44 protein-coding genes and 3 tRNA genes (2 of these 47 running past the window's edge) are annotated in these 57,671 nt (G+C 51.6%); 31 read left to right on the top strand and 16 right to left on the bottom strand.

What is annotated here, in order from left to right:
* Positions 1-112, bottom strand: the start of a protein-coding gene (locus OH144_RS07760; protein ID WP_266205730.1) for a DUF2911 domain-containing protein. It extends 761 nt beyond the left edge of the window; the window shows 112 of its 873 coding nt (coding positions 1-112); its start codon is at positions 110-112; its stop codon lies beyond the left edge, outside the window.
* Between the two features lie 1,824 nt (positions 113-1,936).
* Between OH144_RS07760 and OH144_RS07755 the strand changes: the two genes are divergently transcribed.
* The 5 genes from OH144_RS07755 (at position 1,937) to hisB (ending at position 10,282) form a co-directional block, all read left to right on the top strand.
* Positions 1,937-5,143 (top strand): HYR domain-containing protein, encoded by a 3,207-nt coding sequence (locus OH144_RS07755; protein ID WP_266205729.1) that lies wholly within the window; start codon positions 1,937-1,939, stop codon positions 5,141-5,143.
* Positions 5,144-5,905: 762 nt separating this feature from the next.
* Positions 5,906-6,757, top strand: a complete 852-nt coding sequence (gene hisG, locus OH144_RS07750; protein WP_266205728.1) for an ATP phosphoribosyltransferase — start codon at positions 5,906-5,908, stop codon at positions 6,755-6,757.
* A 4-nt stretch (positions 6,758-6,761) separates the two neighbouring features.
* A complete protein-coding gene (gene hisD, locus OH144_RS07745) occupies positions 6,762-8,051 on the top strand; it encodes a histidinol dehydrogenase (protein WP_266205727.1) in 1,290 nt (429 codons plus the stop codon).
* Positions 8,044-9,090 (top strand): histidinol-phosphate transaminase, encoded by a 1,047-nt coding sequence (hisC, locus tag OH144_RS07740; RefSeq protein ID WP_266205726.1) that lies wholly within the window; start codon positions 8,044-8,046, stop codon positions 9,088-9,090. Before hisD ends, hisC begins: the two co-directional genes overlap by 8 nt.
* Positions 9,091-9,178: 88 nt before the next feature.
* Complete coding sequence (gene hisB, locus OH144_RS07735) at positions 9,179-10,282, top strand: bifunctional histidinol-phosphatase/imidazoleglycerol-phosphate dehydratase HisB (RefSeq protein ID WP_266205725.1); 1,104 nt, start codon at positions 9,179-9,181, stop codon at positions 10,280-10,282.
* Between the two features lie 71 nt (positions 10,283-10,353).
* Here the strand turns inward: hisB and OH144_RS07730 are convergent, their stop codons facing one another.
* Positions 10,354-10,764: a hypothetical protein gene (locus OH144_RS07730; RefSeq protein ID WP_266205724.1), complete on the bottom strand. Its 411-nt coding sequence runs from the start codon at positions 10,762-10,764 to the stop codon at positions 10,354-10,356.
* Between the two features lie 369 nt (positions 10,765-11,133).
* Here OH144_RS07730 and OH144_RS07725 point away from each other — a divergent pair, with 369 nt between their 5' ends.
* The 9 genes from OH144_RS07725 (at position 11,134) to aroF (ending at position 20,444) form a co-directional block, all read left to right on the top strand.
* The gene (locus OH144_RS07725) at positions 11,134-12,537 is read left to right on the top strand and encodes a M20/M25/M40 family metallo-hydrolase (RefSeq protein WP_266205723.1); all 1,404 of its coding nucleotides are present in this window, start codon (positions 11,134-11,136) and stop codon (positions 12,535-12,537) included.
* 283 nt (positions 12,538-12,820) lie between these two features.
* Complete coding sequence (locus tag OH144_RS07720; protein WP_266205722.1) at positions 12,821-14,233, top strand: anthranilate synthase component I family protein; 1,413 nt, start codon at positions 12,821-12,823, stop codon at positions 14,231-14,233.
* Between the two features lies 1 nt (position 14,234).
* Positions 14,235-14,798: an anthranilate synthase component II gene (locus tag OH144_RS07715; RefSeq protein WP_266205721.1), complete on the top strand. Its 564-nt coding sequence runs from the start codon at positions 14,235-14,237 to the stop codon at positions 14,796-14,798.
* A gap of 81 nt (positions 14,799-14,879) precedes the next feature.
* Entirely contained in the window at positions 14,880-15,887 is a 1,008-nt protein-coding gene (trpD, locus tag OH144_RS07710) for an anthranilate phosphoribosyltransferase (protein WP_266205720.1), read from the top strand.
* A 45-nt stretch (positions 15,888-15,932) separates the two neighbouring features.
* The gene (gene trpC / locus OH144_RS07705) at positions 15,933-16,748 is read left to right on the top strand and encodes an indole-3-glycerol phosphate synthase TrpC (RefSeq protein ID WP_266205719.1); all 816 of its coding nucleotides are present in this window, start codon (positions 15,933-15,935) and stop codon (positions 16,746-16,748) included.
* Positions 16,745-17,368, top strand: coding sequence for a phosphoribosylanthranilate isomerase (locus OH144_RS07700; RefSeq protein WP_266205718.1), 624 nt, complete (start codon positions 16,745-16,747; stop codon positions 17,366-17,368). Before trpC ends, OH144_RS07700 begins: the two co-directional genes overlap by 4 nt.
* Positions 17,369-17,475: 107 nt before the next feature.
* Entirely contained in the window at positions 17,476-18,666 is a 1,191-nt protein-coding gene (trpB, locus tag OH144_RS07695) for a tryptophan synthase subunit beta (RefSeq protein WP_266205717.1), read from the top strand.
* The gene (gene trpA, locus OH144_RS07690; protein WP_266205716.1) at positions 18,656-19,432 is read left to right on the top strand and encodes a tryptophan synthase subunit alpha; all 777 of its coding nucleotides are present in this window, start codon (positions 18,656-18,658) and stop codon (positions 19,430-19,432) included. Before trpB ends, trpA begins: the two co-directional genes overlap by 11 nt.
* Before the next feature lies 1 nt (position 19,433).
* Positions 19,434-20,444: a 3-deoxy-7-phosphoheptulonate synthase gene (aroF, locus tag OH144_RS07685; protein ID WP_266205715.1), complete on the top strand. Its 1,011-nt coding sequence runs from the start codon at positions 19,434-19,436 to the stop codon at positions 20,442-20,444.
* 257 nt (positions 20,445-20,701) lie between these two features.
* On the opposite strand, the gene OH144_RS07680 is transcribed toward aroF, so the two are convergent.
* Entirely contained in the window at positions 20,702-22,750 is a 2,049-nt protein-coding gene (locus OH144_RS07680; RefSeq protein ID WP_266205714.1) for a S9 family peptidase, read from the bottom strand.
* A 334-nt stretch (positions 22,751-23,084) separates the two neighbouring features.
* On the opposite strand from OH144_RS07680, the gene hisH reads away from it, so the two are divergent.
* The 4 genes from hisH to hisIE all read left to right on the top strand — a co-directional run bounded on the left by hisH (position 23,085) and on the right by hisIE (position 25,838).
* On the top strand, positions 23,085-23,666 hold the full coding sequence (gene hisH, locus OH144_RS07675) for an imidazole glycerol phosphate synthase subunit HisH (protein WP_266205713.1): 582 nt from the start codon (positions 23,085-23,087) through the stop codon (positions 23,664-23,666).
* Positions 23,663-24,385 (top strand): 1-(5-phosphoribosyl)-5-[(5-phosphoribosylamino)methylideneamino]imidazole-4-carboxamide isomerase, encoded by a 723-nt coding sequence (gene hisA, locus OH144_RS07670; protein ID WP_266205712.1) that lies wholly within the window; start codon positions 23,663-23,665, stop codon positions 24,383-24,385. Before hisH ends, hisA begins: the two co-directional genes overlap by 4 nt.
* Positions 24,379-25,137: an imidazole glycerol phosphate synthase subunit HisF gene (gene hisF / locus OH144_RS07665; RefSeq protein ID WP_266205711.1), complete on the top strand. Its 759-nt coding sequence runs from the start codon at positions 24,379-24,381 to the stop codon at positions 25,135-25,137. The genes hisA and hisF overlap by 7 nt, the downstream gene beginning before the upstream one ends.
* A 92-nt stretch (positions 25,138-25,229) precedes the next feature.
* Positions 25,230-25,838 carry a bifunctional phosphoribosyl-AMP cyclohydrolase/phosphoribosyl-ATP diphosphatase HisIE gene (gene hisIE, locus OH144_RS07660; RefSeq protein WP_266205710.1) on the top strand — a complete coding sequence of 203 codons (609 nt, stop codon included), beginning with the start codon at positions 25,230-25,232 and terminating at the stop codon, positions 25,836-25,838.
* 62 nt (positions 25,839-25,900) lie between these two features.
* Here the strand turns inward: hisIE and OH144_RS07655 are convergent, their stop codons facing one another.
* Positions 25,901-26,767, bottom strand: a complete 867-nt coding sequence (locus OH144_RS07655) for an alpha/beta fold hydrolase (RefSeq protein WP_266205709.1) — start codon at positions 26,765-26,767, stop codon at positions 25,901-25,903.
* A 197-nt stretch (positions 26,768-26,964) separates the two neighbouring features.
* Here OH144_RS07655 and OH144_RS07650 point away from each other — a divergent pair, with 197 nt between their 5' ends.
* On the top strand, positions 26,965-28,638 hold the full coding sequence (locus OH144_RS07650) for a hypothetical protein (RefSeq protein WP_266205708.1): 1,674 nt from the start codon (positions 26,965-26,967) through the stop codon (positions 28,636-28,638).
* 19 nt (positions 28,639-28,657) lie between these two features.
* Here OH144_RS07650 and alr read toward each other — a convergent pair whose 3' ends face one another.
* From alr to OH144_RS07625, 5 genes are all read right to left on the bottom strand, one after another.
* Positions 28,658-29,809: an alanine racemase gene (gene alr, locus OH144_RS07645; RefSeq protein WP_266205707.1), complete on the bottom strand. Its 1,152-nt coding sequence runs from the start codon at positions 29,807-29,809 to the stop codon at positions 28,658-28,660.
* Positions 29,810-29,815: 6 nt separating this feature from the next.
* Complete coding sequence (locus OH144_RS07640) at positions 29,816-30,979, bottom strand: amidohydrolase (RefSeq protein WP_266205706.1); 1,164 nt, start codon at positions 30,977-30,979, stop codon at positions 29,816-29,818.
* Positions 30,980-31,127: 148 nt separating this feature from the next.
* The gene (locus tag OH144_RS07635; RefSeq protein ID WP_266205705.1) at positions 31,128-35,468 is read right to left on the bottom strand and encodes a PAS domain S-box protein; all 4,341 of its coding nucleotides are present in this window, start codon (positions 35,466-35,468) and stop codon (positions 31,128-31,130) included.
* Between the two features lie 182 nt (positions 35,469-35,650).
* Positions 35,651-37,009, bottom strand: coding sequence for a sigma-54-dependent transcriptional regulator (locus OH144_RS07630; protein ID WP_266205704.1), 1,359 nt, complete (start codon positions 37,007-37,009; stop codon positions 35,651-35,653).
* Between the two features lie 321 nt (positions 37,010-37,330).
* Entirely contained in the window at positions 37,331-38,158 is an 828-nt protein-coding gene (locus OH144_RS07625; RefSeq protein ID WP_266205703.1) for a DUF1206 domain-containing protein, read from the bottom strand.
* 305 nt (positions 38,159-38,463) lie between these two features.
* Here OH144_RS07625 and OH144_RS07620 point away from each other — a divergent pair, with 305 nt between their 5' ends.
* Positions 38,464-39,039 carry a DUF4136 domain-containing protein gene (locus tag OH144_RS07620; protein ID WP_266205702.1) on the top strand — a complete coding sequence of 192 codons (576 nt, stop codon included), beginning with the start codon at positions 38,464-38,466 and terminating at the stop codon, positions 39,037-39,039.
* Between the two features lie 24 nt (positions 39,040-39,063).
* Here OH144_RS07620 and OH144_RS07615 read toward each other — a convergent pair whose 3' ends face one another.
* The 3 genes from OH144_RS07615 to OH144_RS07605 all read right to left on the bottom strand — a co-directional run bounded on the left by OH144_RS07615 (position 39,064) and on the right by OH144_RS07605 (position 42,351).
* A complete protein-coding gene (locus tag OH144_RS07615) occupies positions 39,064-41,058 on the bottom strand; it encodes a cation:proton antiporter domain-containing protein (protein ID WP_266205701.1) in 1,995 nt (664 codons plus the stop codon).
* A gap of 101 nt (positions 41,059-41,159) precedes the next feature.
* Complete coding sequence (locus OH144_RS07610) at positions 41,160-41,813, bottom strand: HD domain-containing protein (protein WP_266205700.1); 654 nt, start codon at positions 41,811-41,813, stop codon at positions 41,160-41,162.
* A 76-nt stretch (positions 41,814-41,889) separates the two neighbouring features.
* Positions 41,890-42,351 (bottom strand): hypothetical protein, encoded by a 462-nt coding sequence (locus OH144_RS07605; RefSeq protein ID WP_266205699.1) that lies wholly within the window; start codon positions 42,349-42,351, stop codon positions 41,890-41,892.
* A 160-nt stretch (positions 42,352-42,511) separates the two neighbouring features.
* Here OH144_RS07605 and OH144_RS07600 point away from each other — a divergent pair, with 160 nt between their 5' ends.
* From OH144_RS07600 to gmd, 5 genes are all read left to right on the top strand, one after another.
* Positions 42,512-43,363 (top strand): DUF481 domain-containing protein, encoded by an 852-nt coding sequence (locus tag OH144_RS07600; protein ID WP_266205698.1) that lies wholly within the window; start codon positions 42,512-42,514, stop codon positions 43,361-43,363.
* A gap of 139 nt (positions 43,364-43,502) precedes the next feature.
* Entirely contained in the window at positions 43,503-44,285 is a 783-nt protein-coding gene (locus OH144_RS07595; protein ID WP_266205697.1) for a polysaccharide biosynthesis/export family protein, read from the top strand.
* A 9-nt stretch (positions 44,286-44,294) separates the two neighbouring features.
* Positions 44,295-46,667, top strand: coding sequence for a GumC family protein (locus OH144_RS07590; RefSeq protein WP_266205696.1), 2,373 nt, complete (start codon positions 44,295-44,297; stop codon positions 46,665-46,667).
* Between the two features lie 39 nt (positions 46,668-46,706).
* The gene (gene fcl, locus OH144_RS07585; protein ID WP_266205695.1) at positions 46,707-47,642 is read left to right on the top strand and encodes a GDP-L-fucose synthase; all 936 of its coding nucleotides are present in this window, start codon (positions 46,707-46,709) and stop codon (positions 47,640-47,642) included.
* A 56-nt stretch (positions 47,643-47,698) separates the two neighbouring features.
* Entirely contained in the window at positions 47,699-48,817 is a 1,119-nt protein-coding gene (gmd, locus tag OH144_RS07580; RefSeq protein ID WP_266205694.1) for a GDP-mannose 4,6-dehydratase, read from the top strand.
* A gap of 144 nt (positions 48,818-48,961) precedes the next feature.
* On the opposite strand, the gene OH144_RS07575 is transcribed toward gmd, so the two are convergent.
* From OH144_RS07575 to OH144_RS07565, 3 genes are all read right to left on the bottom strand, one after another.
* Positions 48,962-49,035: transfer RNA gene (locus OH144_RS07575), tRNA-Asp, on the bottom strand.
* Positions 49,036-49,094: 59 nt separating this feature from the next.
* Positions 49,095-49,168: transfer RNA gene (locus OH144_RS07570), tRNA-Asp, on the bottom strand.
* Positions 49,169-49,228: 60 nt separating this feature from the next.
* A tRNA-Asp gene (locus OH144_RS07565) sits at positions 49,229-49,302 on the bottom strand.
* A gap of 226 nt (positions 49,303-49,528) precedes the next feature.
* Between OH144_RS07565 and OH144_RS07560 the strand changes: the two genes are divergently transcribed.
* The 5 genes from OH144_RS07560 (at position 49,529) to OH144_RS07540 (ending at position 53,574) form a co-directional block, all read left to right on the top strand.
* Positions 49,529-50,479: an acetyl-CoA carboxylase carboxyltransferase subunit alpha gene (locus OH144_RS07560; protein WP_266205693.1), complete on the top strand. Its 951-nt coding sequence runs from the start codon at positions 49,529-49,531 to the stop codon at positions 50,477-50,479.
* Between the two features lie 121 nt (positions 50,480-50,600).
* Positions 50,601-51,443, top strand: coding sequence for an MBL fold metallo-hydrolase (locus tag OH144_RS07555; RefSeq protein WP_266205692.1), 843 nt, complete (start codon positions 50,601-50,603; stop codon positions 51,441-51,443).
* Between the two features lies 1 nt (position 51,444).
* Positions 51,445-52,209 (top strand): patatin-like phospholipase family protein, encoded by a 765-nt coding sequence (locus OH144_RS07550; RefSeq protein ID WP_266205691.1) that lies wholly within the window; start codon positions 51,445-51,447, stop codon positions 52,207-52,209.
* A gap of 87 nt (positions 52,210-52,296) precedes the next feature.
* Complete coding sequence (locus tag OH144_RS07545) at positions 52,297-52,926, top strand: hypothetical protein (RefSeq protein WP_266205690.1); 630 nt, start codon at positions 52,297-52,299, stop codon at positions 52,924-52,926.
* A 96-nt stretch (positions 52,927-53,022) separates the two neighbouring features.
* Positions 53,023-53,574 (top strand): 1-acyl-sn-glycerol-3-phosphate acyltransferase, encoded by a 552-nt coding sequence (locus OH144_RS07540; protein ID WP_266205689.1) that lies wholly within the window; start codon positions 53,023-53,025, stop codon positions 53,572-53,574.
* Between the two features lie 111 nt (positions 53,575-53,685).
* On the opposite strand, the gene smc is transcribed toward OH144_RS07540, so the two are convergent.
* Entirely contained in the window at positions 53,686-57,222 is a 3,537-nt protein-coding gene (gene smc / locus OH144_RS07535; RefSeq protein ID WP_266205688.1) for a chromosome segregation protein SMC, read from the bottom strand.
* A gap of 143 nt (positions 57,223-57,365) precedes the next feature.
* Here smc and OH144_RS07530 point away from each other — a divergent pair, with 143 nt between their 5' ends.
* Positions 57,366-57,671: the 5' portion of a hypothetical protein gene (locus OH144_RS07530; RefSeq protein ID WP_266205687.1), read on the top strand. Its footprint extends 225 nt past the window's final position; only the first 306 of its 531 coding nucleotides appear in the window; the start codon lies at positions 57,366-57,368; the stop codon falls past the right edge of the window.

Here is a 57,671-nt window from a genome sequence, read left to right as displayed (position 1 = left end):
GCAGCATGGCTGGAGGGCTGGCCTGCGGCAACCGTACCTGTGCAAAGGCACTGCTTGCCTCCAGCAGAAGTATGGCTGATAGTATAAAATAGCTAAGTAGGCATCTTCTCATGGTCGTCAGGTCGTTGTAATGAGCTTCTCGATTTTAGTTTATATACCGAAAAAACTATGCCAATGCTACAAAGGCAGCATTATAAACAGCATGCAAAGCTAATAAAATTAAGTGGAGCCCATCCTCAATTTCAAGTTGCAAAGGCTATGGTTCTGTAAATCAAAATCAGCCGAGTGAAACTTGTTGTAATAGCCTGTAGGTCAACATGTTAAATAACTTGCTTTATTTAATGTAAAATTAATATGATAATAATACAACATATGTAAGCTTTTTCTGTATATGTTTACGTCTAATTATACTTTCCGACTTAATTATTAAACTATTTTGCGCTGGTGGCAACAGGCTGCTGGTATATATAATCTGCAAGGATTTTAAGAAATCTCCTCGGCAGGTAATCTATACCCATTGGTGAAGGACATTAAAGCTAATGTTCATCCTCTCCTCAGGAATATTCATTTTTAACCCTTAACACATATGAATGTAACACTTTTACTAAAACAGACGGCTAAATGGCGTATGCTATACTTGATAGCTATTTTAGCCGCACTCTCCTTTGCAGGCGCTAAAGCCTTTGATAATTATGCACCTACGGTGATGTCTGATAAGGATGACTACGTGCCGGGGGAAGTAGCCATTATAACAGGTTATGGCTGGACGCAGGACAGCACAGTGGATGTGCACCTCGAGGAAACCCCCGCACATGACCATCATCATGGGTATCATGACACCAAAGTGAATGCGGATGGCTCCTGGACAATAGAGTACCCGATAGAGGACAGGCATTTGGGCGTTATGTTTACTGTTGTAGTAGAGGGTAAGCAAACTGGAGCTAAAGCCACTACAGTTTTCTACGACGCCAATGTTAGATTCAATGCTACAGGATTGAGTGGGACACCACAAATTGTTGCGACTTACACTGTTACAAATAACAACAATGGTAGTACTGCCAGTACAGGTACCAAAACATTTACATATCCGGGCCCCTCTGGTTCTCCTAATATATCTGTGGCTAACAATCAAACTATTACGGCTACTTTTAATAATATAATTATCAATGGAGTTACTTATTCAGCTCCAGAAATTACACTTTCTCCAACCGGTAACCCTGATAATGTATCAACCTTAACAGCAGCCTATTCCCCTATTTGTACAACACCTGCTACACCGGAAGTAACAGTTGTTAATAATTGCGATGGCACTTCTACCTTATCTACAAATGCTTCTGGCTCTCTGTTATGGAGTACAGGCGAAACTACCTCTTCTATTACAGTAACAAGCGCTGGAACTTACACCGTAACGACAACCGTAAATGGTGGCTGTAGGAGTGCGGCTGGTTCAGGCACTGCAGCACCTCGGTCTGCTCCAACTGCTCCGGTAGTTATAGTAACCGACAACTGCGACGGCACTTCGACGCTCTCTACTGATGCTGCAGGCACGCTAGCTTGGAGCACTGGCGAAAGCACGTCTTCTATCTTAGTATCCACTGCTGGCACCTACACTGTAACAACAACGGTGAACGGATGTACAAGCACTGCTGGTTCAGGTACTGCTGCTCCTAAAACTACTCCAGCCACTCCTACTATTAGTGCTGAGTCAAGCACCACAGTATGCCCGGGTAATGCTGTAATCTTAACTTCTTCTTCAGCCAGTGGTAACCAGTGGTATAAGGATGATGTAGCGATCAATGGTGCAACAAATCAATCTTTTACAGCGAGCGAGAGTGGCTCTTATACAGTTATTGAGACTTCAAATGGATGTTCTTCTGCTGCATCTGAGCCAGTTGAGGTAACGGTAGAGGATAAGACGGCTCCGGCTGTACCTACTTTGGCTGACGCAACCGGCGAGTGCTCGGTAAGCGTAGCAGCGCCAACCACAACAGACAGTTGCGCTGGCACCATTACCGGTACCACTTCTGATCCAACCACCTATACTGAACAAGGTACATATACCATTACCTGGAGCTTCAGCGATGGCAATGGCAATACGTCTACGGCCACCCAGCGCGTGATCGTAAGAGATGTTACCGCTCCGGTACTGACAGCCGCTGCAGCTCAGGAGGTTGTGCTGGCCGCCGGGTGTTCCGTAACCATACCAGATGTAACAGGCACAGCCACCGATAACTGTGGAAGCGTAACCATCACACAGAGCCCTGTGGCAGGCAGCGTTGTTACGGCTACAAATGGTCAGCAGATTCACGTCACTGTAACTGCCACAGATGCCGCCGGTAACACTGATGTGGAGGAAGTGGTGTTGACGGCACAGGACAAAACCGCACCGTTAGCACCTGCTACCATAGCTGCGGCCACTGCTGAATGTGCTGTAACTGTTACAGAAGTTCCTACCGCTGAAGATAATTGCGGCGGCACTATTACCGGTACTACGGATGATCCGCTGACTTATACGCAGCAGGGTAAGTATAAAATTACCTGGTCCTTCAACGACGGAAACGGCAACGTCTCAACTGCTGTTCAAGAGGTGATTGTAGCGGACGTAACGGCGCCAGTACAGCCAACCTTGGCAGATGCAACCGGCGAATGCTCGGTAACCGTAGCAGCGCCAACCACTACAGATAACTGTGCGGGTACCATCACCGGCACGACTGTAGACCCTACAACATACGAAGAGCAGGGTACCTTTACTATTACCTGGAGATTCGATGATGGCAATGGTAATATAACAACGGCTACGCAGCAGGTAATTGTGGATGACGTGTCTGCGCCCGTAATCGCAGCTGTTGAACCTGTAACAGCCCCGGCTGATGCCGGCCAATGCGGCGCTACGCTCTCCATTACTCCCCCGGAGGTGACAGACAATTGCGAAGCAAGACCAGCAAGAGGAACACGTCATGACGGTGCGGCTTTAGACGCTCAGTATCCGGTTGGTACAACTACTATTACCTGGAATGCTACAGATGCCAATGGCAACCAGGCCGTCGCCGTGACACAAACAGTTACTGTTACTGATACGCAGGCACCAACTATAACGGCTCCGGCTGATGTTGAAGTGGCAGCAGACGCCTCTTGTAATGCCACTAATGTAACACTTGGAACACCAACTACAGCAGACAATTGCTCTGTGGCTTCCGTGACCAATAATGCACCTGCAACTTACAGGCTGGGAGAAACAGAAGTAATATGGACGGTGACAGACGCAGCAGGCTTGACGGCTTCTGCTACGCAGCTAGTAAGAGTAGTGGACGAAACTGCTCCCATACTTACAGCAGCAGCTGATCAGAATGTGTCTTTGGGTGCAGCGTGTACTATCATCATACCTGATGTAAGAGGCACCGCCACCGATAATTGTTCTGCGGCGACTATTAGCCAGTCTCCAGCCGCAGGTACAGCCGTAGCAGCCACCGACGGCGAAACCATCACGGTTCTGGTAACGGCTACCGACGCAGCCGGCAATACAGCTACTGACGAGGTGGTGCTGACGGCTCAGGACGAGACGGCTCCGGTACTGGCGGCGGCTGCTGATCAAACAGCTGGCACAGAAAACGGAACTTGTACCGCAACAATTGCCCTACCTGATGCTGCCTTTAGCGACAACTGCGCAGGTAGCCAGGTAAACTGGGTGATGAGCGGTGCAACAACAGGCAATGGCCAGGGGCAGGTAGGAACTTATACTTTCAACAAAGGCGTGACGACCGTTTCCTATACTGCCACAGACGCAGCCGGCAACTCGGCCACTGACCAATTACTGGTAACTGTAACCGATGATGACGCGCCAGTGCTTACTGTACCTGCTAACATTGTTGTTCAGACGCAGCCCGATAAGTGTGGCGCTGCAGTGAATTACGATGTAACAGCTTCTGACAACTGCTCCGCTGTCACCCCGGTAATGACTGCCGGTCTTGCTTCAGGTGCTACCTTCCCTGTGGGAACGACGACTGTTACTTACAAAGCCACTGATGAAGCCGGAAACGCTTCTATCCAAAGCTTTACGGTAACGGTTGAGAACGAAGTGCCATCTAACTTGGTGGTAAACGGACCGGTTTCGCCAGTGCAACTTGGCACTGAGGTAACCTTAACGGCATCTTTTGACGATGCTAACATAGCAACAGCCGTTTGGAATTGGGGTAATGGAGGCACAACTACGCAAACCATTAGCGGTTCTCCGATTTCAGCTACGTACAAGTATCCACAACCTGGCGTATACTCTGTAGTGCTTACGGTTACAGATTATTGTGGTGCGAGTATTTCTGCTCCTTACAATTATGTAGTAGTCTTCGATCCAACCGGTGGCTTTGTTACCGGTGGGGGCTGGATTGAATCACCTGTAGGTGCAATGAAAGGTGAGAAATACGGTGTGACAGGTACAGCCAACTTTGGGTTTAATGCAAAGTATAAGAATGGCAAGAACAATACAACGGAGGTAGAGGGGCACACTAACTTCCAGTTTAAGGCCGGAGACCTTCACTTCTCAAGTTTTGAGCACGAAGATATGTCTTTGGTGATAGCTGGGAAGAAAGCAACCTACACCGGTTACGGAACTGTTAATGGCTCCGGAGTACACAGGTTCAGAGTCATTGCGATCGATGGCAGTGCCAATGGTGACAACGGTCCGGATGAATTTAGAATTAAGATTTGGGGTAACGGCTCTAGTAGTGAAGCGGATGTTATTTATGATAACCAACGAGGTGTTGCAGAGAGTTCGGATTTAGCTACAGTGCTAGGCGGTGGCTCTATTGTGATACACAAGGAGAAATCCACAGTAAAGGTGTCGAGCACAGCTAAACTTACAGCCAATGCAGCTGCACTGCCAGTTGAACCTAGCCGCTTCCTGAATTACCCTAACCCGTACACCGACAGAACTACCATTGCCTTCTCATTCGAGAAAGAAGAGCGTTTTGCGCTGGAAGTATACGATGTAAAAGGGGCTGTTGTGAAGCGTTACAGTGAAGGTCTGGCAGAGGCAGGGAAACGTTACGAGTTTGAGTTCTCAGCCGATAGCCTTCCGGAGGGTGTATACTTTGCTCGCCTGGTAACGTCATCCGGTGTGAAGACGATTAAGATGGTGCTGAAAAAATAAGATCCCTACACTCCAAATATAGGGCAAAAGCCGGTAGCGATTCTGTTACCGGCTTTTGTTTTTATCATGCTTCCACTTAGGAGAATGGGAGCTTCTGGTATGGCCTGTCCTGGAGGATTAGAAATCCTGAAAAAAAAATTATCGGACGCCTGAACCTGCAGTACTGCTTTAACCAGCTGCTTATGTTGCTGTATATGATACTTCTAAGCCGTATGCATGCAGCTATACATTAGCTTTACATTAGATATGCGCTATTTTCATTCACTAAAAAACGGCAACATTTTATTTTAGCGGGGGTATAGTAACCAAAATACCATGTGTTACTGTGGCTTGGTAGCATTTCTAAACCATAGTATAGCAACTTACGAATTATGATTGTTTGCAGATTTATTTTACAGAAGCTGATCAGGCTTATCGCAGAATAAGCAGGATAGCTGTTTAACAGCTACTAAGTTTTATACTTGTAGCATGCTTTTTACCCTTAATTTGCTTTTTAGCATCGCCTTTATTTTTATTTGAGCACAAAACACCTTTACTTTGTGCCAAGTACATGAGTATATACGATACATATAGCGCCCCTCTTAGTCAGACAACGCCTGTTGCCCTGGCTGCGCATGTACATTTCCACCACATCCATCATTCCTCGTAAGAGGAATCCTACTACCATATTGCCCCCGACGGGCGTTGCCCCGTATTATACTTTGCCCCAGGCAGGGTATATAATCTTGTTTTCCATATCATACTTTTACGATACCTTACAGAATGCTACGAATAGCAATTCAGAAATCGGGGAGGCTGAGCGATGAATCGCTTAACCTGATCCGCGAGTGCGGCATCTCTTTTGTCAATAGCTCCCTCAAACTCAAGACAGAGTGCACTAACTTTCCGCTGGAGATCCTCTTTCTCCGCGACGATGACATTCCTGGCTATGTGGCCGACGGTGTGGCCGACATTGGCATAGTAGGCCAGAATGTACTGGTGGAGGAGGGGAAAGAGGAGCTGACGGTGGAGAAGCTGGGCTTCTCGAAATGTCGCCTGTCGCTGGCTGTGCCCAAGAGCGACGAATATAAATCTATCCACGACCTCAACGGCAAAAACATTGCCACCTCATACCCCAACCTGTTAAAGGCCTTTCTGGATGAGCAGGGGGTGCAGGCCCAGATCCATACCATCAGCGGCTCTGTGGAGATAGCCCCAAGTATCGGTTTGGCCGAGGCCATCTGCGATATCGTTAGTTCGGGGAGCACGCTCATTAGCAACGGCCTGAAGGAAGTGGAGCGCGTGTTTAAGTCCGAGGCCGTGCTGATTGCCAGCCAACTCCTGACGCAGGAGAAGCGGCAGGTGCTGGAGAAACTACTGTTCCGCATCCATGCCGTGCAGCGTGCCCGCAAGGCCAAGTATATTCTCCTCAACTCGCCGGATGACAAGATTGAGGAGATCAGCAGACTGCTGCCAAGTATAAAGGCCCCTACGGTACTGCCCCTGGCGGAAGAAGGTTGGAGTTCACTGCACTCGGTAGTGAACGAGGATGACTTCTGGGAGATCATCGAGAAAATAAAGGCTGCCGGGGCACAGGGCATTCTGGTGGTTCCAATCGAAAAAATGATAGTATAAGGCTATGCGCAAGATCATAAACCCGGCCCCAGAAACCTGGGAAGAGCTGGTGAAGCGGCCAACCAAAAACCTGGATGAGCTGGAGCCGGGCATTTTGGAAACGTTCCGGCTGGTGCAAGAGCAGGGCGACGCTGGCTTGCTGCAACTGGCCCAAAAATTTGACGGAGTACAACTCCAGGGCCTGGTAACTACGGAGGAGGAAATCTCCGCAGCTGAGGCCAAAGTTCCGCAGGAACTCAAGGAGGCTATTTTGCAGGCATACAGTAATATACAGCTCTTCCATACACAGCAGGCAGAGCCGGTAAAGCAGGTGGAGACCATGAACGGTGTGAGCTGCTGGCGTAAAAGCGTGGCCATTGAAAGGGTAGGCTTATACATTCCGGGGGGTACTGCACCGCTGTTTTCCACGCTGCTGATGCTGGGCGTACCGGCGCGGATTGCCGGTTGCCAGGAGATTATACTTTGCACACCGCCTGCCAGGGACGGCAGCATCCATCCGGCCATACTTTACACGGCCTCCTTGTTGGGCATTACCCGAATCATCAAAGCCGGTGGCGCGCAAGCCATTGCTGCGATGGCCTTTGGCACCGAGAGTGTGCCTGCAGTGTATAAGATATTTGGCCCGGGAAATCAGTATGTTACAGTTGCCAAGCAGCTGGTAAGTAAGACTGGCGTGGCGATCGACCTGCCTGCTGGTCCGTCGGAGGTGCTGGTGATGGCTGATGATAGTGCGAATCCGGCTTTCGTGGCCGCTGACTTGCTCTCGCAGGCCGAGCATGGTGCCGACTCGCAGGTGGTACTGTTGACCACCTCACAAGAGGTGCTGCAGCAGGTGGAGCAGGAGCTGGAGGCACAGCTAAACGTGCTGCCGCGCAGGGAGTTTGCAGCCCCGGCACTGCGCAACAGCCTTGGCATTATACTTAACAGTCGCCAGGAAATGCTCCGTTTCTCCAACCTTTATGCGCCGGAGCACCTCATACTTTCTGTTTCTGATTTTGAGGAACTGCTGGATGGCATCAGTAACGCGGGCTCTGTTTTTCTGGGCCACTATAGCCCGGAGTCTGCCGGAGATTATGCCTCCGGAACCAATCATACCTTGCCCACCAACGGCTACGCCCGAGCCTACAGTGGCGTGTCACTGGATAGCTTTGTAAAGAAGATCACCTTCCAGTACATTACCCGCGAGGGGCTGCAGCACATCGGCAAAACCATCGAAACCATGGCAGAGGCCGAGGGGTTGGAGGCGCACAAGAACGCCGTAAGTATACGACTTAAAGAACTGAACCGTGTTTAACCTGAAAGATATCATTCGCCCGAACGTGCTGAAGATGAAAGCTTATTCTTCGGCCCGCGACGAATTTAAGGGCGCTGCCAGTGTGTTTCTGGACGCCAACGAAAACAGCCTCGGCAGCCTGGCTGGCGACAAATATAACCGCTACCCGGACCCGCACCAGAGGAAGCTTAAAACCAGAATTGCGGAGTTGAAGGGTGTGCAGCCGGAACAGATCTTCCTGGGCAACGGCTCCGATGAGGCTATTGATCTGCTGTTCCGGATGGTGTGCCGCCCGGGCCAGGATAGCATGCTGCACCTGCCGCCTACGTATGGCATGTATGAAGTATCGGCTAACCTAAACGATGTGGCGCTGCAGGCGGTGCAACTAACCGACGATTTCCAGTTGCCGGTGGAGGAGGTGCTGCTGAACGTAAAACCAACGACCAAAATCATCTTTATCTGCTCGCCCAACAATCCAACGGGCAATTTAATTGAGCCTGAAAGTATAAGTGAGCTGCTGCGCGCCTTTAACGGATTGGTGGTGATTGATGAGGCTTACATTGATTTCGCCGATGCTCGCAGCTGGACAAGCCGCCTGCAGGAGTTTCCGAACCTGGTGGTGCTGCAGACCTTCTCCAAGGCCTGGGGCATGGCCGGTCTGCGCCTGGGCCTGGCTTTCGCTTCTCCGGAAATTATTGCTGTTTTGGATAAAATAAAGCCCCCCTACAACATCAACGAGGCGACGCAGGAGCTGGCGCTGCAGGCGCTGGGGCGGGAGGAGGCGCTGAGAGACATGATCGAGGAGATCGTGCAGGAGCGGGAACTTCTGATGGAAGCGCTGCCCAATATGCCTTCCGTAGAAACTGTTTTCCCATCAGACGCCAACTTTATACTTGTTAAAGTAAAAGATCCAAATGGTATGTATAAATACCTGCTGGATAAAGGGATTGTTGTGCGGAATAGATCATCCTTGCCTGGCTGCGAGGGCTGCCTACGCATATCCGTAGGTACGCTGGAGGAAAACCAGCAGCTGCTGCAAGCCATTTCTCAGTTTAACTAAATCGAAGCGCGTATCACGTAGCAAGACTCATACAAAGACGATCTCCCAAAGTCGTGATACCTGATACGTGCTACATGATACGTAAAAGATGAAAAAAGCACTTTTTATAGACCGTGACGGCACCATACTGGTAGAGCCGCCAACCGATTTCCAGGTAGATTCCTTCGAGAAGTTTGCCTTTATTCCGAAGGCCATTACCAACCTGGCGCGTATTTACCGCGAGATGGATTATGAATTTGTGATGGTGACGAACCAGGATGGCCTGGGCACCGACTCATACCCGGAGCATACGTTTTGGCCCTATCAGAACAAGATGCTGGAGATCCTGGAAAGCGAGGGGATCCAATTTGATGAGATACTGATCGACCGCAGCTTTGAGCATGAGGGGCTGGAGACACGCAAGCCAGGCATCGGTATGATGAAGAACTACCTTGCCGGGGAGTATGACCTGGCCAACAGCTTCGTGATAGGCGACAGGCAGACAGACGTGAAACTGGCGCAGAACCTGGGGGCCAAAGCTATCTTTATCGGGGAAGCTGCGGCTGAGGGTGCAGCCCTCAACACCACCGACTGGGATGAGATTTATACTTTCCTGAAGCAGCGGGGCACCGGCCGCACAGCCAGCGTCCGCCGCAGCACCTCCGAGACAGATATACAGGTAGACCTGAACCTGGATGGCTCTGGCAAAATGAATATCAGCACCGGCATCGGCTTTTTCGACCACATGCTGGAGCAGGTGGCCAAACACGCAAAGATTGACCTGAACATCAACGTAAAAGGAGACCTGCACATCGACGAGCACCATACCATAGAGGATACCGGTCTGGCACTGGGCGAGGCGTTTCTAAAGGCCCTGGGAGACAAGCGGGGCATCAGCCGCTACGGCTTTTTTATACTTCCCATGGATGAGGCGCTGGCACAGGTGGCCATTGATTTCAGCGGGCGCCCCTGGACCGTCTGGAACTGTGCGTTTAAGCGCGAGAAAGTAGGGGATATGCCCACAGAGATGTTCTTCCACTTCTTCAAATCTTTCTCTGATGCGGCCAGGGCTAATCTGAACGTGAAGGTGGAGGGCGATAACGAGCACCACAAGATAGAGGCGATTTTTAAAGGCTTCGCACGAGCTGTTCGGGTGGCCGTGGAGCGAAACCTGCACGATACCTCCATCCCAAGCACCAAGGGGGTGCTTTAACAAGACCTAAAACCGAAAGAGGCGCTACTACTGTTAAGTTAGCACCTCTTTCGGTTTATACTTCTGGTACACTAAATATGTGCTCTAAGCCAGTCTTTGGCCAGGGCGATGTCCTCAAAGACTTTGATGTAGTCCGGAAACTCCGCCAGTTTTATACTTTTATCAACTGAAAGCCTGCTGAAAACACTTGGAGAGTATACCCATGCAAACACCTGCAGCCCGCTTGCACGCATCCGCGGGAACCAGTCTGCGGCCACCCAGCCGGCTGCCGTAGACCATTGCCCCTCCACGTGCGTGTTGTCATTCAGGATTCGGAAGCAAGCTTTCTCCTTCATCAGCTCCAGCAGTTTCTCGCACCCTAACACCACCGACTCATAGTTCTGATACCCACGCCAGTTCGCGTAGATCCACTCTTCTACCGGATTAAACTCAATAGCCAGGGAGGTACTTCTATATAGCAGTTCAGTGCGCGTTCGTCTCATAAGGAAATTATCAACGTTTTGGCGGAAGGACTACAAAGGTAAGCACCATATAGGGAGGAATTCAAACAAAACCTGCATTTCCTGTCCAGCCGTCGCACCTACTTGCTAAGAAACCCGGATCACGCCAGGGTCCTGCCCTAACTGGTACAGATAACATGTTTAAATTGATAATGTGGAAGGAAATCAATAACTTAGACATGTTCTCTGTGGTTTCGGGGAATTTTATTTTATTATTTAAAGATGCCTTTACAGGTGTATTTCCTGCATGGAGCGTCCGTAGTTATGAAGTACTTCTTTTTTTTACTGTTTTCCTTCCTCTTTTTTCTTGGGACTAATGTTCTTGCTTTTTCCGCTACAGATAGTACGGCTGTGGGCACGCGTGCTGGTGCAGTCGAAAAGTTAGCTGCTGTAGTACGCTATGAAACTGTCTCAGCTTTAGATTCCGCTAACTTCAGGTACAGCGAGTTTGAGCGGCTACACGCGTACTTAGCACAGGCGTTTCCGTTGGTACATGAGCGGCTGCAGGTGGAGGTGATTAACAACTATAGCCTGCTCTATACCTGGGCAGGTCAGGATGAGCAGCTTAAACCGGTGCTGTTCACTGCCCATATGGATGTGGTACCCGTGGAAGCCGCCTCGGAGGAGGAATGGCTGGAGGAGCCGTTTGCTGGAATAGTGAAAGACGGCTACGTTTGGGGCCGTGGCACCATGGACGATAAGTATAGGGTGGTGGCAATGCTGGAGGCGGTGGAGCGGCTTCTGGAACAGGGGTATGAGCCGGAGCGTACCTTGTATCTGGCCTTCGGCCACGATGAAGAAATAGGGGGCGACGAAGGGGCAGGGAAAATCAGCGAGCACCTGCAGCAACTGGATGTGCAGCTGGAGGCGGTTTTTGATGAGGGCCTGGCCGTGGCAGAGCGGGTAATTCCCGGAATAAAGGAACCCCTGGCCCTGGTGGGCACGGCTGCCAAGGGCAGTTTGAACCTGCTTCTGACGGTGAACGGCACCGGAGGCCACTCGTCCGCGCCCCCCGCAGAGACACCCATCAGCATCCTGAGCCGCGCCATTAGCCGATTGCAGCAGAACCCCTTTAAGCCGAGGCTGACCTCCACTACCCGCGAGTCGCTGGAAATCCTGACGGAGCGGATGGGCGGCAAGTACCGGTTTGCGATGCGGCACTATGGGTTGTTTAAGAAAAAGATCCTGAAAAAGCTGGCATCCGATCAGGCCACGGATGTCCTGATCCGCACCAAGTTGGTACCTACCATCATCGCCGGGGGTGAAAAAAACAACGTTTTGCCCCGCCAGGCAAGCGCCGTACTTAACGTGCGTATCCTGAATGGTGAGAATGACCAGACGGTACTAGACTATGTGCGCAAGGTGATAAAAGATGACCGGGTGGAGATTTCCCAGTATGGTGTTTATACGCCTCCTTCGCCTGAAACTCCTACCAATACCTGGGTGTACGATGCCTTGAAAACCACCATACAGCAATCGTTCCCGGATGCACTGGTCGTGCCCGCGCTTTTCCCCGGTGCTACAGATGCCAGGCATTACGATAGCCTGACATCCAACATTTTTCGGTTCGCGCCCCAGGTTGTGGATCGGGAGTCCGCGCAGCTTGTCCATAACGTGAATGAGCGGCTGGCGCTGAGTGTACTGGAAAGAAGTATAAGCTTTTATGCTACCCTTGTTCGAAACACCTGTGGCAGTGCTGAGTTGGAGCACTTGGCTGATGCCGAAGCGGCCATCTTGGGCATAGACACGGAATGAGCCTGGGAAATTAATTCGGAAGAAGATTTGTTTTATCCGCTTTAGCTTCTACATTTGCAAGCGTAGTGGGAATAAAAGATCAGTCCCATACAATTAGAAAAAAGACACAATGATTCAAAATCTTCATATGGCATGGTGGTGGCACGTTACGCAAAGTATCGTGAACAGCCATTCTATGCCGCATATGAAGTAACATATAAAAGCATTAATCCAAGGGTATAAGAGGCCTGCTGTTCACTAGAATGGCAGGCCTTTTTTGTTTTTTTCATCACCTCAAAGCAACATGAGTAAGTATAAACTAACAACCACCTACAAACAACTCCTGGCCGACACGCTGACGCCGGTGAGCGTGTACCTGAAGCTGCGCGACAAGTTCCCGAACAGCATCCTGCTGGAAAGCTCCGACTACCACGGCGCCGAGAACAGCTTCTCCTACATCTGCTGCAATCCTATGGCAAGTATAAAAGCCGAGAACGAGGTGCTGACAGAAACCTTCCCGGACGGCAGCATGCGTACCACTGATATCACGAAAGATACGGATGTGCCAAGCCTGTTGGGGGAGTTTTCCAAGAGCTTTGAGGTGGAGGAGAACAAGCAGTTTAACTTCATCCACAACGGCTTGTTTGGCTACATGAGCTACGATGCGGTGCGCTACTACGAGGATGTTGAGATCAGCAAGAAAGAAGGCCGCGCCAGTATTCCGGATCTATACTATGCGGTGTACCGCCACATCATCGCCATCAACCACTTCACCAACCAAGCCTACATCTTTGCGCACAACTATAACCAGGGAGATGATGAAGGCATTGGCCAGTTGGAGGCTATCCTGAACAGCCGCAACATTCCCAGCTTTTCTTTCAAAACCACGGGTGCAGAAGAGCACAATATCTCTGGTCAGGAGTTCCTGAAAAACATTGCCAAAGCTAAGGAGCATTGCTTCCGCGGCGATGTATTCCAACTCGTTCTTTCCCGCCGCTTTGCACAGGGTTTTCAGGGAGATGAGTTTAATGTCTACCGTGCCCTGCGCTCTATAAACCCGTCGCCCTACTTGTTCTACTTCGACTACGGCAGCTTTAAGATCTTCGGCTCCTCGCCGGAGGCGCAGCTGGTGATAAAAGATCAAAAGGCGAGCATCTTCCCGATTGCCGGCACCTTTAGGAGAACCGGGGACGACGCTGCCGACGCCGCGCTGGCTGAGAAACTGCTGGCCGACCCGAAGGAAAATGCAGAGCACGTCATGCTGGTGGACCTGGCACGTAATGACCTGAGCCGCAACGGCCACAGCGTGGAGGTGGAGACCTTCCGCGAGATTCAGTACTACTCGCACGTGATTCACCTGGTATCTAAAGTGTCCGGCACGCTGCACAACCAGGAGGATGCCTTGAGAATGGTGGCCAGCACTTTTCCCGCCGGTACGCTGTCCGGAGCTCCCAAGCACAAGGCCATGCAACTCATCGACAAGTATGAAACTACCAACCGCAACTTCTACGGCGGCTGCATCGGCTTCCTCGACTTCAACGGCAACTTCAACAGCGCTATCATGATCCGCTCGTTCCTGAGCAAAGACTATCGGTTATACTTCCAGGCAGGTGCAGGCATTGTGGCCGCCTCTAACCCGGAAAGCGAACTGCAGGAGGTAGACAATAAATTAATGGCGCTGCGCCGCGCCCTGGAACTGGCCCAAAACATCAACTAACATGGACGTACTCGTAATCGACAACTACGACTCATTTACCTATAACCTGGTGCACCTGCTGCAGGAACTGGGGGCCACCGTAACGGTGCGCCGCAACGACAAAACCACACTCGAAGAGGTAAGCCAATTTGAGAAGATCATGCTATCGCCGGGCCCGGGTATTCCGGACGAGGCGGGGCTGCTGAAAGAGATCATCCGCACCTACGGCTCCAGAAAAGACCTGTTCGGCGTGTGCCTCGGGCATCAAGCCATAGGGGAAGTATATGGCGGTAAGCTGTTTAACAGCAGCGAAGTATGGCACGGGGTGGCAACGCCGGTGCAGGTTGTTTGTGAGGAAGAACCTCTTTTTAAGGGACTACCCAAAGAGTTTGAAACCGGCCGCTATCATTCATGGCTGGTAGAAGAGGAGCTGCCGGATTGCTTGGTGCCCACGGCCGTGGATGAGCAAGGCCGCATCATGGCACTGCGCCACAAAAACCATAAAGTACGCGGCGTACAGTTCCACCCCGAGTCAGTGCTGACAAAGTATGGCCGGGAGATAATTAAGAACTGGCTGGAAAGCTAGACATAGGACTGTGTGACAAAGGACAAAAGAGAAAAAAGTCCTTTGTCTTTTGTCAAAGAATCATTTGTCAAGAGAAAAGAAATGAAAGAAATACTAAACCACTTATTTGAACATAAAACCCTGACCAAGGCGCAGGCACGGGAGGTGCTGGCCGATATTACCAAAGGCAAGTATAACCAGAGCCAGGTGTCCTGCTTCCTGACCGTGTTCATGATGCGCAGTATTACGGTGGAGGAACTGGAAGGCTTTCGCGATGCACTGCTGGAGCTATGCCACCGCGTAGACCTGGATGCCTACAACCCGATTGACCTGTGCGGCACCGGCGGCGATGGAAAGGATACCTTTAACATCTCCACGTTATCTTCCTTTGTGGTAGCGGCCAATGGCGTGGCGGTGGCGAAACACGGAAACTATGGCGTGTCGTCCTCCTGTGGCTCGTCTAATGTGCTGGAGGCGCTGGGTGTTAAGTTCACGACCGATACAGATGCTATCCAGCGAAGCATTGAGAAGTATAATATCTGTTTCCTGCATGCGCCGCTGTTCCACCCAGCCATGAAAGGCGTAGGAGCCATTCGCAAAGACCTGGGCGTGAAAACCTTCTTCAACATCCTTGGCCCGATGGTGAACCCGGCTTTCCCGAAGCGCCAGCTGGTGGGTGTATACAGTCTGGAGCTGGCCCGCATGTACAGCTACCTGTATCAGCAAACCGATACCCGCTATACCATTTTGCACAGCCTGGACGGCTATGATGAGGTATCGTTGACGAGTCCTTTCAAAGTGATCTCCGACAACAAAGAAGCCTTGTTGGATCCGGCAGCTCTTGGTCTGCCTACGCTGAAGCAAGAGCAAATAAAAGGAGGCGGAAGTATAGGATCGGCTGCCGAGATCTTTCTGAAGGTGCTGAAAGGAGAGGGTACCGAAGCGCAGACTGCCGTGGTATCGGCCAACGCCGCCATGGCCCTGCAATGTGCCCGCCCGGAGTTGGCACTGCAGGAGGCTGTAAGTATAGCCAAAGAAACGCTTGCATCAGGAAAAGCTTACCAGTTATTTAATAGCTTAATAAACGATCAGAAGCTGGTGGAGGCATAAGCATTATAAAGTCTCCACATCTACAAATTTTCAAATCAGAACAACATGAACATACTCGATCAGATCATCGCCACCAAGTATAAGGAAGTAGCCGAACGCAAAGAGCTTTACCCCGTTAAGCTGCTGGAGAAGAGTTTATACTTCGAAACGCCCTGCATTTCGCTGGAGCGTTACCTGCTGCGTCCCGACAAGAGCGGTATCATTGCCGAGATCAAGCGTAAATCTCCTTCCAAGGGCGACATCAACCCTTATGTTTCGGTAGAGCGCACCTCGATCAGCTACATGCAGGCAGGTGCCTCGGCGCTGTCGGTGCTGACGGACGGGCCATACTTTGGCGGTAAGAACGAAGACCTGCTGACGGCCCGCAAGTTTAATTACTGCCCGATCCTGCGCAAGGATTTTACGGTGGATGAATACCAGATCGTGGAAGCAAAGTCAATCGGAGCGGATGCCATACTTTTGATTGCCGCAGCACTGGAGCCAGCCCGCCTGAAGGAACTGGCGGCATTTGCCCGCTCCTTTGGCCTGGAGGTGCTGCTGGAGGTACATAACCTGGAAGAGCTGCAGCAAACGCTTTGCGAGGAAGTAACCGTGGTGGGCGTGAACAACCGCAACCTGAAGGACTTTGTGACCGACGTAAACACTTCGCTGGAGCTGGCCAACCATATTCCGGGCGGCATCACCAAAGTTTCGGAGAGCGGCATCAGCAAACCCGAGACATTGGTGACGCTTCGTAAGGCAGGTTATAACGGTTTCCTGATCGGGGAGACGTTTATGCAGAACAGCCGCCCAGGCCAATCTGCTGCCGCTTTCATCAAAGAATATAAACAGCTGCTGGCGCAACAGGAGGTATCGGCATGAAAATAAAAGTATGCGGCATGCGCGATCCGGAGAACATCCGGCAGGTGGCGGCGCTCCGGCCCGACTACATGGGCTTTATCTTCTACGAAGCCTCCAAACGCTTTGCAGAGGGCCACATCACTCCGGAGCTTCTGGCCGAGCTCCCAGCAAGTATAAAAAAGACTGGCGTGTTCGTGAATGCTCCTTTCGAAAGTATAAAAGCCACCGTGGAGAAGTATAAACTCGATGCGGTGCAGCTGCACGGGAAGGAGTCGCCGAGAGGATGTGCCTTGGTGAAGGGCTTGGGCGTGGAGGTGATCAAGGTTTTTTCAGTGGATGATCGCTTCGTCTTCGAAAACACGCTGCTCTACGAATCCTCCGCCGACTACTTTTTATTCGACACCAAAGGCCAGGAGTACGGCGGCAACGGCATTCCCTTCGATTGGGAGCTGCTTAAGGGTTATTTATCCCCTAAACCATACTTCCTGAGCGGAGGCCTGAACCTGGAGAATGTAAAGCATCTGGATAAAGTACGGCCTCAGCCTTATGCGATTGATGTAAACAGCGGTTTTGAAGAGAAGCCGGCACTGAAGAAGGTGGAGGAATTGGACAAGCTTTTTGAGTTGATAAGGAAAGTATAGATAAAACGAGAACCCACCCCTAACCCCTCCGTGGAGGGGAGTCAGGTATCACTGGGAGGTCCCCTCTTGGGAGGGGCAGGGGTGGGTTACATATAGAAAGTATAAACATGAGCTATCACGTTAACGAAAAAGGATTTTACGGCAAGTTCGGTGGGGCCTACGTCCCGGAGATGCTGTACCCCAATGTGGAGGAGCTGCGGCAGAACTACCTGCGCATCCTGCAGGAACCGAGCTTTCAGGAGGAGCTGCAGGCGCTGCTAAAGGACTATGTGGGCCGCCCTTCGCCTTTATACTTGGCACCGCGCCTTTCCGAAAAGTATAACACCAAAGTATACCTTAAGCGCGAGGACCTGAACCACACCGGTGCGCACAAGATCAACAACACCATTGGGCAGGTTTTGCTGGCCAAACGATTGGGCAAAAAACGCATCATTGCGGAAACAGGTGCCGGGCAGCATGGCGTGGCCACAGCCACAGTGTGCGCCTTAATGGGCCTGGAGTGCATCGTGTACATGGGCGAAGTGGACATTGAGCGGCAGGCGCCGAACGTGGCCCGCATGAAGATGCTGGGCGCACAGGTAGTGGCGGCGACCAGCGGCAGTAAAACGTTAAAAGACGCTACCAACGAGGCTATCCGTGACTGGATTAACAACCCAGAGAACACTTATTACATCATCGGTTCTGTGGTAGGGCCGCATCCGTACCCCGACATGGTGGCCCGTTTCCAGGCGGTGATTTCGGAGGAGATAAGGGCACAGTTGCTGGAGAAAGAAGGAACTGAGCTGCCAAGTTATGTGGTGGCTTGCGTGGGCGGCGGCAGCAATGCGGCGGGCGCTTTTTACCATTACCTGGATGAGCCGCAAGTACAGCTGGTAGCCGTGGAGGCTGCCGGCAAAGGTATTCTTTCCGGAGAGTCGGCGGCTACATCTGTTCTTGGTAAAGACGGGATCATCCACGGCAGTCGCACGTTGCTGATGCAGACGGAGGACGGGCAGATTACCGAACCATACTCCATTTCTGCTGGCTTGGACTATCCGGGAGTAGGTCCTTTGCACGCGCATTTGTTTGAGAGCGGCCGTGCCCGCTTCGAGAGCGCCACCGACGAGGATGCCCTGCAGGCGGTATTGGAGCTGACCAGGCTGGAAGGCATTATTCCGGCGCTGGAAAGTGCACACGCGCTGGCGGTGCTGGAGCGCCTGCAGGCCAAGCCGGAGGATATTGTGGTGATCAACCTTTCCGGTCGTGGCGACAAAGACTTATCAACCTACCTAAAGCATTTTCACTTCGATGAAAAATAGAATCAAAAGCCTGTTTGCACAGAAGCCTAAGGGTTTGCTGTCGGTATACTTTACGGCTGGCTTCCCGAAGCTGAACGACACAGAAACGATCATACTGGAGCTGGAGAAGAACGGTGTGGACCTGATTGAGATCGGCATGCCTTTCTCCGATCCGCTTGCCGATGGCCCTACGATTCAGGCCAGCAGCACCGTGTCGCTAAAGAACGGCATGACCATTCCGAAGCTGTTTGAGCAGCTGCAGGAAATCCGCCAGAAAACCCAGATTCCGCTGGTGCTGATGGGTTACCTGAACCCGGTGATGCAGTATGGCGTGGAGCGCTTTTGCCAGAAAGCCGCTGAGGTAGGTGTGGACGGCATTATTCTGCCTGATCTACCCCTGCACCAGTATGTGGAGGAGTACAAGGAGCTGTTCGAGCGGTATAACCTGAGCAAAGTGTTCCTGGTTACGCCGCAAACACCGGAAGCCCGCATCCGGGAGATAGACAGCCACAGCAACGGCTTTATTTACATGGTGTCGTCGGCCTCTACCACGGGCAAAACAGTGGGTTTGGCCGAGCAGAGCCAGGCCTATTTCCAGCGGGTGGCTGGTATGCAGCTGCAAAACCCGGGCGTCATCGGCTTCGGCATTCACGACAAAGAAACTTTTGCCGCTGCCTGCAACCACGCCAGCGGGGCCATTATCGGCAGTGCTTTCGTGAAGGCGCTGCAGCGGGAGGGAAGCCTTTCGGAAAACATCAAAACATTCATCCAAAGCATCAAAAACTAACATGATCATACAACTGCAGCAAGGGATACCAGCAGAGCTAAAAGAGAACATTCTGAAGCAGGTGCAGGAAATCGGCTATAAAGCCAACGAAGTGAGAACCCAGCAGGCGCACTACCTGGTAGCCATTGGCAAGAAGGAATTCGATATTCGCCAGATTGGGCAATTGCCGGGTGTGGCCGATATTCACCGGGTATCGGAAGAGTATAAACTCATTTCCCGCAGGTGGCGCGTAAATCCTTCTGTCATCGATTTGGGCGACGGCGTGACGGTAGGCGAAGGTAACTTCAGCATCATGGCGGGTCCTTGTTCAATCGAGAGCGAGGAGCAGATTGAGCGTGTGGTGGCGCACCTGGTGGAGAATAACGTGAAGATCATGCGTGGTGGCGTGTTTAAGCCGCGCAGCTCGCCTTATGCGTTCCGTGGTTTGGGGATAGACGGGCTGAAGATGTTTCACCGTATCTGTCGCGAGAACGGCATCAAGATCATTACCGAAGTGATGCAGGTGTCGCAGATAGAGGAGATGGCTGATTATGTGGATGTGTTCCAGGTGGGCGCGCGCAACAGCCAGAACTTCAACCTGCTCGATGCGCTGGGCGAGGCACAGAAGCCGGTACTGCTAAAACGTGGTATCTCCGGCACGCTGGAAGAACTGCTGCAGGCAGCCGAGTATATCTTCTCCAACGGAAACGAAAAGATCATGCTCTGCGAGCGCGGCATCCGTGGTTACGAAAAAGCCTACCGCAACATACTGGACCTGAACGCAGTGCCGGTGCTGAAGGAGAAAACGCACTTGCCGGTCATCGTGGACCCGTCGCACGGCATTGGCCTGCGCGACTATGTGGCCAGTATGGCCTTGGCCTCCGTTATGGCTGGGGCCGACGGTGTGATCTACGAGACGCACTACACGCCGGAAAAAGCTTTCTCGGACGGACAGCAGACACTGAACTTCCAGGAGTCGGAGCGGTTGATAAAGCGGATGCGGCAGGCGTATGAACTGCGGGAGAGTTTCTAGGATTCGTTAAACGTTGTTCGTTGATTGATACTTTTATGGGGCGAGCCTCCTTGCTTGTGACTGACAATAGCTTGGGCCTCAGGCCCAGTCGGATTACAAATCCGATTTTATAGTAAGGTCCGGATTGCAAATCCGAACCAGCAAAAGTAGGGGGATGATTCTTCGTGCATGAGCAAATACCCCTGTAGTCTCCCTGAGTGAACAAACCTTTATAAGTAAAAAAGCCCGGTACATCATCTGCACCGGGCTTTTATACTTTAGTTTACTTCTTTGTTCAGCGTCTCGTCTAACCAGTTGAAGAACTCGCGCTGCCACACAATCGCGTTTTGCGGCTGGAGTACCCAGTGGTTTTCTTCCGGCAAGTATAACAGGCGGCTCTTGATGCCTTTGAGCTGCGCCAACTGAAACGCCTGCAGCCCTTGCTCAATACCTACCCGGAAGTCCTGGCCGCCCTGCACGATCAGGATCGGGGTATCCCATTTGTTAGCGTACTCGCTTGGGTTGAACTCCTTATAGCTCTGCGGCGACTTGGTATCCCAGTAAGGGCCTTTCAGCTCGTTGTTGGCAAAGAACATCTCTTCCGTAGTGCCATACCAGCTACGCATGTCAAACAGGCCGTCGTGGGCGATAAAAGTTTTGAAGCGGCCCTCGTGCAGACCAGCCAGCATGAAGACAGAGTAACCGCCGTAGCTGGCACCTACTGCACCCAGTCTTTCCTTGTCTACATAAGGCTCTTTGGCCACATCGTCAATGGCGGCCAGGTAGTCGCGGATGGGTTGGCCTCCCCAGTCGCCGCTGATCTGGCGGTTCCATTCCTCACCATGGCCCGGCATGCCGCGGCGGTTCGGCGCCACCACGATATAACCCTGTGCAGCCATCAACTGAAGGTTCCAGCGGTAAGAGTAAAACTGCGTTAGCGCCGACTGCGGACCGCCCTGGCAGTACAACAGGGTAGGGTACTTTTTGTTCGGGTCGAAATCCGGCGGATACACCACCCACGAGAACAGGTCCTTGCCGTCGCTGGCTTTGGTGATGCGTGGCTCTACTTTGCTCAGTGAAAGCTTGCTGTAAATTTCGTCATTCACCTTGGTGAGTTGCGTCAGCTTGCCGGATTTTGGCTCCAGGCGGTACAGCTCCGGCGCGTGGTTCATGTCGGTGCGCGACACGATCAGGTTACTACCAGCCTGCCCCACGATGCCGTTCACGTCGAACTGTCCTTTGGTAACCTGCTTTATACTTTTAGCGGCAAACTTGTCGAGGTTTTTCGGGAGTGGAACCTCGAACACCTGGATCGTGCCCTTAGTAGGCGCTACGAGCCAGATTTTGCTGCCGTCGTGGCTCCACTCAAAAGAGTTGATCGTCTCGTCCCAATCCTTGGTCAGGTTATACTTCTTACCGGTCTTGGTATCAAGTATGATCAGCTCGTTCTGGTCGGCTTCGTTTCCCTCTTCGTCCATCGCCAACCAGGCCAGTTTAGAGCCGTCGGCACTGTAGGTGGGGTGGGTGTCGTAACCAAGGTTGCCTTCTGTAAGATTCGTTGTTTTGCCGGTGGAGACATCGTAGCGGTAGATATCGGTGTTGGTGCTCACGGCGTAGTCTTTGCCATACTTCTTCTTGCTCACGTAAAGTATGGATTTGCTGTCCGGGCTCCAGATCATGTCTTCCTTGCCGCCAAAAGGCATCTGTGGCGTGTCATAAGGCTCTCCTTTCATGATGTCTACGGGAGTGCCAACTTTGCCGTCCTGGTAAGGCGCGAAGAAAACATGCTGAAACTTACCGTCTTCCCAGGTATCCCAGTGGCGGTAGTTCAGGTCATCGTACACGTACGCATTAGATTTTTGCAGCTCCGGGTAAATATCGGTGCTGTGTACCTCCTTTACTTCTACTTCGCGGGAGAAGAGTAGGTGTTTTCCGTCGGGGGAGAAACGCACGTTGCTCAGGCCGCCTTCCACACTTGTCAGCTGCTTTGGCTCGCCTTTTCCGCCGTTTAGCTGCCACAACTGGCCCTTGTGCAGGTAAACGATAGTACCGCTGGCCTTATCGATATGCACCACGCTTTCGCCGCCTTTGGTAGAAGTCAGCTGCGTGGGTTGTCCGCCGGAAACTGGAATAGCGTAGAGGTTGCGTTCACCACTATTTTCCTCCATGTTGATGTGCGTAACACCATATATCACCGCCTTGCCGTCTGGTGTTACCGTTTCGGCAGAAACCCGGCCCAGTTTCCAGAGTAGTTCGGGTGTCATGCGCTGTTGTGCCTGCGCAAAGCTCACGGCAAACACACCAGCCAGTATTAGTATCTTTTTCATATTTCAAAAATAAGCTAAATCCCTACATCTAAAAATGCAGAATCAAGTATAGCCGCAAAGAAAGTGTATAGTTTTATGGTTTTATACCTCTTGGCCCTTATATTTGTGGCAATGAAAGGCAACATGGCTCATATCCACCATCATCATGCACGAAACAACAGTTTCGGAGCCGCTAGCCTATGGATTTGCTAAACGTATATTAACCTATACATCCAAAAGCCTGACTCCGACCAGAGTCAGGCTTTTTTGTTTACGATCAGGATATTCAAATGAACAGGATTTATACTTTAGCACTAATTCATAATGCATCAATATTCATTCGTAATTATAAAAAATGAACCTGGTTATAGTTGATTACAAGGCCGGAAACGTGCAGTCGGTGCAGTTTGCACTGGAGCGGCTGGGCGTGCAGGCCACGCTGAGCGCTGATGCCGAAACCATCAAGGCTGCGGATAAAGTGATTTTCCCGGGGGTAGGGCAGGCGGCTTCGGCTATGGCGCAGCTTAAGGCTCGTAACCTCGATAAGCTTTTGCCAACATTGGAGCAGCCGTTCTTTGGCGTTTGCCTGGGCATGCAGCTGCTCTGCCAGCACTCCGAAGAAGGCAATACCGAGCTGCTCAACATCATTCCGCTGCCGGTAAAGCATTTCGATACCGACCTGAAAGTGCCGCACATGGGCTGGAACCAGCTGGAACAACTTGAGTCGCCGCTGTTTGGGGGGCTGCAGGAGAAAGAGTACGTGTATTATGTGCACAGCTATTACGTGCCGGTAAGTACCTATACTATCGCACAGACCTCTTATCCGGAGCCTTTTTCGGCTGCTTTACAGTATAAAAACTTCTACGCCGCGCAGTTTCACCCCGAGAAAAGCGGGCCTGCCGGTTCACAGATACTTAAAAACTTCCTTGCCCTATGATGGAGATCATCCCAGCGATAGACATAATCGGCGGCCAATGCGTGCGCCTGACCGAAGGCGATTTCGCGCAGCAGACCACCTACGACAGCAACCCGCTGGAGGTAGCCAAACGATTCGAAGCCAACGGCATCAAGCGCCTGCACCTGGTAGACCTAGACGGTGCGCGAGCCAAGAAACCGGTTAACCTGGCGGTGCTGGAAAGTATAGCGGCCAGTACGAACCTTACAATAGACTTTGGCGGCGGCTTGCAGTCGGATGAGGCGGTGAGGCAGGCGTTCGACGCCGGCGCTGCTCAAATCACAGCCGGAAGCATTGCCGTGCGCGAACCGGAGACCGTGAAAAGCTGGCTTTTGAAATATGGCGCCGAGAAGATCATCATTGGGGCAGATTTTAAAGGTACCAACATTGCCATCTCCGCCTGGACCGAAGAGAGCAAATACCCGCTGCAGGACTTTATTTCCGGCTACGTACAGACAGGTGCGAAGCTATTTATCTGTACTGACGTGAGCAAAGACGGCAAATTGCAGGGCCCATCGCTCAATACATACCGCCACCTGAAGCTCACCTTACCGGAAGCCGGTATCATTGCAAGCGGCGGCGTTACTACTGTAGAGGACCTGGAGCAACTGCAGGAGATAGGCGTGAAAGGAGCCATCATCGGGAAAGCCATATACGAAGGTACCATTCAGTTAAAAGATTTAGTGCGATTCTTATGTTAACCAAGCGAATTATACCTTGCCTCGATATCAAGAACGGCCGCTGCGTGAAAGGGGTGCAGTTCGAAAACATCCGCGACGCCGGTGACCCTGTGGAGCTGGCGAAGTGGTATGCCGGGCAGGGAGCCGACGAGCTCGTGTTCCTGGACATCACCGCTACCAACGAAGGTCGTAAAACCTTTGCCGAGCTGGTGCGCGACATTGCCCGGCACATCGACATTCCCTTTACCGTGGGTGGTGGCATTAGCGCTGTGGCCGATGTGGAGGTGTTGCTGCAGAACGGGGCCGATAAAGTATCTGTAAACTCCTCTGCCATTAAAAGCCCTCAGTTGGTAGAAGAGCTGGCCAAGCACTTTGGCAGCCAGTGCGTTACCGTGGCCATCGATACCAAGTATACTGAAGTCACCGGCTGGAAAGTGTACACCCGCGCCGGCACTATAGAAACTGAACACAAAACAGTGGATTGGGCAAAGCGGGTGGTGGAGTTGGGTGCCGGTGAGATCCTGCTGACAAGTATGAACAACGACGGCACCAAGGCAGGCTTCGCGCTGGGTATTACCAGAGAAGTCGCCAAAGCCGTTTCTGTGCCCGTGATTGCCTCCGGTGGGGCCGGAAGTATGGAGCATTTTGCTGACGCTTTCCTGAAAGCCGATGCGGATGCTGCCCTGGCTGCCAGTTTGTTCCACTTTCGCGAGCTGGGCATTCCGGACCTGAAGCAGTACCTGAAAGAGCAGGGCGTAGCGGTACGAATTTAATTTTGATTGAGCGGATGAGTGACTGAGTGAATGGCTAACTCCTTCTCTAACTCCTAAACTCTTTAACTCTCTAACTTTTTAACTCTCTAACTATGTTAGATTTCGAGAAAGCAGGTGGCTTGATACCCGCCGTGATACAGGACAACCAAACCGGCCAGGTGCTGATGCTGGGCTACATGAACCAGGAAGCACTGGAGAAAACCAGGCAGCAGGGGCTGGTTACTTTCTTCTCCCGTTCCAAAAACCGCCTCTGGACCAAAGGCGAAACATCCGGCCATACCTTGCAGGTGGTGAGCATTGCCCAGGATTGCGATGCCGATTCGCTGCTCATCAAAGTAACACCAACTGGCCCTACCTGCCACACCGGCAGCACCAGTTGCTTTGGCGAGGAAGAAACAGCTAACAGAGCCAGGGCCATTCAGTTTATCGCGCAGCTGGAACAGGTGATTCAGGAACGCAAGGCTAATCCGGTGGAAGGTTCTTACACTAATTTCCTTTTTGAGAAAGGCGTAAACAAAATTGCCCAGAAAGTAGGGGAAGAAGCCGTAGAAACAGTGATTGACGCCGTGGCCGGCAAGCAGGACACCATGAAAGGCGAAGCGGCTGATCTGCTGTACCACTTGCTGGTGCTGCTAGCTGCCACCGGGCTAGAGCTAAAGGATGTGGTGTCAGTGCTACAAGAGCGCCATCAGAAAAAGTAACAGGAGGTAATGCTCGAAACCACCGGGAAGTAAAGTATGCTTTATCTCCCGGTGGTTTTACGTTAGCGGGCTTCCACAAAACTACGGATAGCATCTGCCACTTCGCTGCCGCGCTCTTCCTGCACAAAATGGCCGGCTTTATACTTTACCACTTTTGCTTCTGGAAACTCCTGCTCCCATTTAGTCAGTAAGTGCAGCGGCAGCAGTTTGTCCTTCTCCCCCCAAAGTATAAGCTTATTTATACTTCGTAGTTTATCGCGTTGCTGCCACAGCTCTGCAAAGTAGGGGCCGGAGTCGTGCAGGGCTTTTGCAAACTGCCAGGTCCCTTTTCTGCTGGCAGCTGTGGAGAGGGGCTTCTGGTAGTGTTGCTTGATGTCTTTGGTCAGGTGATTGTTTTCGTGGTAGCCTTGTGGCAGGAGCACCTTGGCCGAAAAACCTAGCTGCAAGTATAAAAAACGACCGATGCCACCGGCCATAAACCGGCTGACCTTCATGATTCTGGCTTCGCCCTCTAGGCTCCACATCCAGGTATTCAGGATTACCAGGTTCTTCACGTTCTCCGGGTGCCGCAGCGCATAGCGTAGGCCTATCGGCCCTCCATAATCATGCACCACCAGCGTGATGTTCTTTAGTTGTAAGGAATCAATGAGCTGCTCCAGGTTATCGGCATGTGCCTCTGGTGTATACGCAAAGTTAGTTGGCTTCTCAGATAAGCCAAAGCCGAGATGATCGGGGGCGATGCAGCGGTAGTTTCGGCTGAGGGATTTTAGTTGCTGCCGCCACACAAAAGACCAAGTGGGCGTGCCATGCACAAACACAATCGGATCGCCAGCGCCTTCGTCCACGAAATGCATTTTACCTGTCGGCAGATCCAACGAATGGTGCGCAAAAGGATAGAGGATACGGTCGAGCCATTTAGGGGAATTCATAGTTTCAGGTCTTTGAAAGGTTTATTGAATGATGCAGCAACGTAAGGCTAAGATACTGCTCCATCGACAGATTTCTATACTTACTACAGGAGCACACGTATAAAACACCCCGTTCGGTATACTACTACCGAATATTTGCGGTCAGCTCTACGGCTGTACCCTAAAATTTGCGTATGGTACGCAAAACCCAAGTATACATGCGACACAATTCCGATAAAAGTTCTTTTAAAGCAATAAAGTGGCTGAAAGTGATAGCCTGGGTAGTGGGCGTGGCCCTTTTTCTTTTCGTGGGGCTTTTCTTCTTTACGATTTGGCTGCAGAACAGGATAGAGCGTACGGTGGCAGAGCAGTCGAAAGGCATCTACAGCCTGCAGCTGCACGGTTTGGAAACCTCGCCTTTTCTGGGTAGCCTATCCGTAGATAGTTTGTCCCTGGTGCCGGATTACAGAAGGTGGCAGGAACTAAGCGAGCAAGAGCAGGAGGTACCGCGTACTTTGCTGGGGCTTCGCACCGGAGCTATACACCTGAGAAAGCTGAGCTATACCAAGGCCCTTTTAAAACAGGAGGTACAGCTGGATGAGTTGGAGGTGCAGCAGCCCACCTTGCTGCTGTCGGTGATGCGGGCAGACACTACATCAGCCCCTAAACCGCTGCACGAAACGGCGAAAGGGTTTCTACAGGGACTCGCTATCGGTAAAATAAATGTGCGGCAGGCAGGTCTGTACTACCGGGACGGCACTGCCTCAGACACGCTTTTCTCGTTGCCAAGCTTCCAGCTTGCCGTAGATGACTTCAGGCTGGATAGCGCATCTTTTATGGGGGAAGATAGGGCCTACTATGGACAAAGGTACAGGCTGGCGGCTGCAGATGCCGGGTTTCTTTTCTCTGATGGATTATATCAGCTCAGCACCGATTCTATTAACGTGGATACACAAGCTGGTAATGTGCTGCTGCAAAGTATGAAAATCGTGCCGTTGGCTGATCCGGCCGCTATGGCGCGTGCCAAGGGAGAGGCTGTGACGCACCAGGAGGCGGAGGCGAAGCTGGTATCACTTGAGGGAGTTGACTTTGCGCGACACTCTCGCAACAACAGCATCCGGGTGAAGTATGCACTGCTGCAGACCCCGTCGCTTGTGGCTTTCAAGGATAAGCAGAACTTTCAGGATAGGGGGACCAAGAAGCTGCCGCACCAGCTGGTGCAAAGTATAAAAACGCCCTTTCTGATCGACTCCCTCGACCTGCAAGACGGCTACATCCGGTATTCGGAGCTGGTACCGGAGGCTGTGGAGCGCGGGCACATCACCTTTCACCACCTAAACGCAGGCTTCAGTAACTTGTCCAACATACAGGGACAAATAACCAGAGAAAATCCCGCTATAGTTACTGCAAGTACCCAGGTGATGGACAGGGCAAGGCTGGAGGTAATTATCCGCCTGCCACTGCTCGACCCAAGCGGCTACCATACGCTGGAGGGCACTATCGGGGAGGCGAACCTGCAGCTGCTCAATCCCATGCTTATTCCAACCGGCTTTGTCAGGGTAGAAAGCGGCCATGTTAACAGCGGGAGATTCACGGTTGAGCTTAATAAGTCGCAGGCAAACGGAACCATGCGCCTGCTCTACAGCAACCTGAAGCTGGACCTGCTGACCAAGGGCACCGGCGGGGAACAGAGTATCGGGAAAGAGGTGCTCTCGCTACTGGCAAACAAAGTAGCCATAAAAGAGAGCAACCCCAGTCCGGGAGAGAAGCCGCGCCAGGGCACGATCACCGTCACCAGAGATCCGGGAAAGTCTGTTTTTAGCTACTGGAAAGATTGCCTGACCAGCGGATTTATGTCGAGTATGGGGCTGGAGGGAATGGCTGAGCAATAACTTGAAGAAGAGGCGTGGATCAATCTATGACATAGCGTGGTATGTTTAGCGGAAGGCGCGTAAGCAGCTCGTAATTCAGCTGCGTGCTCAGCTCCCCAAAAGAGGCCACCGTTATACTTTCATCGCCTTGTTTGCCCAGTAGCACCACTTCGTCGTCTTTCCCCACACCCGGTATGTCCGTCACGTCCACCATCATCACGTTCATGTTCACCGTGCCTACCACGGCAGCGCGTGTGCCCTTTATCAGTACCTGCCCCTGGTTACTAAGGGAGCGGCTGTAGCCCCAGGCGTAACCTACCGGCACCACGGCCAGTAACAGATCGCGGGGAGCACGGAACGAGGTGCCGTAACCGATGTACTCGCCCTGCGGCACACTCTTAAGGCTCATGATGCGGCTTTTCCAGTTGATCAGGCGGTGCAGCGGATCTTTTTTCTCCTCCCGCCCGCTAATGTACTGACTGTACGTCTCGGGGCTGGGCCAGAAACCATACTGCATAATGCCCACCCGCACCATGTCCATGCGGGTCTCGGGGTAGGAGATCATAGCGGCAGAGCAGGCTGTGTGACGTTGCCTGGGCAGGTGGCCGGCTTTCTGCATGCGCTCCACCTGTTGGTTGTAGGCCTGCAGTTGCTGCAGCACCCGGTCGTGGTTCTGCATGCTCTCGGCACCGGCAAAATGGGTGCAGATGCCTTGTAGTTCCATCTCAGATGCGTGGCTGTCCAGGAATGTCTCTGCCTTGGCCAGAGCTGCTTTGTTAAAGCCGGTGCGGTTCATGCCGGTCTCCAGTTCCAGGTGTATTTTGGCGCGCTTTCCAAGCTTTCTTGCTATGGCGGAGGCTTCCTGCAGCCTATCCAGCTCAAACACAAAAAACTCCATGTCATGCTGGATGGCCCACTCCAGTTCGGGGTTATCCAGGTAGCCCATGACCAAGATGGTGGCGGGCTGCTGAATGGCTTTCAGCAGGCGGTCGGCCTCATCGGCACTAAACACAGCAAAATGGCTGACGCCACACTCCTGCGCTATGCGGGCAAATGGCTCTATGCCATGGCCATAGGCATTGCCCTTCACCACCGATGAGAACTGAACGTCAGGGCCTATCTCGCTGCGCAGAAAATCTATGTTGTTTTGAAGGGCTGATTTACTTATCTCGATATAAGAGCTATGAAGCATAGTAGTTTATGGCTGTAGTATCTGCCGCGCGATCTCGTAAAAAAAAGTGGCACCGGTCGGGATGAGTTCATCGGGGAAGTTATAGTTGGCGTGGTGCAGCTGCGGTTGCGAAGTGCCCGCGCCAAGCCCGAAAAGCGCCCCCTTATACTTTGCCGTGAAATGCCCGAAGTCTTCGGACCACCTGAAAGGCTGTACGCTCTCCTGCGCCTCCAGTTGCAGACTTTCCGCCGCCTGCCGCACCAGTTGCACTGCCTCGGGGTCATTTATAGTTGCCGGAAACTCTTCCACAAAACGGATCTTATACTTCAGGCCATACTTCTCGGCGACCTGTTGCACCTGTTGTGCCGTCAACTGCTTCAGCTTTTGCAGGTCCTCGGCCTGGAAGGAGCGGAGGGTGGCCATTACAGTGCCAAAGCCCGGGTTAGTCCCAAAGGCCACCTCGCCTAGCCGGGCATGAATTACAGTGAGCAGCGTGAGGTCCCGGAAAAGCTCTTTCTGCCGGACAACCTGGTTAAAAGCAAGTATGATTTCTGCCATTGCCTCGCCCGGGTTCAGACCATTCTCAGGTTCGGCAGCATGTGAGGGGTGCCCCTGCAGCTCCACAACCATCCCTGTAGAGGCTGCGGCAAAGGCATTCTCCCTCACGATCACCTGGTGCAGCGGGTAGCCCGGCAGGTTGTGCAGCGCAAACACGTAATCCGGCTGCAGTGGCAGGAGCCGCTCGTCTTGGAGCATCTCCCGGGCGCCCATGCCGGTTTCCTCTGCCGGCTGATAAAGGAGGACCACCCTGCCTGTGGCCGGTTTATTGGCGTGCAGCAGGCTGGCGAGCCCGGTTAGAATGGCCATATGCCCGTCGTGGCCGCAAAGATGGGCTGTTCCTGCAACTTCTGAAGTATACTTTAAGTCCGGGTTATCCTCCAGGATAGGCAAGGCGTCCAGCTCGCAACGGAAAAGTATGGTTGGCCCGGCAGTTGGTTCAGTACCCTCGAACACAGCCACTACGCCTGTGCCCCCCACCTGCGTAAGTATGGAGCTGGGTTTATACTTTTCCAGAGAGGACACGATGCGTTCAGCCGTGGCGGCTTCGGCTCCGGATAGCTCGGGGTGCCGGTGCAGGGCATGGCGCAGTTGTATCAGTTCGGACAGGTCTTGGAGTGGTGGGTGCTGCATAGCGGTTCATATTTTACCTAGATAGGGTAAGATACGAAATCTGCGGCAGAGGTTTATACTTGGTGAGGCTGCCGATACTTCTCTCAATGCATGCACAAGCTTGTAACGCACATGCCGTTTCCCTCTACATGAAGCAGCAGCATGTGCTTTACTCATGTTCCAGATCGGCCCTCAGCAGTGTTAGCACCTGCTCCATCACGTGTTGGAGCAGGGTGATATCCGCTTTCACCTGAGGCTGGCTGGCGCGGTTTTTGGCATCGCTCTCTATCCGGCGCACCACTTCTTTCAACTGTTCAATCCGTAAGGTGTCTATGGTGGATTTTAGCTTGTGGGCTGCCGCACTTACCCCATCCCAATCCTGCGTATCGCGCATTTGCTGCATGCCTGCGAGCGTGGGCGGCACAGACTCCACGATCAACCGCTTGCTGCGCCGCATGAACTCCTCGTTGCCACGGGCGATCTTCTCCAACAACGCAAGGTCGTAAATTGGCTCCCGGGGCGAGCTTTCTGCCGCCGCTGCTGTAGCTTCTACTGTCCCCTGCTGCCTGCGGTGGGGTAGGAGCACCTCGATTTTCCGGAACAGCTTATCCTCTTCAAAGGGCTTGGATATGTAGTCGTTCATTCCTGCGGCCAGGTATTTCTCCGCATCGCCTTTTAGGGCATTGGCTGTCAGGGCAATGATCGGGACGAGCGATTTTTGTGCATCAGGCAGGTTTCTGATCTCCAGCGTAGCATCTATTCCGCTCATTTCCGGCATCTGTATATCCATCAGGATCACGTCGTAGAGGCCTTGCTCGGCCATCTCCACCGCCTCCCGGCCATTGCGGGCCACTTCCACCTGCGCACCCCAACCCTCCAGTATTGCCTGCGCCAGGAAAATGTTTATCTCGTTATCCTCTGCCAACAGCACCTTTATCTTGCCCAGGCTGCTGAAATCAATCTCCTCCTCCTGCAGATCCGGCTGCTCCACAGCCGATTTAGGGAAGGTAAGTATAAAGGTGAACGTGCTGCCCTCATTCTCGCTGCTCTCCACCCAGATCTGGCCGTGTTGCATTTCTATCAGGGTTTTGCAGATGCTGAGGCCAAGTCCCGTGCCGCCGTACTTGCGCGTGGTGCTGGAGTAGGCCTGGCTAAATCCTTCAAAGATATAATCGATCTTGGAGGGAGGGATGCCGATACCAGTGTCTGTTACGGCAAACTCAACGGTAAGCCTGTCCTGCTGCTCCTCCAGTACCTGGCAGCTAAGCGTAACACTGCCTTCCTCTGTAAATTTAATGGCGTTGCTGAGAAGGTTCAGCAACACCTGGTTTAGCCGGTATGGGTCGCCGAGCAAGGTCGGGTAACTCTGTTGAACTGCCTTGAGGGTATAGGCAATCTCTTTTTCCTCCGCCTTATAGATAAAGGTCTTGAAGGCGTGCTGTACAGTTTCACTCAGGTTGAAGGGAATCTCCTCCAGCTCCAGCTTACCCGCCTCAATTTTAGCGATATCCAGGATGTCGTTGATGATGACGAGCAGGTTCTCGGCAGATTGGCAGATGATGTCCAGGTAATTCTGCTGGGCCTCATCCAGCTCGGTTCTACGCAGGAGGGTGGCCATGCCCAGTATACCGTTCATCGGTGTCCGGATCTCGTGGCTCATGTTGGCCATGAAGTTCTCTTTCACGCGTGCCGATTCTTCTGCAGCCTCCTTGGCCCGTGTTAGCTCCTGCTCTGTACGCATTCGGTCGGTTATATCCTGGGCAATGGCGATGATGTAAGGGGCCAGGTTTGGCTCCTCCACTTTGTAGTTCTTGTAATACAAGTAGCGCTCCTCGTTCTCTTTGTTCAGGATCGTCAAGATGCCATCTACCAGGCTCTGAGTGTTGAACTGCTGCAGGTAAAGTAGAAATTTTTCCTCGTTCTGCTTTGGGAAGAACTCAACCAGGCTGTGGCCAGTCATTTCTTCGGCTGTGTAGCCCAGCATGTTCAGCAGGTACGGGTTTACCGTCAGGATCACGCCGTCCAGGTCGTGGGTGCAGATGAAGGCCGGGCTGTAGTTGATCAGGTCGCGGTACTTTTTCTCGCTGTTTTTCAGAGCCATTTCTGATTCCCGGCGATGTGAGATATCATGGACGGCAGACTGGAACTTCAGCGGCTCACCCCGCTCGTTGAGGATTGGACGGACATTGGCTTCCACCCAAAACGTAGTGCCATCCCGATGGACCATGCGGTGCCGCAGCGTGACATTCTTCTTCAGCTCCAGCACCTCTTCCTCTATTTGAGCCCAGACCGTCTCTACCTCCTCCGGATGCATCACCTCCTTCGGATGCAGCTTCATGATCTCTTCCTGCGAATAGCCCAGCATCTCCTCCACCGCCTTGGAGACATAAATAATGCTGCCGTCCAGGTTGTGCAGGCTCACCATGTCCTTGGAGTTCTCCGACAGCAGCCGGTGCAGCTCCTCGTTTGCTTTCAGGCGGCTGTTGGCCAGGCGTTGCTCTGTCACATTGGTAGAAATACTCAACACGTTAACCTGCCCATCACTGGTTATAAGCGGCTTTTTTATCGTACTGAACCAAAGGGTTTCTCCGGTTATACTTGTGTGGCGCTCTTCTAACCGTAGTTCCCGGTGCTCGGCAATTACCTGCCTGTCTGTTTCAAGATAGAACTCTGCTTCGCTTTTATTATGGTGAATATCAACGGTATTATGCCCCAGTACTTCATGCAGTGGCTTACCGTACAACCTGGCAAACTCCTGGTTCGCCAGCACTATATTTCCTTCGGTATCCTTCACATAAATCAAGCTGGGGCTTGCGTCGAGCACCTGCCGGATAAACTCATTCTTCTCCTTTACTTCCTGCCCGGCCTTTTTCTCCTCGGTGATATCCCTAATGATGGCCAGAACCTCCGAGTTGCTGTACTTCAGAATACGGCCGTCGTAGTAGCGCAGCCCGCCTGGCAAATCAAGCTCGTATTGTACGCATTCATACTGCCCCGTACTAATCACTTTGGCGATCAGTTCCATAAATTTTGTGGCAAGCTCCGAAGGCAGCAGCTGGTAAATATTCTGACCGACCAGTTGCTCTTTGGGTACGAACAGGTGTTTCTGTTCCTCGTTTCTCATATCGAGGTACTGGCCCTGCCCATCGATGATGAACATCAGGTCGGGGATGGCGGCAAGTATGGCGCGATTCTTTTCCTCACTGGCCATAAGTACCTCCTGGGCGCGACGCAGGTCCGTAATGTTCAGCCCGTGGCCAATGATGAGTTCCACCTCGCCCTGTGGGTTTAGCACCGGGTTCAACCTGCGCAGGAAATAGGATTTGTTGCCACCGGGGTAAGCAACCTGCTCCTCAAACTCCACGCGGCTTCTGGTCTCCAGCACACGCTGCAGGTGCTGGCTCCGTTGCCTCATGCGGGTAGGCGGGATATTGCGCCGGGCACTATAGTCCTCGTTCGTCCTCCCGATTATCCAGCGGCGTAATTCACTATCGCCAATAGCGGCGGGGTTCACGAAGAGGTATTGCAGCCGGTTGTTGTACACGGCCACATCGGAGGGTATGTGGTTGAGGATAGCCTCGTAAAATTCTTTCTGGTGAAACAATTCATGGCTTTGCCGGCGTAGCTGCGTTACATCTTCCGCCGACCCGATTACCAGCTGTACCTGTCCGCTGTCCCTGCGTTTGTACACACTCTCACGGCAGTAGAGGTTCTTAATGCCTTTATCCTTCGTGTGTACCAAATATTCTACTTCCATCACCTCGCCATCCCGGGCGCTGCGCATGCGCTGTGTATGCTCCTGAATCTTATGCTGTTGTTCCGGAACGACGATATGCTTGAAGATCTGCCCCTCCATCTCGGCAATATCCATCACACTATAGCCCAGAGCTGACATGATCTGTTCGTTTATGTATATGCACCTATCTTCCTCTAAATGATAGATGTAAACGATGTTTGGTATGGTGTGGGCAATATTCCTCAGAAGGCTCTGACTTTCAGAAAGGGCGGTCTCTGCCTTGCGCCGCTCCGTAAAATCGGTCATGTACAAGTTAAAGTACCCTCTTTTAGGAACCGGGTAGAAAAGAACATGGTAGTAGCGGCCGGATATGCAGATGTCGAATGAGGCTGGCCTGTTGCCGCGCTTTCGTTTAATGCGCCGGATATGCATCAGCAGTAACCGCCGAAGGCCTTGTTGCCGCAGCCTGATCACGCCATACATAAAATCCTGCGCAGCCAGGTTGGCCGAAAGAATCTCTCCCGAAAAGCTTAGACGGAACACCGGGCTGGGGTACTCGTCCTGTACTTCGGCCTGAAGCATTTGCCAGTCAGGCGCTGTTGCCGTATCCGGGAAAAAAGATCGGGGCTCCTGATTAATTGAGTTTCTAGCAGAAAAGTGTTGCCTCTGAAGTTGCTCCAGCGCAAGCAGTCGTGCCTGGGCAAGCTCCTCAGCGGCCTTCCGGGCATTTCTTTCCTCCTCCAACTGCTGGAGCACTTCTTCTTTACTTAGCATATAATATGAATTGTTGCCATACCGAAAGCCCATTTAAAATGCGCCGGCTGTACTTGATGTTGTACTTTGAATAATCTGATTGAAGGCGTTATCTCACCCTACTTTATACTTTGTGGTTTTAGCTGGAAACCTTGATAGGAAGTATAAGTTCCGCTGATGATGGGAAGGAGTGATTCGTGATACTATTTTGTGACCAGTTCGTTGTTCTGGATCATGCGGTAGATGGTGGACTTGCCGATGTCCAGCTTATCGGCCACTAGCAGCACATTGCTGTCATACTTATCCAGAAAGCGCTGAATGATCTCAATGGTGTACTCGCGCAGCGGTCGTTCCTTTGCCAGGAAGTCCCTTTCTGTGCTGTTGGCTGCCAGGTTTATATCGTGAGCCTCTATCATACTTTCGTCTGCCATCACCACGGCCAACTCCACCACAGCGCGGAGCTCGCGCACGTTTCCCGGGAAAGAGTGGGAGAGGAGCTTCTCCTGCGCCTCCTCCGTTAGTGTTTTCCTGCCCATGTCGTTCTCCTTAGCGAAGGCATCTATAAAGTGCTTGGCCAGTACCAGAATATCGGCACCCCGGTCGCGCAAAGGCGGCAAATGGATCGGCAGGCCCAGCAGGCGGTAGTATAGGTCCTCCCGGAAATTCCCTTTCTTCACTTCCTCGGCCAGGTCTTTGTGCGTGGCAACTATAATTCGGGCATCAATGGGTACTACAGTGTTACCACCAACGCGCGTAATTTCTTTCTCCTGCAGTACCCGCAGCAGCTTGGCCTGCAGGCTGATGTCCAGTTCCCCGATCTCATCCAGGAAAATCGTGCCTTTGTTGGCCTCCTCAAACTTGCCTAGCCTGCGGGCAACGGCCCCGGTGAAAGCGCCCTTCTCATGCCCGAACAGCTCGCTTTCGATAAGCTCGCGGGGTATGGCGGCCACGTTCACGGTCACGTAGGGCATTTTCTTCTTGCCGCTATTATAATGGATGGCCTTGGCCACCAGTTCTTTGCCGGTGCCCGTTTCCCCGCTAATGGATACCGTGATGTTGGTTTTGGCAGCCTTCCCCATCATAGTGAACACCCGTTTCATGGCGTCGCTGTTGCCGATGATGAAGTTGCTGAAGTCATACTTCTGGCCGATCTCCTCGCGCAGCTGGTCTATCTCCTTGCGGAGCGACACGTTCTCGCGTATTTTGTTTACCGTATTCCAGAGACGCTCCGGCGTGTCCTCGTCCTTCACAATGTAGTCGTAAGCTCCTCTCTTGAGCAAATCTACGGCCGTGGCCACGTCTTTCTGGCCGGAGATAATAACGATCTGGGTATCGGGGCTCTGTTCCTTGATCTTGTTAAGTACCTCGGCGCCGTTTTTGTCCGGCAGAGAGTAGTCGAGGGTAATCACATTGGGGCGCTCATGCAGGATACTGAGGCAGTCCTTGGCGGAGTGGAATTTCCGCAGCTCATAGTCGGGGTTGAGGGACAGATGATATTCCAGCAGCTCGCTATACCATACATCATCGTCTAAGATAAAAATTTTAAATGGGGTATTCTTCATCTTCCTAATCGGTAGTAGCAGGCCGTTATTTATAAAGATAGCATGTTCAGATTAGTTAAAAATCATAACCGCCGATGCTTCTCCTTGGTTTGAGCAATGTGGGCTCTAAGTAATTGAATTCTACATTCTTTTGCAACTATGGGCAATTTTTACTGTAACGGAACGAGCACATTTACCCCAGGGAAACCCCATACTTTATCAGCTGCTTTTGTATGCCGCTGTTTTGAACTTTTGCAAGACCTGGGGCTAAGGCATAAAAAAGCCTCTTTCTTAGGAGTCGCATCCGAAGAAAGAGGCCTATACTTCTAAAATTATTATTCTTTAAGAATGGATGGGTTGGTACTTGGCGCGCATGAACATAAAGATACCATAGCAGATAAGGCCCAGTGCTACCGCCCCAAGTATAAAGGAACCATACGAGGCGTTCTCAAGTAACTGGAATGCTGCTTTGTTACCGCCTGCCTCCGAAGAACTGGACTTCAGGGCCGCCTGCAGGAACAGGTAACCGATCACAAGCCAGACGATGCCGCGGGCCATATAACCCAATTTGCCGGCCCGTATCATTTGGTGCTCCACCTCATGTTTCAAACCACCCGACTGCACCTCTTTTCTATACTTGTCGGAGTACCCATAATAGATCTGGTAAATACCGGCAATGATAGTACCGACGGCCAAAATACCCACCAGCCATTGGCCAAAGGGTTGCTCCAGCAGCTTGGCTGTCACTGTCTGGCGGGTATCGCTCCCGCCGCCGCCGCTGCCAAGCACGATGCGCGCTGCGAGTACCGCGAAACTGCCATACACCAGGCCGCTGAACACATACCGCAGCCGCTTGGCGACGCCCTTGGCATCGGAGCCCTTGTCCTCTGTATCTCTGGCAGCCTGAATGAAGCGCCAGATGGCGTAGCAGAACAGGCCGAGTGCGGTTAAGGCCAGCAGTACGTTACCGGCGGGCATGTCCTGTATGGTTCTGAAAATGCCGGAGCGCTCCGTGCTTTCAGTGGATTGCCCGCCAATTTCGAAGGCCGCCATAAACGCCAGGATCCCCAGCAGGCAATAGACCACACCCTTGGCGGTAAGCCCGAAACGGGCAAAGTTCTCCACCCACTTCGGGGGCGGACTCGGAACATAAGTTGATAGATCTGCCATTGTATATGTCGTTAAGATTAATTGCTGTTTTCTCTCCCATACACGGATAAAGCGTATACTTTGTTGTTGCCATACCTGTCCGGTGGAGTATTTGTGTTTTTTTATCTAAAGCAGGGTTTTGGCTGTGGTGCAAACTATTGTACTGGTTTTGAGGTATGGAGAATCAGAAAGTATAAATGGGGAAAAGAAGCGTTGGGGCTGCTTCCACAGCTGGATTATACTTTTTACTATATTTGCCCGGATGTGCTGCCTGGCGCTGTAGTTTCGATGTACAGCGTACACGGCCCGAATTATACTTCTGAACTATGAAAAGACTCCTCTTTGCCTGCCTCCTGATAGGGATCTCCTCCCTGCCTTCCTGTGTCACCACCTCTGCATCGTTGGGGGCTAAGTCTATCAAGGCGCCTTATGCTGCCAGCCTTCGGAATGCGAAGACCTATGCCTGGTACCAACCTGCTCCTCCTGCCCCCGCTGTGTACCTGAAGGGGTTTAAGGCTTCCCTGCACCAAAACATGGTGCAGGCCGTGGAGCAGGAAATGCAGGAGCAGGGTTATACCAAGGTGGAGCAGAACCCCGATGTATTGGTGGCTTACGACGTGAGTGTGTCCGTGCCGGAAGAGCAGGACAAGGCAGAGAATTTTGCAGAGGGCTTTGGCTACAGCTACGGCTACATGAGCGGCTACCGCTACGACTACGGCCACGCCGATATGCCCGGCTACCGCAGCGTGGACCTGTTCAAAGAAGGGACGCTCATCATCGATCTGATTAACCCGAGATCGAAGATGCTACTCTGGCGCGGCTGGGCCGAAGGCGCCATTAACTTTAACGCTGGCCCGGGGGCAGTACGGAAGAAGGTAGAGGAGGTGCTGGAGCAGCTGTAGTTTTTTCGTGCAACTACAGCATTTTTACTCTTTAATATAGTTGTTGAAGCGCGCCACATCCGACGGTTTGCCGATCACATAGATCAGGTCGCCCCGTTGTAGTTGTGTGTCAGCATGAATGTTAAGGATCATTTGCTCTTTTCGTTTAATTGCGACCACAGTGATCGCAAACCTGTTCCGTATGTTTGATTCAAGCAAAGGTTTGCCGATGATATCTGGCTCGCTGGTGAGAACACGCAGGGTGGCCACCTCGATATCCGGCAGGTCCACACTGAGCTTTGCCCTATCAGAGTCGCGGCTGGTGGTCAGGCTCCGGAGCATCTCATAGTTGTCGGCCCGAATCTTCTGTGTGAAAGCCTCAATCTCGTCCCGCGGCATCAGGTATTTGCTCAATGTCCTGGTAAAGATCTCTATACTTGTCTCGAACTCCTCCGGGATTACCTCATCGGCCCCAAGCCTGTAGTTCTCCTCCATTTCCTGCAGGAAGCGTGTACGCACGATGATGTGTATTTTATCCGAAATTTCCCTGATAGTCGTGATGATGCGTTTGGTAGCTTCAGGATCCGAAATGGCGACCACAACCACCCTGGCTTTATGAATGCTGATATGAGACAGGATCATGGGGTGAACAGCGTCTCCGTAAACAATCGGCTCTCCCTTTTTCCCCTCGTTCTTAACTGTCGCGGCATTTAGCTCCACTATGACATAGGGGATGTTGGCATAACGGGCAGCCTTGGCTACGTTTCGCCCATTTATGCCATAACCTATAATGATGATATGATCATTAAGATCTGGAAGATCAGTATGGGTATTGTTCGGTTGCTGCGCGAATGGCATTGGCTCCTGGCTTGACACAAAGGGGGAAGCGATGATATCTGCCAGCCTCCGGTAGGAACCCATCACGAAAGGAGTAATGGCCATGGTCAGCAGCGACACCGACAGAAAGTACTGATAGGTTTCCTTGGACAGCAGCCCCGTGCTTATGCCCGTTTTTGAAAGTATAAAGGCAAACTCACCAACCTGGAAAAGTGACAGGCCGACCAGCAGCGACACCCGGAGCGGGTACTGCAGCATACGGGCGGCCAAAGTAGCCACCATACTTTTAAGCAGGAAGGTGAGCGCCGTAAAGAGCAGGATAATAGGCAGGTTCTCCAGCAGAAAGCCAAAGTCCAGCAGCATGCCGATGGATACAAAGAAGAAGCTCGTGAAGATCTCCCGGAAGGGAAGGATGTTGCTGGTTGCCTGGTGGCTATACTCTGACTCAGAAATGATAAGGCCGGCCATAAAGGCACCCAGCGCCAGGGAGAGCCCCAAACTGGAGGTAAGCCAGGCGACGGCGAAGCAGATGACCACGATACTAAGTATGAAGAGCTCCTTGCTTTTGGTTTCTGCCACCAGGTACAGCAGGCGAGGCACGAGGTAATGCGCACTGATCAGTACAAACACAATCACAAAGGCACCTTTCAGGGCCATCAGCAGCAGGGCTGTACCTATGTTTTCTGAGCCACCCGCCATCAGCGGGGCCAGCAACATCATAGGCACCACTATAATATCCTGAAAGATGAGAATGCCCAGCACCACGCGTCCCTGCGGACTATTTATCTCCCCGCGGTCCTGGAGGATCTTCAAGACGATGGCCGTGCTGCTCATCGCGATCAGGAAGCCCATGAAAACGGCCTCTCCCCAGCTAAAGTTGAGGAGCACCATCACCAGCGCCGACAGGCCAATGGTGGCCAGTACCTGGGTAGAGCCGCCCAGTATAACGGTTCGCTTTATCATGGCCAACTGCTTGAGGGAGAACTCCATGCCAATGATAAAGAGCAGCAGGATGATCCCTATCTCAGCCAGTATCTCAATATTGTGGGAGGCAGCGATAAGGCTAAGCCCGTATGGGCCGGCGATTACGCCTGTGGCCAGAAAGCCAAGGATGGTCGGCAGTTTCAGGCGCTGGAAAAGCAGGATGACAATTACCGACAATCCAAGTATGATGACTATGTCCGGGAGTAATGGTATCTCCATAAAAGCGTTGTTCCTTATTGTTTGTGCACTGGTCGGCCTGGGTTATAACGTATACCTCCTGCAAGTATAACACTATGCGACAGCAGGTTCTGCTGCGCGGCCTATCTCTTGCCCTCCCACTCCGCAAAAAACTGCTCCAGAAATCCCTCCATGTACTGGTGGCGCTGCAGCGCTATTTTTTTAGCGGTGGCCGTATGCATCCTGTCTTTCAGGAGCAATAGCTTTTCGTAGAAATGATTGATGGTGGGGGCAGTACTGCTCTTATACGCCTCGAAAGTCTCATGCAGCTCGGGTTTTATACCTGGGTTATACATTTCGCGGTTCCTGTGTCCGCCGTAGGCAAAGGTGCGGGCAATGCCGATGGCACCAATGGCATCCAGCCGGTCGGCGTCCTGCACGATTTTCCCCTCCAGCGTTAGCATGGCCGGGGAGGTGCCAGCCCCTTTAAAGGATAGGTCCCGGATGATGCTACAGACGTGGCTAATTACCTCTTCCTCCACCTGCTGTTGCTCCAGCCACTCCCGCGCCATGCGTGGCCCCACGGTGTCATCCCCGTTATGGAACTTATGGTCTCCTATGTCATGCAGCAGCGCAGCCAGTTCCACTACGTACACATCAGCCTTCTCTGAAGCGGCAATATGCTTGGCATTATTCCAGACCCGCAGCACATGCCACCAGTCATGGCCCGATCCTTCGCCAGACAGCAGCTCCCGTACATACCTTGCCGCTGCGGTTATAGTTTCTTCCTTATACATGGCTTACTTTATACTTTATCCGCCTAAAGCTAAAGAAAAACTTTTTTCCGACGAAGTATGGAAGCCTGGGAATGATTTATACCTCTACAAGCTCCAGGGGCTTGGCTGCTAAAGTATGGGTCAGCAGCTGTACCTCCAGCAGGTCGGCCCAGGTGTGCAGGTACAGCACTACATCGTCGCGCAGGTTGTGCTTCAGGTGCTTGTGGTGGGGTGGTAAACGATCGGTTATATCCGGGTGCGAAAGCGTTTCCAGGTGCGCGAGGTTTTCCCGTGTAATGCCCATATCCAGCATCTGGTCAATAATTTCATCCAGCGGCATGCCGCTCAGCGGGCAGTAGTCGCGCAGCTGCTCCCGCCAGTCGCCATAGCGCCACATGGCCGCACCATGTATCTGTCCTTTTGAGTACTTGGTGATGGTCTGGGCCAGGTGGCCGCAATTGCAACTGCCCATGTGCCCCCACTCATAGGTGGCGCCCTTGCCCAGCCTTCCGGCAGTTTCGCGCAAAGCCGCTATCAGCACTGAAGAACTCTTTGCCATGGTTTCTGATGCATTAATGGTATATAAAGTTTGGCCAAGCCTGGTGGGGCAGGGTAGGGGAAAATTAAGCACATCCCGCCTTTTATTACCCGGTCCCGGTTTGTTCCTTTGTAGTATATCCGTTACAATTGGCTAAATGTTCAGGTTTTTTTTCAGATTGATGTTCAAAAAATCATCTTCAGCGCTTACGCTTTATAGAACGTATACCTTCGCCGTGCTGCTGGTTTTATACTTTGCCCCGCTCGCAGCACAAGGGCAGATCCTCAACATAGAGCGTTCTCGCCTGAACCCTGACTCGGCGGGCTATTTTACCGGGAAGGGCGGTATAAGTTTTTCGATGTTTAACCGGAACGCCGGCAAAGATAACCCCAACAACTACCTGCAACTCACCTTTAACGGCGATGTGGCCTACATATCTGAGAGGCACAGTTACCTGCTGCTCAACTACTACAATTACCTGCTCGTGAACTACGACTCCCAGGAGCTCCGTAATACGGTGGCCAGCACGGGCTACTCGCACTTCAGGGTTAACTTGTTGCGCAAGATGAAGCTGTCTTACGAGCTTTTTGCCCAAGCGCAGGCTGACAAGGCGCGGGGGCTGGAGTTAAGAACCTTGGCCGGCGGCGGCATACGGTACCGCGTGCTCCGGAGCCAGAACAGTAGTATATACTTTGGTACAGGCTTTATGCACGAGCACGAGGAGTGGGAGAACCCGGAGTTGGAACAAAGGCTTATGGTGGCCGACCTCCTCAAGTCCACTAACTACGTGAGCGGTAAGGTAAAACTGAATGAGCAGGTAAGCACGGAGGGCATCGTATACTACCAGGTTGGGTATGATGATACCATCAGCAGGTTCCGCAACCGGGTGAGCGGGGATGTGACACTGCAGGTTAAGCTCACAAATAAGTTCTCCTTCAGGACCAACTTCAGCTGTGTTTATGAGGATGAGCCAATTGTCCCGGTTACCAGGTTTGTATATGCCATCTCGAACGGTATTCAGCTGCAGTTTTAAGGGAATCAACCAAATTTTATTGTAGTTATTTCTGCTTACTCCCGCAATATTTTCATAATTTTACCTTTTGAGTCGATAGAACACCTAAAATAAAAATAACCAGTAGGTTCATTTTAATTCGTAAGGAATAACATAACTGATGCGCAAAACCCTTATCGCATGGTGGTTCGTACTTGGCATAGCAATCTTTGCCTCCTGCGTTCCACAAAAGAAGCTCCTCTTGCTGCAGGAGAACCCCGAGGTGAAGAACCAGGGGGAGGCAGACGAGCTTTTAAAGACCTTTGACCTCAAAAAGCCAGTTTACACCCTCAGAGCTGGCGATGTGCTGTCGCTGCGGGTGCAGACTACCACCCCTCAGGAGTATGACTTCCTGAGTGCTGGCACAACCACTTTCGGTGCCACAGACCCTGTGCTTGATGGTTATACGATTGATGACGCGGGCGATATCCTGCTTCCGGTTGTCGGCAAAGTCCATCTCGGAGGGCTTTCTATGCCAGAGGCCCGTGCAGCTGTTACGGATGCCCTGAAACCTTTCCTGGCTAACCCAACCGTTAACCTCCGACTGCTTACCTTCCGCTATACTATAGTGGGTGAGGTAGGTAGCCAAGGCCAGTATACGACTTACCAGGATAACATCAACGTGATGGAAGCTATCGCCACGGCAGGTGGCTTTAATCCTTATGCCAACCGGGGCAAAATCAAGCTTGTTCGCTACGAGGAAGGAAAGGCTAAGATGTATGCTTTCAGCCTGCTAGATAGGGATATGCTGACCATGAACAATTTCTACCTCCAGCCGGACGATATGATTGTGGTCGACCCGCTTCCAGCCAAGTTTTTCCGAGAGAACGTCCTCGGTACTTTCTCCCTGGGCTTTGGCCTTGTGGCTTCTGTGGTTCTTCTATTCACCAGACTCTCAAGATAAAAATATACTTTGGAATCTACCTTTAATCCCGAAGAGAACAGCTTCATCGATTTTAAGGCGCTTTTAAACGCTGCCATTTCAAAGTGGTATCTGTTTGTTTTAGGCGCCGTGGTTGCCCTATCTGTAGCCTATCTGATCAACCGTTATACCGTGCCGGAGTATGAGGTTTCCTCCTCCGTCATGTTTTCCGGGGAGGCTAGTAACGGTGCAGCTGCCGCATTGTTGTTTGGCAACGAGATGTTTAAAGGTACGCAGGGACTTACAAACGAGTCTATTTTATTGAAGACCAAGACACTGGCGCGAAAGACCTTGGACAAGTTGGACTTCCAGGTAAGCTATTATATAAAAGGTAATGTGTTGCTCTTAGAGGCTTATAAAGGCGACGCCCCTATACATGTGGTATTTGACTCCACAGCGGCTAGCATTCCCTACAATGTCATGTTCAAGATTGCCCTGCTGGATGATGGGAATTATTCGCTGTCCTCTGAGAACTTGAGCTGGAACGCGAAGGTGGCTGAAAAGACTTTCAGGTTTGGACAGTCTTATTTAATTGATGACTTTGCTTTTACGATTGAACTGCTGAAACCGGAGCCTTTTTCCGGAAATGAGGTTATGTTCACGATCCATAACCTGGATGATCTGGCAAAAAAGTATGCCTCTAATCTTTCCGTTTCACCCTACGGGGGCGATGCCTCTGCCTTAGTGATGACGGTGGCGGGAACGACCCCTAAAAAGGACATTGATTACCTGAACGCTCACATGGAGACGTACAGGCAGAACAACCTGGATATCAAAAATGCCAAGGCTATCGGGACGCTTAACTTCATTGACGTGCAGCTACAGCAAATCGGAGACTCCCTCTACTTCATAGAGTCGAGGCTGGAGGAGTTTAAGCAGCGCAACGCGGCGATGGACCTGAGTGCTGCTGGAGCCAAAGTGGCTGGTGAGTTACAGGCGCTAGAGGAGCGGAAGGCTGAGTTGCTGTTAACCGCCCGTTATTACGATTACTTATCTACCTATCTTAACAAGGAGAATCCGGAGGAAGTGATTCAGGCCCCGGCTACGCTGGGGGTGAGCGATCCTGTGCTTAATGCTCTGGTTTCCCAACTAGTGACGCTACAAACGGAACTTAGTGTTGCCTCTACCGGTCAGGGGCAGGAGAATCCGGGAATTAAGATCAAGCGACAGCAGCTAAATGAGGTGAGGGCCTCATTGTTGGAAAACTTAAGCAGTTTGAAAGACGCCAACCAGATCGGGTTGCGTAACCTGGATCAGCGGATAGATGCAGCAGCTGCGGAGATGCAAAAACTCCCTTCTTCTGAGCGACAACTGATCAATATTCAGCGCCTTTACAGTTTAAGTGAGAATCTCTATGTTTTCTTGATGGAGAAGCGCACCGAGGCGGGGATCTCTAAAGCTGCCAACACCTCTGATATTACCATTCTGAGAGAGGCTTCCGTGAGTAAACAAACTGCTCCGCTCCCCCTTCGCAACTATGGTATCGCGCTTGCTATTGGCCTTGGCCTTCCGTTTGCCTTTATATTTCTGAAGGAACTGATGAACAACAAGATTCATACGGTGGAGGATATTGCCAAGTATACGGCGCTGCCTTTGCTGGGGCTCGTTGGCCATAACAAGAAGGAAGACAACCTGCTGGCGAACCTGAGCCCGAAGTCGGCCTTAGCTGAGGCGTTCAGAACGGTACGTTCAAACCTACGCTATATGACAGGCGTGACCGACACTGCTACCGAAGGAGGAAAGATTATCGTGATTACTTCTTCCATAAGCGGGGAGGGGAAGACGTTCTCTGCCAAAAACTTGGCTTATATCATCTCCATTTCCGGGGAGCGGACTTTGCTGGTTAATGCTGATATGCGTAAGCCTAACAACAACTCAGACCTGGGAGTGAGCAGCAGCACGGGCCTGAGCAACTACCTGGCAGGGCATATTTCCATGGATGAGGTGATCCATACAACTATCCAGGAAAACCTGCATGTACTGCCTTCAGGCGACATTCCACCCAATCCGTCGGAGTTACTGCTCAGCAGCCGTATGTCCGATCTTATTGTAGAGCTGAAGAAGCGCTATGATTACATCATCATGGATACGCCGCCTGTGGGTATACTTTCTGATGGCCTGGAGTTAATGCAGATTTCAGATGCCAATGTGTTCATGGTGCGCCAGGACTATACGATAAAGGATTTCATTAAAAATGTGCAGTTGCAGCATGAGTCCGGGAAGATTCGTAATACAGCCATCCTTTTCAATGATGTTGATTATAAGAAGCTAAACTACGGTTATGGCTATGGGTATGGTTACGGATACGGGTATTATGCTGAGGATAACGAAACAAAGTCCTGGTGGAAACGAATAAGGGGGTAATTCCCCTTTTTTGTTTATATACCTTTCTGAACACACTTTATGCATCAAGATTCAAAAATTTACGTGGCGGGCCATAGAGGTATGGTTGGCTCAGCCATTGTACGTAAGCTCCAGAAAGAGGGCTTTAACAATATCATCACCCGAACATCTAAAGAACTGGACCTGCGAAATCAGTTGGCAGTGGAGAGATTCTTTGTCGAGGAGCAACCGGAGTACGTTTTTCTGGCCGCTGCAAAGGTAGGAGGCATACAGGCCAACAACACCTACCGAGCTGAGTTCCTCTACGACAACCTCATGATAGAGGCGAACATCATACATGGCGCCTACAGGCAAGGTGTACAGAAACTCATGTTCCTAGGGTCTTCCTGCATCTACCCCAAGCTGGCGCCCCAGCCGCTAAAGGAAGAGTACTTGTTAACCGGACCGCTGGAGCCCACCAACGAGCCTTATGCTATTGCCAAGATAGCGGGCATTAAGCTTTGCGAGGCCTACCGCGATCAGTATGGCTGCAACTTCATCAGCGTAATGCCTACTAACCTCTACGGCTATAACGACAACTATGACCTAAATAACTCACACGTATTGCCGGCCCTTATCCGCAAGTTTCACGAGGCGAAGGAGAGTAGTGCGCCATCGGTAACGGTGTGGGGCACGGGCAGCCCGCGCCGGGAGTTCCTTTTTGCCGATGACCTGGCGGAGGCCTGCCTTTATCTGATGGAGCACTACGACGGTCGCGAACTGGTTAATATCGGAACAGGGGAGGACATCACGATCAAGGAACTGGCGCTGCTGGTAAAGAAAGTGGTGGGTTTTGAGGGAGAGCTGGAGTTCGATACCACTAAACCCGATGGTACGCCCAGGAAATTAATGGATGTGTCGAAATTGCATTCTGTTGGTTTTAAGCACTCTACAAGTTTAGAGGAGGGAATTGCACTCGCCTACGAAGATTTTAAGAACAAAATTGTGGAAGTATAGTATATATATCCGTTTACTATAATACTTCACTATACTTATCACAAACCCTTTACATAATGAAAACTGCCCTTATAACTGGTGTAACCGGTCAGGATGGAGCATACCTGGCGGAGTTACTTCTGAGCAAAGGATACAAGGTGCACGGCATCAAGCGCCGTAGCTCCAGCTTCAATACAGACAGAATCGACCACCTCTACCAGGATCCGCACGAGAAGAACATCAACTTCAAGTTGCACTACGGTGACCTGACCGATTCCACGAACCTGATCCGCATCATACAGGAGACACAGCCGGACGAGATCTACAACCTGGCTGCCATGAGCCACGTGAAGGTAAGCTTTGATACGCCTGAGTACACGGCCAATGCCGATGGTTTGGGAACGCTACGCATCCTGGAGGCGATTCGCATCCTGGGCCTGACCAAGAAGACTAAAGTGTACCAGGCTTCCACCTCTGAGCTCTACGGCTTGGTGCAGGCCGTGCCGCAGTCAGAGACAACGCCGTTCTATCCGCGCTCGCCTTATGCCGTGGCCAAGCTTTACGGCTACTGGATTACAGTGAACTACCGCGAGGCCTACGGCATGTATGCCTGCAACGGTATCTTGTTCAACCATGAGTCGCCGCTGAGAGGCGAAACCTTCGTAACGAGAAAGATCACCCGCGCCGCTGCCCGTATCGGTATGGGCCTGCAGGATAAATTATACCTGGGTAATATGGACGCTAAGCGTGATTGGGGCCATGCCAAGGACTATGTGGAGGCCATGTGGCGCATCCTACAGCAGGAAGAGCCGGAGGATTATGTGATCGCAACGGGCGTGACGACGACAGTGCGTGATTTCGTGAAAATGTCATTTGCAGAGTTGGGCATAGAGATCGAGTTCCGGGGAGAAGGAGTGGAGGAGAAAGGCTACGTAGCCGCCTGCAACAACCCGGAATACCAGCTGGAGCTGGGCCGTGAGGTGGTGTGCGTGGATCCGAACTATTTCCGCCCAACCGAGGTGGAGCTCTTGATCGGCGACGCTACCAAAGCCAAGGAGAAGCTGCAGTGGGTGCCGAAGTATGACCTGCCTGCTCTGGTGAAAGATATGATGGAGTCGGATATTGAACTCTTCAAGCGCGACAGCTACTTGGTAGAAGGTGGACACAAGGTATACAACTACCACGAGCTTCAGTAGAAAGTATGCACAGCTGAAAAGGCTATAGTTATAAAGTATAAAAGGCCGGTTGAATTCTTTCAGCCGGCCTTTTATTTATTCCTGCCTCGAAAGTATGGGCAACAAAAAAGAGCCTGCGTTTCTACACAGGCTCTTTTAAGGGAGCGGTCTGGACGGGACTCGAACCCGCGACCTCCGCCGTGACAGGGCGGCATTCTAACCAACTGAACTACCAGACCAATACTTTTGTAAACAAAGAGCCTTTTGCTCCTTTACTAAAACCGCAGTTTAAATTCTGCGGTCTGGACGGGACTCGAACCCGCGACCTCCGCCGTGACAGGGCGGCATTCTAACCAACTGAACTACCAGACCAATAATTTTGATGCTTTGCAGCGCCTCTTGCGCTGCTTATGTTTACCGCAGTTTTACCTGCGGTCTGGACGGGACTCGAACCCGCGACCTCCGCCGTGACAGGGCGGCATTCTAACCAACTGAACTACCAGACCGTTTGTCTTTTCCTTAACTGTGAGTGTTAAAGTGTTGCAAAGGTATGTTTCCGGATTTAAATGTGCAAATCCAAAGCATCATTTTGGGGCTATATTTTAAGCGCTTTGGGCAAACCACTTCATTTACAGGTCAATTAATTTTATTGTCAAGTATAAATTGTCACTTGTGCTACGTGCATTGGCGGAAAATCTTAAATTTGTGACACTAAACACAAGCTACGAACTTATGCTTTTAGATTTCGAACAGCCCATTGCTGCCCTGGAGGGCAAACTGCAGGAGATGAAAAAACTGGCCGATGAGAGTCAGGTTGATGTATCGGAGGCGGTTAAGGCTCTGGAAGAGAAAATCAGGACACTTAAAAAAGAAACATACGCCAATCTAACCCGCTGGCAGCGCGTGCAGCTTTCGCGCCACCCCGACAGGCCCTACACGCTGGATTACATCCACGGCATCACTGATAAATTTGTAGAGCTGCACGGCGACCGTACCGTGAGTGATGACAAGGCCATGGTAGGCGGTTTTGGTGAGGTAGACGGACGCAGTGTGATGTTTATTGGCCAGCAGAAGGGCCGTAACACCAAGCAGCGTCAAATGCGTAATTTCGGCATGGCCAATCCGGAGGGCTACCGTAAAGCACTTCGGATGATGAAGATGGCTGAGAAGTTCAACAAGCCTATCGTTACGTTCATCGATACTCCGGGGGCGTTTCCGGGACTGGAGGCCGAGGAGCGCGGCCAAGGGGAGGCCATTGCCCGCAATCTGAAAGAGATGTTCATGCTGAAGGTGCCGGTTATCTGTGTTATCATCGGTGAGGGAGCTTCCGGCGGTGCTCTGGGTATTGCCATCGGCGACCGTGTGATGATGCTGGAGAACACCTGGTACTCCGTTATCTCCCCGGAATCCTGCTCCTCCATACTTTGGCGCAGCTGGAATTACAAAGAACAGGCGGCAGAGGCGCTTAAGCTAACCGCTACTGATATGCTGCAGAACAAGCTGATCGACGGCATCATCAAGGAACCGCTTGGTGGCGCTCATCTTAACCCGAACAAGATGATGGCGACCCTGAAGAAGGAAATTATCAGATTGTTGGACGAACTCGGAACCATGGACCCTGAAGAACGTATCATGGAACGCATTGAGAAGTTCTCTAATATGGGGGTTGTTCTGGAAGCATAACCTGACACCATAAAATCGTAGAAATGAATTAGGGGTGAGAGCAGCAGTTCTTAACCCTAATTCATTTTTATTTTGAGCCTATCTGCCAATTTAAAGTATAACCCATCACCCACACAGCAAAATGAAACTACACGTAATCGACACGGGATTTTTCAAATTAGACGGCGGTGCCATGTTTGGCGTGGTGCCCAAAACGCTTTGGCAACGTACTAACCCCGCCGACGAAAACAACCTCTGTACGTGGGCCATGCGCTGTATGCTGATAGAGGATGGGGATAGGTTGATTTTAATCGATAATGGGATAGGAGATAAGCAAGACGCCAGGTTCTTCAGCCATTATTACCTGCACGGTGATGATACGCTACAAGGCTCCCTGAAGGCGGCAGGATTTTCTCCTGAGGATGTCACCGATATGTTCCTCACCCACCTGCACTTTGACCATTGCGGGGGTGGAGTGAAGTATAAAAACAAGGATGGCGCTCTGGAACTGGTGTTCCCGAATGCCACCTACTGGTCCAATGCCGACCACTGGGAGTGGGCAACCAAACCGAACGCACGCGAGAAAGCTTCTTTCCTGAAAGAAAACATCCTTCCGATGCAGGAAAGCGGGCATCTGAAGTTCATCGATCCTAAAGCACCTTCACCCATTCCGCAGTTCGAGATCTTTTATGCAGACGGGCATACGGACAAAATGATGGTGCCGATCATGACTTATAAAGGCCGGAAGATAGCTTATATGGCTGACCTCCTGCCTTCTGTGGGGCATATACCGTTGCCTTACGTGATGGGATATGATACGCGCCCCCTGTTGACGCTGGATGAAAAAGCAAGCTTCCTGAACCGTGCCGCTGATGAAGACATGGTGCTGTTTTTAGAGCATGATGCCGTAAACCAGTGCTGTACGGTGCAGCACACAGAAAAAGGCGTCCGTCTGAAGGAAACATTTAGTCTTTCGGAACTGTAGCATGCGTGTTGGGCTGGCTTTATCTGGCGGCGGTGCCAGAGGCATTGCACATTTAGGGGTGCTCAAGGCACTGGACGAGCAGGGAGTAAAGGTAAGTATGATATCCGGTGTTAGCTCCGGGGCTATTGCCGGCGTGCTCTACGCTTATGGCTATTCACCTGAGGAGATACTCAAACTGATCAAGGAACTCAGCGTCTTTCATGTGATGCGGCCGGTATTCGGCAAACGGGGGCTGCTGCACCTGGAGGAGGTAGAGAAACTCTACCATAAATACCTTGGCCCTCACCTTACGTTTGAAGAGCTGAAAATACCGGTTGTGGTGAGCGCCACGGAGATGAACGAAGGCGTGACAGCCTACTTCTCTACCGGCGAAGTAATCAAGCCCTTGCTTGCTTCCTCAGCCGTGCCCATACTTTATCAACCCATTCTTTTCAATGGCAAAACATTGAATGATGGTGGTTTGCTCAACAATTTGCCTATTGAGCCGTTATACGGTAACTGTGACGTTAAAATTGCCGTTCATGTAAACCCTATCAATCACCAGGCTCAGGTAACATCGCTTACAGGTATGGTAGAGCGTACGGTTATGCTGGCCATTTACAATAACATAAAACTACGGTTAAACCAATGCGATCTGTTCCTGGAGCCCAAAGAACTTAAATCATATCGGCTTACTAGTTTTCGCAAGGCAGATGAGATTTTTGAGGTCGGTTACCACTACACGATGCAGATGGAACGGTATATTCGGAAACTGGTAAATAATTAATATTTAATTTGATAAAATAAATATGGTTTTATGTATATCTCTTAATGGTTTTATCGTAAAGGGGTGGAAGATGGAGTTGAATAGACCATGAAAAGATTTAGACTTATTGTATTGCTGTATTTGATTTCTGTTGCGGCGCAGGCACAGGAAAATAAGAGCTTCATGTGGAAAGCAAAAGTGAAGCATGGCTCTATTCTGATTGGCGGTAACCTGGATGCTGCCATTCAAAAAACGACACGGGAGCTGAACCAGCCGCTCGGCCCGGAAGAGGGCACTAACATCCTGGCAAACCTAAATTTTAAAGGGGGCTACTTCCTGATACACGACCTGGCCATCGGCTTAGATTTGGGTCTTAACCATGAGAGCTATATTGTATCGGTAGAGGGTGCTAAGCAAACTTTCAGAAGAACCTATCTGTTGGGCGGCCCATTTACCCGTTATTATCTGGATAATGGCTTTTTTGGAGAGTTGGCATTGAAGGGCGGCTTGCTGAATTTTTCAACGGGGGATAAGACTGACATTGCGCAGGGAACACTGGGTGTAGGGTATGCTATTTTCGTAAACGAGAAAATAGCTGTTGAGCCGATGCTGTCCTTTCGTTATACCAGGGAGTGGCAGGGTAATGACGCCAACGTCTCCTTTGGCCCCATGCTTGGCGTAGGTATACAAGCTTATCTATGGCGCAGAACGTCCCAAACTATTAAAGAGGGCTTGTAAAACCGCGCGAAAGTGCGTAACTATACGTCTCTTTATTTTCAAAGTAGGCAAGCTTAGGCTTTAGCCTACTTTTATACTTTATACCCTTTACTATACATGATCGGAAAGTTTATTTCTAAACTGTTTTTTAAAGCAACGGGTTGGAAACTAAAAGGAACGCTGGCTCCGCAGGACAGGCGATGCGTTATGGTGGCAGCCCCACACACCAGCAATTGGGATTTTGTTTATGCCCGCGCTGCATTTTTTATAATGGATGCGCCCATCAGGTACACCATCAAAAAAGAGTTTATGAAATTTCCCTTCGGACCGATCCTGAAGGCAATAGGAGCCTTGCCCATCGATCGCTCCCGTAATACCCGCATGGTAGATGCCATGATCCGTATTTTTGAAGAAACACCGGGCGATATGTGCGTGATGGTAACCCCGGAGGGTACCAGAAAGTATCAGCCGCGTTGGCGCCGCGGCTTCTACCATGTGGCCATGGGGGCTAATGTTCCCATCGTGCTGGGATACCTGGATTATGCCAAAAAAGAGGCCGGCATAGGGCCAACCATTATTCCATCGGGCGATGTGGAGGCCGACATTGAAAAGATCATGGCTTTTTACCGTACTAAAACCGGTAAGTATCCGGAGCAGGGCGTTAGGTAAATGGACTGTGCTATAAAATAGACCCTGTTAATCATCATAAAAGAAAGAGAGCCGCTATACTTACTGTAGCGGCTCTCTTTCTTTTATACTTGCTTATACTTGTCGCGAATGCTAGGCTATCTGGCGAAGGTCTACTGGGATTACCCTGGAGATGCCTGCCTCGATCATCGTAATGCCGTACATCACGTCAGTAGAGGACATGGTGCGCTTGTTGTGCGTCACCACGATAAACTGCGACTCGTTGGAGAACTTGCGGATGATGTTGTTGAACTTGTCGATATTGGCATCATCCAGCGGGGCGTCCACCTCATCGAATATACAGAACGGGGCCGGCTTCAGCAGATAGATCGCGAACAGCAGCGAGATGGCCGTAAGCGTTTTCTCACCACCCGACAGCTGGTTAATTGTGAGCGGACGCTTGCCTTTTGGCTGTGCCATGATCTCGATCTTGGCCTCCAATGGGTTCTTCGGATCCGAAATAACCAGGTCGCAATTGTCTTCCTCGGTAAACAGGCTACGGAAAACGTGCTTAAAGTTATCCTTGATCTGGTTAAAAGAGTCCATGAACTTCTCCTTTGCCACCGTGTCGATCTCGTTGATGGTGTCAATGAGTGCATTCTTGGCGTTTACTAGGTCGTTGCGCTGCTCAGTAATGAATTTCTCGCGCTCCTCAATCTCTGCATAAGCCTCGGCAGCCATGGCATTCACCGGTCCCATCTTATCCAGCTGTGATCGCACAGAAGCGATATGCTCACTCAGTTCCTCATTAGAGAGCGGGATCAGCAGTTCCTCTTCAGGCACTGGGCTGGCGAAGTCTTCGTCAGAAATATTAAACTCCGCAGCCAGACGCTCCCTAATGGCCACCAGCTTTAACTGTGTATCGTTTTTGGCTTGCTGCATGCGCATGAGGAGTTCGTCCGAGTTCTGGCGCTTGCGCTGCATCTCGCGAATACTCTTCTCTTTCTCGTCCAGGTCGCCGCGCAGGGAGAAGTACTCCTTCTCAATCTCCTCCAGCTCCTGGCCATACTCCCGGCGTGCTTCGTTCATACTTTCCACCACCTGCTGGTTTTCCTGTATAAACTCCTCTGCTTCCGCTATTTCCTGCTCTGATTTTACCAGTTCCTGTTTCAACCCTTCAATACGTTCCTGGTTGGTCTCCACAGACTTTTGCTTGTAGCTGATCTCCTGCTGCAAACTGGCGAAGCGGTTTTTGAGTTGGTGGTACTGAATGTTCTCCTGGTTATACCTGCCCGAGATAACAGCGATCTGCTCTTGCTGGCGCTCCAGGTTGGAAGTATGCACAGCGATTTCCCCCTCCAGGCGCTGCAGCTCTTTTTGGTCTGCCTCAGCCTGCGGCGATACTTCCATACTTTGTTCGCGCAGTTCCAGCAGGCGCTCGTGCAGCTCGTCGCGTTTCTGGTCGAAATTGCGGATGTTCTGCTGGTGCTGCTCATGCTTGATGCGCACAGTGAGCAGGTCTTGCTGCAGTTTGCTTACCTCTTTCTCCAGGGCTTTGATTTTCTCCTTCTCGGACTCGTTTCTGAGGTTCTGCAGGATCTGGTTCTGCGTGTTGATGCGGCCTTGCATGACCTCTACCTGCTCCTGCAGCTCCGCTACTTCCTCGGCCAGCTTCTCGAGGTTCTGCTTGCGGCCAAGCCTGTTGCCATCAAATACGCCTACAGAGCCACCGGTCAGGCTTAAGGGCTTGCGTATCGCGCTGCCATCTTTCAGAATGATAGTTTTATACTCATGTCCGTACAGCTCTTCCTCAGCGTCATCGGTGATGTAAACGTTGCGAAGCATGTACTTTAGCAGATTGCTGTACTTCTTGTCTGCCGATACCATCTCGTAGGCAGCCTCCAGGTTCCCTTCGCTGAAGGTAGCCGTTGGCTCCAGATCCTCTATCTCTGAGAGTACTATAAAGTTTGCCCGGCCTTTGTTCTCCTTTTTCAGAAGGGCGATGGCATCAACGGCATCCTGGAGTTCATCCACTACAAAGTAGTTCATGTACTGCTCCAGGTAACTCTCTATAAGCGGCTTGTAATCAGCTTTACAAACGAGGATATCCGATAGGAGAGGGGCTGGCTTGTTCCAGCTATCGGACTTGCTCAAAAACTTAATTGCCTCCGGGAAGCCCTCCATGTTCTCCACCAGGGATTTGGTGAGATTGTACTGGTTCTGCTTAGCGTCCAGCGTTCGGTTTAGCGCTACCAGCTGCAACTTAAGCTCCTCAATGTTAGCTTCGGTGGCTTCTATACTTTGCTGCAGTGTCTCCTCCTTGGCCTGCAGACGCACGAGCTCAGAGGTGCTTTCCTCCAGTACTTGCTGTGCCTCCTGCAGTTGCTCCTGCAGCACACGACCGTCTTCGTCGGCGGTAAGCTGCTGCTGTTGCAGGCGCTCCAGCTCTTGGTTTATGTTCTGTATCTGCACCTGGCTTATCTCCAGGGACTTGCTCAGCTGGTATACTTCGTTCTGCTTTGTCTTCTGCTGTTGCACCAGTTCCTGGTAAGCCTCCTGCAGCGTGGCCTTTTGCTCGTTAGCCTCCTGCAGTTGTTCCTTCATGGCAGAGACCTGTTCCTCAGCCTCGGCAAAGTTATCCTGCACTGCCATCAGCTCATCGCGCAGTTCCAGTATGCTTTCCTGTGTATGCTCTACATTGGCTGTGTCCTGACTGATCTGCTGGCGCAGTTGCTGCATGCGCTCTTTCAGGTAGGTGCCGCGCTCAGATTTTAATTTGATATCGTTCTCGAGCTGGCGCAGCTTGGCTGTTTGCACCTGCATGGTGCGCTGCATCTCTGCCAGCCTCTCCTGTGTTTCGTTCAGCTCTTCCTTTTGCCCGGCGATGGCTTCCTCGGCTTCCGATACAACGGCAATATAGTTTTCTTTCAGCGATCCCTCCTGCTGCACATCCTGCTCTAGGCGCTCCAGCGTTTGCTGGTACTGGGATATGTTGCGGCGGGCGAACTCCAGGCTGTGCTTCTTGTAATCGTCTTTCAGGTTGAAGTACTTCACGGCCTGCTTTGCCTGGCGCTCCAGGGTCTTCATGTTCTTGCCGATCTCGTGCAACAAGTCCTCCACGCGCTCCAGGTCGGCGTCCGTTTCCTCCAGTTTCTTCAGCGTCTGCTTTTTACGCACCCGAAATTTGGAGATACCGGCCGCTTCCTCGAACAGCAGGCGGCGCGAGTTTTCCTTGTCGTTCAGGATCTCGTCCACCATCTTCAGTTCGATGATGGCGTAGCTGTCAGAACCGATACCGGTGTCCAGGAAGAGTTCGTTGATATCTTTGAGGCGGCAGGTCACGCCGTTCAACATGTACTCGCTTTCGCCGGTGCGGTAGTACTTGCGCGTAACCGTTACCTGCGAGTACTCTGTGGGCAGGATGCCTTTGTTATTATCGAAGGTGATGGACACCTCGGCCATCTGCACCGGCTTGCGGGTTTTGGAGCCATTGAAGATCACGTTCTCCATCTTGTCGGAGCGGAGGTTACGCGTTTTCTGCTCTCCCAGTACCCAGCGTATGGCATCCACAATGTTGGACTTGCCGCAGCCGTTTGGCCCCACAATGCCTGTAATCCCGTCATCGAAGTTAATGACAACGCGGTCGCCGAAACTCTTAAACCCTTTAATCTCTAATTTTGAAACTTGCATTCGCGTGTTGCGGAAAATCTTATAACTAAACTCAAAAATAAGACGATTTTTCTATCCTTCATCTCTTGCGAAGGTATAATTAATGATTACTAGCGCTTAAAATACTTAATAAATTCCCTATATTTGATTAAGACACTGAAACGATGGATGATTTTAAAATTATAATATACATACTTGCTGCTGTGGCTTACTTTGTGCTAACGCAGTGGCGCAAGGCTTTTAAGGGAGGCGCGGAAGTGGAGGAGGAGGAAGAACTGGAGCCGCGAAGGCAGCGCCCACGCCATCAGCCACCAAAGCCGATCACCTCGTTTGAGGATATTTTGCGGGAGCTACAGCCTAAGATGGAGCAGGCACGGCAGCAGGGGCAAGAGGTAGTGCAGCAGGCAAAAGAGCGTACGCGCGAACTTGCGCAGCCAGCCATGGCTCCCGTTGCGGAGGCTACCCGGAAG

It is taken from the genome of Pontibacter kalidii, from assembly GCF_026278245.1.
Taxonomy (GTDB): domain Bacteria; phylum Bacteroidota; class Bacteroidia; order Cytophagales; family Hymenobacteraceae; genus Pontibacter; species Pontibacter kalidii.
This window is presented reverse-complemented; position numbering and strand designations above follow the sequence as displayed.

Coding starts and splice junctions, on each gene's coding strand:
- gmd (WP_266205694.1), top strand. CDS start 47,699: ATGAAAACTGCCCTTATAACTGGTGTAACCGGTCAGGATGGAGCATAC.
- smc (WP_266205688.1), bottom strand. CDS start 57,222: ATGCAAGTTTCAAAATTAGAGATTAAAGGGTTTAAGAGTTTCGGCGAC.
- trpD (WP_266205720.1), top strand. CDS start 14,880: ATGAAAGAAATACTAAACCACTTATTTGAACATAAAACCCTGACCAAG.
- hisB (WP_266205725.1), top strand. CDS start 9,179: ATGAAAAAAGCACTTTTTATAGACCGTGACGGCACCATACTGGTAGAG.
- OH144_RS07640 (WP_266205706.1), bottom strand. CDS start 30,979: ATGCAGCACCCACCACTCCAAGACCTGTCCGAACTGATACAACTGCGC.
- OH144_RS07595 (WP_266205697.1), top strand. CDS start 43,503: ATGCGCAAAACCCTTATCGCATGGTGGTTCGTACTTGGCATAGCAATC.
- OH144_RS07550 (WP_266205691.1), top strand. CDS start 51,445: ATGCGTGTTGGGCTGGCTTTATCTGGCGGCGGTGCCAGAGGCATTGCA.
- hisIE (WP_266205710.1), top strand. CDS start 25,230: ATGTTAGATTTCGAGAAAGCAGGTGGCTTGATACCCGCCGTGATACAG.
- OH144_RS07600 (WP_266205698.1), top strand. CDS start 42,512: ATGTTCAAAAAATCATCTTCAGCGCTTACGCTTTATAGAACGTATACC.
- OH144_RS07700 (WP_266205718.1), top strand. CDS start 16,745: ATGAAAATAAAAGTATGCGGCATGCGCGATCCGGAGAACATCCGGCAG.
- OH144_RS07625 (WP_266205703.1), bottom strand. CDS start 38,158: ATGGCAGATCTATCAACTTATGTTCCGAGTCCGCCCCCGAAGTGGGTG.
- OH144_RS07540 (WP_266205689.1), top strand. CDS start 53,023: ATGATCGGAAAGTTTATTTCTAAACTGTTTTTTAAAGCAACGGGTTGG.
- OH144_RS07545 (WP_266205690.1), top strand. CDS start 52,297: ATGAAAAGATTTAGACTTATTGTATTGCTGTATTTGATTTCTGTTGCG.
- trpC (WP_266205719.1), top strand. CDS start 15,933: ATGAACATACTCGATCAGATCATCGCCACCAAGTATAAGGAAGTAGCC.
- OH144_RS07615 (WP_266205701.1), bottom strand. CDS start 41,058: ATGGAGATACCATTACTCCCGGACATAGTCATCATACTTGGATTGTCG.
- hisA (WP_266205712.1), top strand. CDS start 23,663: ATGATGGAGATCATCCCAGCGATAGACATAATCGGCGGCCAATGCGTG.
- OH144_RS07650 (WP_266205708.1), top strand. CDS start 26,965: ATGCGACACAATTCCGATAAAAGTTCTTTTAAAGCAATAAAGTGGCTG.
- OH144_RS07655 (WP_266205709.1), bottom strand. CDS start 26,767: ATGAATTCCCCTAAATGGCTCGACCGTATCCTCTATCCTTTTGCGCAC.
- OH144_RS07680 (WP_266205714.1), bottom strand. CDS start 22,750: ATGAAAAAGATACTAATACTGGCTGGTGTGTTTGCCGTGAGCTTTGCG.
- OH144_RS07715 (WP_266205721.1), top strand. CDS start 14,235: ATGGACGTACTCGTAATCGACAACTACGACTCATTTACCTATAACCTG.
- OH144_RS07720 (WP_266205722.1), top strand. CDS start 12,821: ATGAGTAAGTATAAACTAACAACCACCTACAAACAACTCCTGGCCGAC.
- OH144_RS07730 (WP_266205724.1), bottom strand. CDS start 10,764: ATGAGACGAACGCGCACTGAACTGCTATATAGAAGTACCTCCCTGGCT.
- aroF (WP_266205715.1), top strand. CDS start 19,434: ATGATCATACAACTGCAGCAAGGGATACCAGCAGAGCTAAAAGAGAAC.
- OH144_RS07610 (WP_266205700.1), bottom strand. CDS start 41,813: ATGTATAAGGAAGAAACTATAACCGCAGCGGCAAGGTATGTACGGGAG.
- OH144_RS07605 (WP_266205699.1), bottom strand. CDS start 42,351: ATGGCAAAGAGTTCTTCAGTGCTGATAGCGGCTTTGCGCGAAACTGCC.
- hisD (WP_266205727.1), top strand. CDS start 6,762: ATGCGCAAGATCATAAACCCGGCCCCAGAAACCTGGGAAGAGCTGGTG.
- trpA (WP_266205716.1), top strand. CDS start 18,656: ATGAAAAATAGAATCAAAAGCCTGTTTGCACAGAAGCCTAAGGGTTTG.
- alr (WP_266205707.1), bottom strand. CDS start 29,809: ATGCTTCATAGCTCTTATATCGAGATAAGTAAATCAGCCCTTCAAAAC.
- OH144_RS07620 (WP_266205702.1), top strand. CDS start 38,464: ATGAAAAGACTCCTCTTTGCCTGCCTCCTGATAGGGATCTCCTCCCTG.
- fcl (WP_266205695.1), top strand. CDS start 46,707: ATGCATCAAGATTCAAAAATTTACGTGGCGGGCCATAGAGGTATGGTT.
- OH144_RS07560 (WP_266205693.1), top strand. CDS start 49,529: ATGCTTTTAGATTTCGAACAGCCCATTGCTGCCCTGGAGGGCAAACTG.
- hisF (WP_266205711.1), top strand. CDS start 24,379: ATGTTAACCAAGCGAATTATACCTTGCCTCGATATCAAGAACGGCCGC.
- OH144_RS07555 (WP_266205692.1), top strand. CDS start 50,601: ATGAAACTACACGTAATCGACACGGGATTTTTCAAATTAGACGGCGGT.
- hisG (WP_266205728.1), top strand. CDS start 5,906: ATGCTACGAATAGCAATTCAGAAATCGGGGAGGCTGAGCGATGAATCG.
- OH144_RS07630 (WP_266205704.1), bottom strand. CDS start 37,009: ATGAAGAATACCCCATTTAAAATTTTTATCTTAGACGATGATGTATGG.
- hisH (WP_266205713.1), top strand. CDS start 23,085: ATGAACCTGGTTATAGTTGATTACAAGGCCGGAAACGTGCAGTCGGTG.
- OH144_RS07635 (WP_266205705.1), bottom strand. CDS start 35,468: ATGCTAAGTAAAGAAGAAGTGCTCCAGCAGTTGGAGGAGGAAAGAAAT.
- trpB (WP_266205717.1), top strand. CDS start 17,476: ATGAGCTATCACGTTAACGAAAAAGGATTTTACGGCAAGTTCGGTGGG.